Here is a 46,666-nt window from a genome sequence, read left to right on the forward strand (position 1 = left end):
GGGTGGCAAGGCATTGACGGAGGGGCCGAAAGAATCGCAGTCGACCATCAGGGGCTGCCTTGGGTAGTCAACAACGCGGGAAAGATCTTCCGACGGGAACTTTAGAACCTAGTCCCGTCGATCCCCAATTGGGGTGCCCTGGCGGTTCCGACGGTTCCAACCCTTCAACGCTAACCCACCTCCCGGCTACGCGTATTGATAAATCAGTGGAAGCCAGCGGCTGTGGAGCGCTTGCGCGGCCTGGCGAGCGGTTCCTCCCCAAGGTACGGCAGGTTGAGCACGTGGCAGAAGTGGGCCGGCCCTCAGGGCGGCGTTCCGGAAGTGGCTGAGGTCAGCCTTGTGGGTATCGATTCCAATCCGGGGGTGTCGCTTACCCCTCCCACTGAATGGTTAGCACTCGAACAGCAATACCTCCTATACAGACCCAAATGACGTTATGGAGTTTTCCTCCTCCGTGCTGCCCGGTTGCTCCTGGATGGATAATTTTTGGTGCCGGTTTGGATTACCCTCTCATCCATCACGTGCTGCGTCGGCAAAATGCCAATTCAAGATAAGCGACACACGAAAAGTGACCTACAAATGCTGCACAAATCGATTAAGGTGGCCGTATGAATAAGCTTGACCCGTATGTTCCGCCGCCGGAGGCCTTGCGGGTGTGGATAGAGCAGCATCCTCGCGTAGAGGCGATCGATAATCACGGTTTTGACCTGAACCTTGGGTGGTGGAATAGCCGAATTTCGGAATCCCAGGGTGCCCCTATAACAGGCCGTTCAGGCGAAACGGGGCAGGGGTTCATCAGTCGAGGTGACATTTTCGCCCTTGCCGAGGCTGCTCGAGACGACGAGTCGGGGATCGGCGCCGTGCGGTTGTTCTGGCACGCGCTGGCGTGGGGGACTGGGACTAGTCACCGCAACTCTCCGCGGCGTATCGCGTCCGTCACAGCAAATGACTCAGTGGCACTCTTACTTCACCGCGCGTCTATCTTGTCGGCGACGGAACCGAGGGCGGCTTTCCGGCTTCTGAAGCCAGGGCGCAACGCGATCGCCTCCCTCGGGCCCAACTTCTTCACGAAGTTTCTTTACTTCGCCGGCGGTGGCGCCTTGGACCATCCATGCCTTATCGTCGACAACCGGGTGCTACGGAGCCTGCAACGGGAAACAGAGCGACCTCTGCTTGACCCTGATAGAACGACGAACTATGGCCCAGACGTACACGAGGATGCCCTGCACGTCATGAAAGTGTGGGCCCAAGAATTGTCCCATCCGGAACGGAGCGTGGGAGCGGACGAGGTCGAACGCTGGGCCTTCGCCACCGGGCGAAGAACTTCAACGATAGGCACGGCATAACGTGATTGCGCGACTGTTGTCCTTCCGCCGGGCACCTTCCTGGGGAGGACTCCTCGCGTGGCGTTGAAGGATCTTAACGACCGGCAGGCAGTACTCCGTGCCTTGGAGGAGTATGACAGGCTCAAACGTGTCCCCTTCCTTCGAACCTACGGATTCGGCACTGCGGATGAATACGTCCTGGCCCATGATGGGCGGTACTACGACTCCAAGGCCATAGTTGGCGTTGCCCACCTTTTCCAAAGCGGCGAGCTTCTTTCCAACTTGGCGTTTAAGGGCGGTAAGAAGGGTGCCGTACGGGCGCTGAAAGATATGGATTTTGAGGTCATTCCTCAGCGGCGCGGTTCGTTTGTGCTGCTATGGAACCCCTCGCTCTGGCACTGGGACGAACAACGACGGCTCGCCATCCAGCGGCGAATTTTGGCGGGCGGTACAGGGTCCGAGCCCTGGTCCACGGGAAGCCGCAAGAAAGACATTTCTAAGGGCGACCGTATTTTCCTGTTTCTCGTCGGCCAACAGGAGCGCGGGCTGGTGGCATCGGGGCACGCAGCCAGCAACATTTACTTCGACAAGCAGTGGGCGGCCGATCACCCGGAACCGGCACCGCACATCTCAGTGGCCTGGGACAAGCTCCTTGACCCGCCTGAGGTCCTTCCATGGGAGACCATTCAACGAACCGTGCCAGGTTTTCCAAACCGCTACCAAGGAGGAGGGGCCAGGCTTGACGGTCTTCAAACCCTCACGCTCAACGCGCTTTGGCAAGAACACGCCAACGAAGTTTCACTTGCCGCGTTGGGCGACCCAGCACGCCCCGAAGTAGCGGCCAGCTACTCCTACGCGATCGTTAAGCGCCGCAACCACCAACAGCAATTCCGAAATCTTTTGCTGGGCGCCTACGAACCCAGATGCACCGTGTGCGGTTTCGACCAAATAGAAATCCTGGAAGCAGCCCACCTGATCCCTGACAGCCAAGGCGGAGCCTCATCAGTCGAGAACGGCCGCCTCATGTGCCCCAACCATCACAGGGCCCACGATGCGGGACTTTTCCACTTGCAGCGCGACCGGCCGATCTGGACGAACGCGGAAACGGAATTTCTCGCACCGGCGCGGCCACTGTGACGGAGGTTCCTCAGGGAAAGCTCGATCCCGTTGCTATCCGCCGCGCCTGTGAAGAACTTCTTCAATTGCATCAATCCCAAGAAGTGATGACAGTGGCAGCCAGCGACTCGATGATGGCGCAAGTCCTGCATGGTTTGTGTCAGCAGGCTCTAAATCATTCGCGGGCAGCCTGGGCCGTCATTGATGCCGGCTTTCCCGTTGAAGCATCAGCTAATATTCGGACGGCGTTGGAACATGCCGTGACGGCGCAGTGGGCGTTCCTGACACCGAACGGCGTGGGCCATCTGGTAGACGGCGCCAAGTTCAAAGCTTCTCAGTACTTCGACTCCGCTGGCCTGCAGGTTGAATTGGGTCCGGCTGCCAAGAATCAGATAGCGGAATGGAAATCGCACCGCCAGCTACCGAGTTTCTCGGCCATCTGTGACGAACTGGACGGAACTCACAATCCCGATGTACCGAGAAGCGGACTCCTGCGCTTTGAATACGTCCGGCTCTCTCAAGCTATCCACGTTACAAGTAGCACCATCAGCGGGTACTTGCACGTCGACGAGCTTACGGGGCAGGCCGCATTACGTCAGCAGGCGCTTGAACGCTTTCCAGAGGCGAACATACTGGATCTTGGAATGGCCACAGCGATGGCATGCTGGATTGTTGAAAGTATCCGCGCGGAACCCAATCGCCTTGCTGACGTCGAACGCATTGCAGATGCAGCCAATATCCCTTCAACACTCGCGCAGGATTATCAGGAGGCAAGCGAGAAGAAGCGAAGTAAATCCAAGGTGCAGAGCCCCACGAGGGGCATGAAAAGGGGAGAGCGATGACGGCAGCATGGATGGTACGCCAGGGTGAAGGCGGCGCGTACGCCGAAGACATGATTGAGACCGGGTACATGGGAGTCGACTTCATCGGGGACCGCGACCTCGCCCCACACCTTGTCGATGGATACGACGCCTTCCGGCCACCCGTGACGGCGCTGTTCCACGAGACAAACCCCGAAGACGAAGCTCGCCGCGGGGCAGGCGGTCAACAGCCTGTGGCGTGCCGCCGCGGGCATTTCGGAAGGCGACCTCATCGTGGCGCCCAAGCCGGACCGGATGTACCAGCACGGCGTTGTGACCGGCGGCTACGAGTATCACCCCGGCACGGCATTGCCTCACCGGCGCCGTGTTGACTGGCGAGGCTCTTTCAGCCGGGATGAGCTGAGCGAGGCACTGGCCACGTCGACGAAGTATGTGGGGACGTTGCTGGAGCTGACACCTCACGCGGCCGAGCTGGCGACGCTGACCCAGCTGGGCGAACCGGCGCAGCCCATCGCCGAAGTCATCACCTCCGAGGTGCAGGAGCAGCTGGCGTTCCAGATGGAAAAGCAGCTAGAGGAGTTCCTGGTGCACAACTGGGCCAGCACCTCTCTCGGCCGGGAGTTCGACATCTACGAGGAAGACGGCCAGCCCGTCGGTCAGCAGTACCTAACGGACACCGGGCCCATGGACATCCTTGCCATCAGCAAGGACCGCACTCGACTCCTGGTCGTCGAGCTGAAGCGGGGGAGGGCCAGCGACGCCGTCGTCGGGCAAATCCAGCGCTACATGGGGTACGTCCAGGACGCCCTGCTCGAGCCCGGCCAGAGTGTCGAGGGTGTCATCATTGCCCAAGAAGACGACCTGCGGATCAGAAGGGCCCTGTCCATGGCACGGAGCATCCGGTTCATGAAGTACCGGGTCGAATTCCACCTGGAGTCCATAACCGCATAGGGGAGACTGCAAGGCCTCGTGGTTGCCCCTCCAGCCACCCTCTATGGCCGTGTTTTAGGCGGTACCGGGTTTCCTGCCACGAGTCTCGGGTGTCCAGCTTGTTCGAAATCGATCACTAGAGGGAGCTGCTGCCCTTCCACTCCTCCTGCGTCACTCGCCTGATGCTGGAGGAGTGTGCCCAGCCCATGTGGTATTTGCCGGCGGAGTCCAGCCACTCAATTAGGCCGTATGTATGCGTCCAGGCCACAGCTTTGCCGTAGATCCCGCTGACGTACACCAGGGGGCGACCGTACTTTGGGAAGTCTCGAATCGGGGCCGGGTCATCAATCGGCCGGCTCGCTTCGGCATCCATGCGAGCCAACATCCGCTCCGTGTCTTCCGGAGTGCCACCCTTGATCACCGGATAAGTATAGAACATACGTTCGAATGGGGTTGACGGTTGTCTGCGAAGGGCGCGCTGTGTTGCTGATGCGAACGCGAATAACAAAAGTGTGATGGGAGCCTGACAGAAGAGAGCCACATACTAGGATGGTTCGGTGTCTGACGAACCCATGAAGCACAGATTCCTGACGATCGAGCATGCAGCGGAAGAACTAAATGTTTCCGACAGTCAGATTCGCGCGCTTCTTAGAACGGGGGAACTTCGCGGAATTCAGGTAGGTGGCAGGGGAGTGTGGCGCATCGGGGTCAACGACGTCGAGGACTTCATCACTGCAGCGTATAAGCGCACCTCTGAGAGGATTGCGGTCGGGGACCTCAAGGACGACTCTGAAGCGACAGACTTTTAGCTGCAGGGGCAATGGTCGGCGCGTTTATCAGCCATCCTCCGTCAGCTCCGGCCGATTTGGATTACCGTCCAAAGCCCGCCGGACCTCCCGGAAGGCCTCGAACCGACGTTTGGCCCTGGCCTCCTTTACTGAGGGGTCTGGGTCGCGTAGGGCGGTCCTTCCCGGGTGGTAAGTCTCCACCGCGGTATACCGGGCGGCGACCCTCGGATGTTTGCGGGTGAAGCGCTTCCACAGGGTCTGGGCTTCGCCGCCCTGTAGGAGGACGACCTCCAGACTCGACATCAGCTCGATCAGCCTAGCCAGTGGCCGAGCCCTTCGGTGATTTGGGGACTTCGCAGCCCGGAGGACTGATCGTGCCGGTACCACGGGTAGGTATTCCACGGTGTGAGATCAGCCGCGACCACAACCAGCTCCGAGGGGTGTTTGGTCTTGAGTCAGAGCCTTTGGCCCCCAACGTAACCGTGGGCACCGTTCTTTGCCGTGAGCCCTTCAATGCCAGCGCAAGCCATCTCCTCAAACTTTTGCAGTCAAGGTTCCGGTCCGTCGTCTGCGGGAACCGTGACAAGCGGAGGGGAAGACACAATGGCCAGCTCGTCGAGGAGCGCCCGCCGGTCTAGCAACGGCAGATCGATCTATGCCATCCTGTCCCGCAACGCCAAAAAGACATCAAAGTCGACGAAGCATGGCGGAAGTTCGCGGACCAGAGCGGGGATCTTTGCCTTCCCGCTGAATGCTGCTCCAGGGCTTCGAAATCCGGCCGGCCCCGTGACCAGACCTTCGGCGAGTATCGAGCCAGATCCTCGCCATGGCGCGACGACAGCCCCGTCATGCTTGTGGACGCGACCTCCATTGACGGGCGAAGCCCAGAGGCAATCGTGGCGCTGGAGTCTGCCATGCATTTGGGTCGCCCCGGGGGTCGTGCTCTGCAAGCGTCACCTATTTCAGGGTGTGCCCACTGGACGACCAGAATCACCCAATGCGCCTTTTCTTTGTAAAGTCGTGGACGTTAACAGATCGGCGGGGGCCATAATCGACTTCATGGATATCAACGGCAAACCAGACGCCAAGTTCGATGACTGGCGATGGTGGTTGCAAGCGTTACGGCAATCCGTGGAGAGTGACACGATCTTCGATCCCCGGCTCACTCCTAGCCCGAGCATTGGAAAAACAGGCGTTGAAGGCCAACAACGGGTGCCCGCGGAAGCCATAGCCACAGTGGTCCAGGACTTCCTTGAACAAGGGAAAGCGTTGCGTATTCGCGGCGCACATATTTCTGGGCACCTTGGCGTCACTCTCCGTCCCGACCAAGGTTACTTATCGATTACAGAAAGCAATTTCGAGCATCCCGCGCACTTCCATCCCCGCCAGAAGAGCCATCAAACCCATCTGTCTGGCCTAAATCTTGCAGGGAACCGCATGCAGGGACTCCGTATCGAGGGCGATTTCGGGGGAAGTCTTATTCTGGCAGACGCAAAAGTTTATGGTTCGCTCCTTATAGGGCCGTCCGAGATCCGAGGCGATCTTGTTCTCGATGGTATTGACGTCTGGGGCAACGCGCGCCTGAATAACTTAGAAATAGAGGGGTTGGCCACAATTCAGGGCGCGAACCTTAGAGCGGGGTTAATCGCCCACGGTGTCTCGGCCTCGTTATTGAATCTGAGCGACTCCACACTGCGCGGTGAGCCGGCTCTCGCGCTGCATCAGTGCGTATTCCCAGGGAAATACTTTGAGGAAGATCACGCGCGGGACGACAGAGGCATCACTGGCACGGTTAATCTGAGGAACGTCGAGACTGCGGGCAAGATTAGTATCTGGCACACGCGAGGCGAACGACTCGACCTGTCTAATGCCACACTATGCGCGAACGAAGCGGGTGCTGACCGATTTGCGATAACGCTGGATAGCGATGCGGAGAAGTCGACAGCGGACGACTGGCATTCCGACTATACGTACATGGAGCCAAATCGGAACTCAAGTTTTCGGAAGATTTCGGCAGATGGACTGATAATCGCCGGTCAGGTTGATGCAGCTGCGCATGGGGTTCTGGGGCCATCGATTGACGGACGAAACCAGGTCTTGAGGGGATGGTCGCGAGTCGTCGGCAGTACGTTCGCGAGTTGGCCGATCGTATTGGTCACGGCCCTAGTCGTTTTCGCAGTGCTTTGGCTCTCTGGCCCAGTTTCGGTAACAGACCCGGTCCTTACAATCGGCGGGGGACTCTTCATTGCTGGTGTAAGCGGAGTCATGAGTTGTGCCGTGCTGGAAAACCTCAAGAGGCTGCTTCGTCTCCGAGGTCTTTATCAAATGCTTACGTTTCGAACGTGGCTGAACCATAGAGTCGGGAGCCGTGCTACCGGGCTTCGCGCTTACGTTGAATTCATCATTTTGACGGGAGCTACCTTTTCACCGTATCTTCCAGTGGGCATCAAGCCAACCAAGAGGCATACACACGCCTTGGCAAATCTGCGATTGTTTGACCTTCCTATTGAGCAATTGGCGGCCCAACTTTTCGATGTGACGGAAACTGTCCTGCGCAACCCCAAGAAGTACAGGGCTCTCTGTCGGGCAATGGCAGGCGTAGATTATCCGATCAATCACCCCGACGAGACAACGGTCGCAGAGTTCGACGCGCGGGCTCGCCGAAGCGTTGACCACATGCAAATCACTATCGGTGATGGGTGGCGTCGTTATCTGGTGGGCGCCGCGACTGGACTTAGCGGGGGCGTAGGAATTCTCCTTGTCGAAATGTACGAAGTTCCATGGCTGGATCCTCGGGCGACGGTGCTCCTTTCCACCTTCATAGGCGGTTTTGTAGCGTGGCTGACTCGAGACCTGGCCGTTGGCCTTTCCAAATTGCGTCGGTAGGAATTGAGATGGAAGAACTAACCCTGCGTTCGAGCACTATTGGACGTCCTGTGGCGACCAGCGTCCAGTCTTTGAATGGTCGGATTGCTTTCGGTAGTACGCCGCGGGTCGTTCTTCTTGTGCATGGTTTTAACGTGTCCGAAGAGAGTGCCCGGAAGGAGTTTAGTCACCACGAAGCGAATATTGCCTCAGTTCTGGGGCCGCTAAGCGGCAGTTCACGATTTGGGGCAGTTTGTGCTCTTCACTGGCCCGGTGACCATCCAAACGGAGGCCTTATTTCGGCTGCGTCCTTCCCTGCGAGAATTTCTGATGCGCAACTTTGCGGAGAGCGCTTGGCACATTTTTTGAGCACGTTGCGGCACGATCAAGAGGTGATCCTCATAGCTCATTCCCTCGGCGGGCAAGTCGTGCTCAACGCCCTGTGGTGGATTCACGAGATGACGCGCCAGGGGCGGTTTGTAGGGGCTAATGTCACTCACGCCTTCCTCCTGGCTCCCGCTGTTCATGTGAGTATGTGCGCCCCAGGGCAACTCTGGGGCGAGCGCCTCTGCGAAGAGCACGTCTTCTATTCGTCGAGAGACCTGGTTCTCAAATTGCTCTTCGGCCCGGGGTCGAACACATACACACCCGTAGATTCCCCGGCCGTCGGGCAGAAAGGAGAACCTCTTGACGATCGCTGGTCGTGCCGGCATCCGACTCGACTCGGACACGGTGGTTACTGGAGATCCCGCGAGGTGGCAACTGAAATAGTAAAGGCTGTTGTGGGCTACGCGCCGGTTCGATTTCTCCCCGAATTAGGAAACAGCGATCAGGGTTCACTTGTTGATGAAAGATCTCGGGCCTCAAGAGACCTGAACAGCCGGCGACTCCCCACGCGCGACCTACCTCGGCAGTTGAGGTGAACCGTAACGCGATACCGCCCGAAGGCTCCAGCGCTTGGGTATGATTCCCCCTAAAGACGGACTCGTCGTTGACGGGAGGACGATCAAGATTTCGCGGTCCCATTGGTGGGGTCTCTCCGGTTAGTGGACTGCTTCGTAGTGGGCCAGGGTTTCTGCTTCCACCCGGCAAGCGGTTGTTCACCGGGATGCCTTGTTCCTGCGCCCATGACCGGACCTCCACGGTGGTGAGGCCGTCACCACGGGGCGCCGGCTTGCGCCTGGCAGATGTGGTGGAGCGCTGCTTCCGACCGGCCTGGATGCACGGGCGAAGAGCAGAGCGCAATCCGTCAGCGTGTTCGGCGTTCAAATCAATGTCATAGGCGACCCCGTCGAGCTGGAAGCTCACCGGCTCCTCGACTTCAGACTGTCAAGGTCATCTTCCACGACAGTAATCACTCTCGTAGCCAGCCAAAGACACTGCCAGCGCCCTCGGCGAGAGGGATGTGCTAACGGCCGGTGGGATGTGTCTTCTCTTACCGGCGGCCGCGGGCGCGGCCCGTCCGCCAGCCGGGGATTACGGCGTCCAGTTGGGCTTCTTTGGTGGGGTCCAGCCGGCCGGCCCGGTGGCCGATGCGCTGGACGTGCAGCCACACACCCAGGACGCGTTCTTCCTTGATGTCGGTCTTGTTGTGCCGAGGCCAGTCCTTGCCGCCGGCCCTGTAGCTGGCCACTTCGGCCAGCCGTTGCTTCCAGCGCGACTCGTCATTAGCCTTCTTCGTCGATGGGTGGTGCCATCCCGGGATGACGTCCAGGCCTTCCTTGTAGATTGGGGAGAGGACCCCCTTGGCGGCTTCCTGCCGGCGTCGGTGAAGCCAGACGCCCAGGGCCCGTTCCCTGGCCGTGGCAGCCGAGGTAGTGGGCAGCCGGCCCTCTGTCCTATATAGGGCCAGGATGTGTTGCAGGTTCTGCCGCCCCGCTGCAGTGATCCGGGGAGGGACAAAGGCCGCCTCGCGGTGCTCGTCCCTTATCGAAGGCTCCAGCCGTGCCGCGATGACCAGGTGATAGCGGACAGTAGTCTCGGCCATCCCGGCTCCAGCGGCAATCTTTGGCGTCGTGATGCCTTGCCGGTACATCTGCACCCACTCAGGGTCGGGTGCTGTCCTGTGCTCCTTCGTCATTGCCTGTTGATACCTCCCCTTGGCTGTTGGGCTCGTTTCACTCAGTCATACGATGCCGGAGGAAAGCAGCCGTGAGGACCAGAACGTACGGCCAGCCCGATCATCACACCCGAGACGAGCACGTTCAGAACAGACAGGATGCCATAGAATCCCGCGGTATATACCGATTACCCCCAATGGCGTGTGTTCGCTTTAGCCCACTAGTCTTCATAGCAGCTGGAGCGGCGACGGGGAACCTGCGGGCCGTCTGCGAAGGGATCGGCGAAGGCGCAAGTCATTAATCCTCCGCCTCGCCAGAGATGTGCTGACATGACAATAGAGCCAGAATAAAAGGGTTAGCATAGCGTCACCATGCACTGTTGGCTTGAGCCGCAGCTCTCAAGGAAGGCTCACACCGTGACGCGGTTATCCGATTTGTCTAATGCCGCAGTTGCTGCCGCGATCTCTGAGTTCCAAGACGTTGGGCGAGAAGCTTTCCTGTCAAAGTATGGGTTCGGCGCGAGCAGAGACTACTTTCTGATTCACGACAATCTGCTGGTTGATACGAAGCCGCTAGTTGCCGCTGCCTATGGGATTCGACACCCTGATCGCGGTCCGCTCAAGCCGGGGGACTTCTCAGGAGGCATCGGCGGCGCCGTCGCGGTCCTGAGGCGCATGGATTTCCGTGTGGGCACACGAGCGGAGTTCTACCCGCCGCGGCTGGGCGCCGAGTTCGGTAGCCGCACTCAGGTATATGAGGCGTTTGGCGGCGACAAAGTAGCCGGCATCGTTTGTTTTCCTGGTGAGACTGTCGTCAATGTGTTCTCGGATGCAGACGGCCCATATGCTGATGACCCCCCTACTCTGACTGCTCCGTTCGGTTACCGAGGCCAGGGGCTGAGTGGGCCCCAGCGTGTACACACGGGCGGGAACTTACGTCTTGAACGTGCGCGTGTTAACGGCGAGGCCGTTCGTTTTTGGTATCGACCGCGGGGCGGAAGTTTCACTTTTTTGACCTGGGCGGTGGTGTTGGGCCGTTCGTGGATCGCCGGTGTCGGCGCGGACGGTGTATCTCGCCCCGAGCTGGACTGGCAGCTCGAGCCGGTGCCCGGCCCTGCTCCTGACGAATGGCCGGCTGAGGTCGTTGCGTCTTTACAGGACTCAGCAATAACGACTGACGATGATGCGAACGTTCCAGAAGCTGCCCCTACGACAACGTACGTTGAGCTTATTGATCGGATAGAGGGGCGGGGCCAGTCCCGGAGACCAACTGGTGTCGTTCGGACGGATTATGCCCGTAGCGCAGCTGCTCGTAGGGCTGTCCTAGTTCGGTCAAAAGGGCTCTGTGAGGGGCCGGGTTGTACGGGGATGCCGTCGGAGCCCAATCGTGGGGGCGAGCCGATCCTTGACGTCGATCATGTGCAGGACCTGGCAAGAGGCGGCGAGGACCATCCGAGGAACATGATAGCGCTTTGCCCTAACTGCCACGCAGTCAAAACCCGAGGGGCGAATGAAGCGCAGCGGCGCCGTGTACTGGGACGAGTAGCGCAGGCTGCCCACGCTGCGATGGGACTCTGAGGGGCGCATTACTGACCTAAATGCGCTGCCGGAAATGTTAGTAACCGCGCACAAGGGCACTAAGAGAAAAAAGAGTCGCGCAAGCGGCGAAGAAACTGCCTACCAACATTCCTGGTGCCGCCGTGCGTCCCATGAGTTCGGACCTACTGCAGCCCCCTGGGATCGCTCCGCGCTCGCAACTCTGTTATGTGAACGCCTTCACCTAAGTTGCCCCACCGCATCCCATCGACGTCCTGCACGGCTTAGCCTCCCGAATAATCTAGCCAGCTCCTGGTCACCAGCTAATTCAACCGGCTGCTGGACACCGGCGGCCGCAGGTTTAGCCATGCTTGAATCAGGCAAGGGCACATAGGATCACAACGGCCTTTGCCCAGCTGTGTAACAGACGGCGCAGATGCAGTCCTGGCGGACAAGGCGTAATAGCCCTATGTCGCCCGGGAGCTGCATTAAGCTGATACAGGCTGCCGCGGGTGCGCAGGGGGAGCAACCGAATACAGGAGTGTCACTTGACCATCACGAGAACCACTGAAACTGAGCTCAACGTTGCGCCGGGTTCGGTGGTCCGTGTCCGGGACGAGGACTGGCTCGTTACCAGCGTCGAGAAATCGGTAGACGGCACTCTCATAAGGGTCCAGGGCCTCAGCGAGCTCGTTCGGGACACCACTGCGGCCTTCTACTCCGCGCTGGATGCCATCGAAGTTGTGGACCCGGCAAGGTCCAAGGTCGTGGCCGATGACACGCCCAACTACCGCCGGGCTCGATTGTTCCTGGAGACCACCCTGCGCAAGACGCCGACGCCCCAGTCGGCGGAGTACCTGACCGTATCCACCCGTATGCTGTCGCGGAACCTCAAGTACCAGCAGATCGCCGTCGCGAAGGCCCTGGACACCAAGAACATCCGCCCGCGCATCCTCATAGCCGACGCGGTGGGCCTCGGCAAGACCCTCGAGATCGGCATGATCCTCAGCGAGCTGGTCAAACGCGGCCGCGGAGAACGCATCCTCATCGTCACCCCGCGCCACGTACTGGAGCAGATGCAGCACGAGCTCTGGTGCCGCTTCGCTCTGCCGTTCGTCCGACTCGACTCCGCCGGCATCCAGAAGATCCGGCAGAAGCTCCCGGCCACCCGCAACCCCTTCACTTACTACAAGCGCGCCATCATCTCGATGGATACGCTTAAAAGCCCCCGCTACCGGGCCCAGCTCGGGAAACTGCACTGGGACGCGGTGGTCATTGACGAGGCCCACAACGTCACAAACACCCAGGCCATGAACAACGAGCTCGCCCGCGTGCTCGCGCCAAACACCGAGGCCCTCATCTTGGCCTCCGCTACCCCCCACAACGGGCGCAACGAGTCGTTCGCGGAAATCCTGCGTCTGCTGGACCCCACCGCTGTCCGCCCAGATGGCACCTTCGACCCCAAGCACGTCGAAAATCTCATCATTCGCCGGCACCGGCACAGCCCCGAGGTCTCTCAGGAAGTCGGCGCGGACTGGGCCGAGCGTGAAGAACCGGACAACAGGCTCGTCTCCGCCTCTGCGGCGGAGAACGCCATTGCGGAGGAACTCTCCGACGTCTGGCTCTACCCGGAGGGCAAACCAGCCCCCTATTCGGGCCAGAACGGTGCGTTGTTCTCCTGGATCCTTGCCAAGGCCTTCCTGTCCAGCCCTGCCGCGCTTCTCGAAACCGTCACCGAGCGCCTGAGAAAGCTCGACGCCGATTCCCCCTCCGAGGCCAAGGAAACCGAAGCGCTCAAACGACTCAGCAAGCTCACCGAGGCCGCCAACACCGGCGAATCCGCCAAGTACAGCGAGCTAGTCAGCTACCTGAAGAAGATCGGCGTCGGCAAAGGCTCTCCGAAGCGGGCCGTGGTCTTCGCCGAGCGGGTCGCCACCCTGAAATGGCTGCAGGAAACACTACCAAAAGCGCTCAGCCTCAAGCCGGAAAACGTCGGCCTCCTGCATGGCGGCCTCAGTGACGTCGAGCAGCAAAGCATCGTGGATCAGTTCAAGCGCGGAAACAGCCTGCTGCGGGTTCTTGTCACCGGCGACGTCGCGTCTGAAGGCGTGAACCTGCACGCCGAATGCCATCATCTGATCCACTTCGACATCCCTTGGAGCCTGATCCGGATCGAACAGCGGAACGGCCGCATTGACAGGTTCGGCCAGCGCCAGAAACCGCAGATCACCACCTTGCTCCTGAACCCGCACAACACTCGCTTTTCCGGTGACATCAAGGTCCTGACGCGTCTTATGGAACGCGAGTATGAGGCGCACACGGTCCTCAACGATGTCGCCTCCCTGATGGGGCAGTACAGCGTCAAGCAGGAGGAAGACGCCATCCGCGACGTCCTGCTGGGCAAGAAGGACTTCGAGGACGTTGTCGGAGCGCCCGACGCCGAACCAGACACGGGCGATCTGTGGGGCTTCCTCGACTTCGAGGCCTTGAAGGACGGCGCGAAAACCGAGACCATCCCGGTCGAGAAACCGCTCGGTCTCTACTCCACGGACCTGGACTTCCTGGACGAAGCCCTCAACGAGGCTTTCGGTGATCCGCACAAAGTCCTCGGCTGGACCGTCCACGCCGGACACGGCCTCGCCGAACTCAACCCGCCCATCGACCTCCAGCACCGCCTGGGCTACCTCCCGCAGGATTATCTGTCCGAACGGAGGGTCACCGAGCGCCTCAAACTCGCCACGACAGTCGACGCCGGCACCCGGGAACTGAACCGCGCCCGCGAGTCTGATGACATGAGCTGGCCCGAGGCACACTATCTCGGCCCGCTCCACCCCGTTCTGGACTGGGCCAGCGACCGGGCCCTGTCCTCGATGTCCCGTAGCGAAGTCCTCGTGGTCCGCGGCGACGTCGACGCCGCCCAGGTCCTGCTCATGGGAACGTTGATGAACCGCCGCGGTCAGGTGGTCTCCAAAGCATTCATCGCCGTGGACTTCCCTGACCCCTCCAACCCGACGTTCTGTCTCTCGGAACCCCTCGGGGATCTGGGCGAGCACCTGAGCAGCATCGGCGTCGACGCCAAGGCGACCAACCCCGGACCCGTCACGGTGAACGGGCTGCAGACCCTGCTGTCACAGGCAGTGGAGAGCGCCCGGCATACCATGCAGCTGACCTTTGAAGCAGCTGCCAACTCCGCCAACCAGCGCCTGCAGGCATGGAAAGACCGGGCCACGGGCTGGACCCAGCTGTCCTTCGACTTCGCCCAGCGGGCGGAAGTGAAAAAGCAACGCGAGCGTGTCAGCGAGGAGCAGCGCATCGCGGAATCGCTCGCCCCGGCCCAACGCCTGGTCCGCCCCCTCCTGATCGTCGTTCCCCGCGCAACCCCTGTCGCCGTCCCGGAAGGTGCTGACCAGTAATGCCCTCCTTTGATTCCATCGTTGTAGGCGAAGACTGGATTAGCGAACACTTCTTCACCACGGACTCCACTAAGGAATCCTTCCAGGCCGAGGTCCTCAAACTCCGCAAGTCCTGGGACGATGCGGCCAAAGAAGGCCAATCCACCACCCTGACCCGCTTCGCCGAGGTCCGTGGACGCCTTCAGATCCTGCTCGCCGCGCTGTCGGAAGACCCGGCGGGCGCGTCCAAGGCCTACGCACTCCTGCGCGGCGCCCTCGGCTTTAAGGGCCCGACGGCGGCCGTCACCTTCGAACGCAGCGGCACCGAAACGCTTGTGCCCGGCGTGTGGGCAACGGAGAACTCCGAGGTCCTGTTTATCGAGGCCGCCCCGGCGGACGCGCTGGAAGACATGCTGTCCACGGTGCTTCCGCTCGGGCGGGTTCTGGTGGATGGCAAAGAGCCGTCTCCGGTGCTGACGGTGGCGAAAGCCGTTTCCGAGGCCTATCTTTCGGACAAGGCCCCGAAGTTTGTGGTGATCATGGCCGGCCGCTGGGTGGTGCTGACTGAACAGGAACGCTGGGCTGAGGGCCGGTACCTGGCCGCGGATGCGCTCCTGGTCGCCGACCGCAACGACACCAAGAAGAACGCCGAGACGGACCGTTTCCTGGCTATCTTCGGCCGCGATTCCCTCATGCCGTCGCCGGACGGTTCCATTTGGTGGGACGGCGTCCTCGAAGCCTCTGTCAAACACACCGTGGGCGTATCCCAGGACCTTCGCGAAGGCATCCGGCGCTCCATCGAAATCATCGCCAATGATGTCCTGGACCGCCGCCGTGCAGCGGGTCTGGGCGTGGAGGACGTGGATGGTCAGGTCCTGGCCCGCCAGTCCCTGCGTTTCCTCTACCGGATCCTCTTCCTGCTCTACGCTGAGGCCTCCCCGGAGATGGGCGTCCTCCCGGTTGGTGCCGGCGAATACAACGAGGGTTACGGCTTGGACCGGCTGCGGGAACTGACTCTGGTCAACATCCAGTCCCCGGAGTCCCGGCGCGGCACCCACATCTACGAATCCCTCGCACAGCTGTTTCACCTGGTGGACAACGGCCACGCTCCGGCAGGAGCGAATCCCTCCGAGGATGCCTCGGGCGAGAACGAAGGCCTGGTCTTTCAGCCGCTCAAGGCCGACCTCTTCCACGACGCCGCGACGTCCTTCATCAATGACACCAAGCTGAGCAACGCCGAGCTGCAGCGCGTCCTCCAGCACTTGTTGCTGAGCAAAGAAGCCAAGGGCAAGGACCGGGGTTTCATTTCATACGCGGAACTGGGCATCAACCAGCTCGGGGCCGTCTATGAGGGCCTGATGTCCTACACCGGATTCATCGCTGCGGAGCCCCTGCACGAGGTGGCCAAGGACGGGAACCCCGACAAGGGTTCCTGGGTGATCCCGGTGGACCGGTCCGAGTCCATTGACGCCAAGCACTTCGTGGTGGAAGAAGACGAACGAACGGGGGAGCGGCGTCCGGTCTTGCACCCCGCAGGCTCGTTCGTGTTCCGGCTTGCCGGCCGCGAACGCCAGCAGTCCGCCTCTTATTACACGCCTGAGGTGCTGACCAAGTTCGTCGTGTCCCAGGCGCTCGAAGAGCTGCTAGACCAGAACGAACAAAAGACCCCAGCCGACGACATCCTGAACCTGACCGTCTGCGAGCCAGCTCTGGGGTCCGGCGCGTTCGCCCTGGAAGCTGTCCGCCAGCTCGCCGACGAGTACCTGAAGCGCAAGCAGGATGAGCTGGACGTCCGGATCCCCGCGGACGGATACCCCGAGGAACTCCAGAAGGTCAAGGCGCAGATCGCCCTGCACCAAGTCCACGGCGTGGACCTGAACTCGACCGCGGTGGAACTAGCCGAGGTCTCGCTCTGGCTCGACACCATGGTGAAGGACCTACAGGCGCCCTGGTTCGGGCTTCGCCTGCGCCGCGGCAACTCCCTGATCGGCGCCCGCCGGGCCACGTACTCCCGGCAGTCGGTGAATGACAAGTCATGGCTGAAGAGCGCCCCGCAGGACGCGCCCCTGCCCGGCCTCCTCGAGGCCATGACATCCGAGACCGACGATCCCAACGTGGTGGGCCGCATCCACCACTTCCTGCTCCCGGCTGAAGGCTGGGGCGCGGCCGCCGACGCCAAGGAGGTCAAGGGCCTGGCAGGGGAGGCGCAGCAGCAGCTCAAGGCCTGGCGCACCAAAATCAAGTCCAGGCCCAGCAAAACGCAGATCGACCGTATGGTGAACCTCGGGCGCCGGGTCGAATCCCTGTGGATGCTCACCCTGCGCCGGCTGCAGGTCGCCGAGACGGAGGCCCGCCGGGACATCAACTACTTTGGCAAACGCCCGTCGGGTACTGACCCTAGCGATGCAGGCACCCACGCCCAGGCCGTCACCCGCGAGCAGATCGAGGAGACTCTCAACGATCCTAACGGCGCTTACCAGCGCCTTCGCCGGGTGTTGGATGCCTGGAACGCGCTGTGGTTCTGGCCGCTAACCGGGCGCGCGACCGGCGGGGCGACACCGCCGACACTGGACGAGTGGCTTTCAGCTCTGGAAGCGATTCTTGGCCTGCAGGGCAAGGAATCGAAGATGGCAGGGCAGCAGACCTTTGGTGCGGCATCGACCTGGGAAGAACTGAACGACGCCGAAAGGGCTGACCTTGAGTTTGCCCTGGTGGCCGACCTCGACATCGCCAAGAAGCAACACGCGTGGTTGCAGGTGTGCGAGAACATCGCCGCCGACCAGGGCTTCTTCCACTGGGAACTCGACTTCGCTTCGATCTTTGGACGCGGTGGATTTGATCTACAGGTGGGTAACCCTCCGTGGGTGCGGCCAGACTGGGACGAAAACGCTGTATATGCGGAGTTCGATCCGTGGTGGCAGCTGAACGACAAGCATACGCAAGCGCAGAAGGCCGAAAAGCAGCGCTTGGCCAAGGCGGATCTCATTCAGGTTGAGTTCATGTGTTCTCAAGCTGCCGGGATCGTGGGAGTGCGGGAGTTTCTGACGTCGCCCGCGTCATACCCCATCGTGGCTGGCCTTCGTCCGGACCTCTACCGTTCCTTCATGGAGCGGACTTGGAGGTCCGTTTCCCAGACCGGAGTAGTTGCTCTGCTTCACCCGGAATCGCACTTCACGGAAAAGAAAGCTGCGCATCTTAGGGCCGAGACTTACCGTCGCTTGCGCCGGCATTGGCAGTTCATTAACGAACTATCGCTATTCGAAATACATCATCTTGTGACCTACGGTGTGCACATATACGGTATGCGTCTCGAATCCCCACGGTTTAGAATGGCGGCGTCTCTTTACCACCCGGATACGATCGGTCGCTCTGAGGTCCACGACGGATCCGGCGAAATTCCAGGTCTCAAAGACGGCGACGGAAAATGGGATACCCGACCTCATCGGGAACGCATCATCAACGTGGACGAATCCGTTCTGCGCGTATGGGCTGAGATCCTCGACGAACCGGGAACCCCCGCGGTCCAAGCCCGCATGGTGTACCCCGTCAACCGGGCCAGCTCTCGGGTACTGGAAAAACTCAGCAAGGCGCCACGCGTTCGTGAGCTGAGGCTGCAATATTCATCCGGTTGGAACGAGACGACCGACCGGAAGAACGGATACTTCGAGGTTGGATCTGCTGTGCCCGACTCATGGGACGACGTCATTCTCCAGGGCCCGCACTTCACCGTCGCAAACCCCTTTACCAAGCAGCCCAACCCCACGATGAAGAACAATCTTGACTGGACCGAAATTGATCTCGAGGCGCTGCCCGGAGACTTCATCCCGCGCACTAGCTATCAACCGGAGGGAGATCCTGGTCGATATGCAGACGCGTACGGATTCTGGTCTGGACCGGAGGGGGAGCTCAAGGAAGTGAGGTCTCTAGCTCGGTTAGCTTGGCGGAACATGGCAGCGATTACCGGCGTGCGCACTCTAAATCTGTCGCTGATTCCAGCTGGTGCGGCACATGTCCACGCGGTTAATTCGGCTGGGGTGGCGAGCGCGACTAAATTCTTGGGTCTTATGTCTGTGGGTGGTTTCGCTTCGTCCCTCGTTGCAGACTTCCAGGTGAAGGTTGCGGGTGCGTCTAAGATCGGCGGCGATGACCTAAACCTCCTACCTATCCGGCTAGAATCCGCGGCTGCCCGCGAGCTTGCGAAGAGGTTCATGCTCTTAACCTGCCTCACGGAAGCCTTTGCGGAACCGTGGGCTGACAGCGGACTCTTTGATGGCGGTCCTTGGACACCGGAAGCCCCTGTAAGAATTGCCGCTGACCGAAGACTGGTGCAGATCGAGATTGACGCGCTCGCGGCACTCATGTTGGGTATCACGAGCGATGAACTGTGCATCATCTACCGAACTCAGTTCCCGGTCCTCCGTAGCTACGAACAAAACGACCTCTATGACGCCAACGGCCGCAAGGTCCCCGGTGACATGAGCCGCCTCTACCGGAAAGTCGGCGAAAGCCTCACCCATGAGGACCGCACCTGGACGCACCCGCAGAGTGGCATCGGCTACGTCTTCGAGTTCCCGTTCCAGAGTTTTGACCGCGAGGAAGACATGCGGAAGGCCTACGCGCACTTCTCGAACATGCTGGGGGAGCAGTCCTGATGTCAGAGCTTCTGCCCACCACTCAGGCCGGGGATCTTCGCCGCGGGCTCTCCGACTATCTCGCCACGACGTTCGCGCTGACGGACGGGAACGCACAGTCAGCCATCAAGGACTTCCTCGCGGACCCAGAGGAGGGGCTCTTCAAGGGCGCCTACGTCCGGCTGCGGCTCCCATTCGAAACCGCAGAACCTGGCTGGCGCGAGTGCCTCGACTGGTACGAGGGCTTCGAGCCTTACGGCCACCAGGCCAAGGCCTTCCAACGGCTTAGCAGCAAGGGCATAAACGGTGCGCGCCGTCGTCCCGGGCCGACCTTGGTCACTACCGGTACCGGGTCCGGTAAGACTGAGGCGTTTCTCTACCCGATCCTCGACCATGTGCTCCGCGCCAAACGCGAGGGCATCACCGGGATCAAGGCGCTCATCCTCTACCCGATGAACGCCCTCGCCAACGACCAGGCCAAACGCCTGGCCGAGTTGCTGACCACCCACGCGGAGCTGTCCGGTGTCACTGCCGGCATCTACACCGGCCAAAAGGACACCAACCGCACCAAGGTCGCCCGGGACGGCCTGATCAATGACCGCGAGGTCTTCCACCAGGACCCGCCGGACATCCTGCTGACCAACTACAAAATGCTGGACATGCTCCTGCTCCGCCACACCGACTCGCCCCTCTGGCAGAAGTCCGGGACGAGCCTGCAATACGTGGTCCTGGACGAATTCCACACCTACGACGGTGCTCAGGGCACCGACGTCGCCATGCTGCTGCGCCGGCTCGGGCTGACGCTCAAGAGCTACTGGCCGGACAACCTGACTGACCATCCCCACGGGCTTAGCGAGGAAGACCGGGCCCGTCCGCTCGGCCGGGCCACACCCGTCGCCACGTCCGCAACGCTGGGCAGCAAAGGCGACCCCGACGCGATGCTCCGCTTCGCAGAGACTGTCTTTGGGGAGGTGTTCCCGCGCGACTCCGTCGTCACCGAATCCCGGCTCGCCCAAGAAGCCTGGACAGAGCTCGGCAACGGAACCCTACAGGGCCGGGACCTGAACGCCATCGCCCTCGACATCACCACCACTAACAACGCCGTCGCGGATCTGCGCGCGGCAGGCGGCGGCCCGGAAGCCGTCGTCGGGCCCATCTTGGACACGCTCTTCGACGAACGCCCCGCAGACCTTCTGGATGCGATCCGCACACACTCGCTGACCGCCGCCCTGCTGACGCATGCGAGCACCGCCGTCGCACTTTCGGACCTGACGAATGCCATCTTCCCGTCCCATTCGTTGCCTGCGGGGGTGAGGCCGGACGGGGCGGAAGAATTTATCTCCCACGTCATCGCACTGCTCAGCCACATCCGCGCCCGCCACGGCCGGGCCGCCCTGACCGTGGAGACGCACCTGTGGATCCGCGAGATGTCCCGCGTGGACGCCGCCGTGGACGTGTCACCGAAATTTCGTTGGGCGGACGACGGTGTGGATCAGTCGCCCGAGATGTACCTGCCAGCGCTCTATTGCCGGCACTGCGGCCGCTCGGGGTGGGGCGCCGTCCTGGCCCCCACCGGCCTGGACCTGGAACTTGACGACTCCAAGATCCGCGAAGCTCGCGTCACCAACAACCCCCGCTTCCGGACCCTCATCTCCGCCGCCGCCGAGGCGGACATCATCGAATTCCGCCAGGACGGCTCGGAGCAGGTGCAGGGCCTGCACTGGCTTCACACGGTCAACCGTGGCCTTTCCACCATGCCGCCGACAGCAGACAGTGCCGATCTCGCTGAAGGGCGGATCATTCCCGTTCTGATGCTCACTGGGCAGGACGCGGACGACCAGTCCAAGAAGGACGTCTGCCCGTCCTGCCAGGCCAAAGACGGCATCGCCTTTATGGGCAGCGCCATCGCCACCATGCTCTCCGTGAGCATCTCGAATCTGTTCGGCGCCGAGGGCCTGAACGATGAGGAAAAGAAGGCCCTCGTCTTCACCGACAGTGTCCAGGACGCCGCGCACCGGGCCGGATACGTCCAGTCCCGCTCCCACACTATGACGCTCCGCACCGCACTGCGGCGAGCCCTCGGCGAGCAGCCGGCCACGCTCTCGGAACTCGTCGACGCCGCGATTGCCCGCGCGGATACACCCGGGGGGAGGTACCAGCTGATCGCGCCCGAATTCGTGGACCGGCCAAGCTTCCAGCCCTTTTGGGACCCGAAGGCAGCTCCCGCGGAACGCGTCCGGGCCCGGCGCTTCGCCAAACGCCGGCTGCAGTTCGACGCCCTCTTGGAGCTCGGCCTCCAGTCCCGGACCGGCCGGACCCTGGAACTTACCGGGTCCCTGGCCGTCGAAACGGACGCCGGCAACCCCACCCGCATGCTCTCTGTAGCCCGGAAGGCCTACGACTCGACTCTTCACCAGACCACGGTCGGGGAGACCGCGCCCACGCCGAAGCAGTTGCTGCAGTGGATTCGCGGCACCGTGGAAAGGGTCCGCCTTCAGGGCGGCGTCCATCACGAATGGCTCAAAGGCTACATCGCGACCGACGGCAAACGCTGGCAGATCTGGGGCGGCCGGCCCAAGGGTGAAGGCATGCCAGCATTCCCCTCCGGCCGGCCGGCGCCGGCCTTCCCTAGGATCGGCAGCGCCGCCGCAGCCACCGAAAATCTGGACGGCGTCACGTCCTCGGCCTCCTGGTACGCACGATGGACAGCCCGTTGCCTCGGCGTGGCCCCCGCCGACAGCGGCTACCTGGCCAAGGCGCTCATCACAGCACTCTCTGATGACGGAACCCTCGGCAGCTCGAAGACGAACTCCGGCGCAGATGTCTACTGGCTCGACCCGGAGAAAATCGTGCTTTCCGTCCCGGAGCCCGAGGACCTGGCCGCAGGACGCCACACCGTCCAGTGCAAGGTGTGCCAGGCCATCACCCCCGGGAGCCTGACGGTCATCGACCAGCTGGTTGGGGGGCCCTGCACCTTGGTCCGCTGCAGCGGGACCCTGCAGCGGTACGCCGCCGACGCCCGCAACTTCTACCGGGACCTGTACTCCTCACGCGAGAGCAAGCGTGTCGTGGCTCGGGAACACTCTTCGCTCCTCGACGCCCCCACGAGGATCCTCTACGAAACGCAATTCAAGTCCGGCGCCGACAAGCCGCAGGCGCCCAACGTCCTGGTCGCCACTCCCACGCTGGAGATGGGCATCGACATCGGGGACCTTTCATGTGTCATGTTGGCGTCGCTGCCGACGTCCGTGGCGTCCTATCTGCAACGGGTGGGCCGGGCGGGCCGACTGACCGGCAACTCCCTGGTCCTCGCCTTCGTGCGTGGTCGCGGTGAGCATCTGCCCAAACTCCACGAACCGCTCTCCGTCCTCAACGGGGAGGTCCGGCCGCCCGCGACCTACCTGGATGCCGAAGAAATCCTGGGTCGCCAGTACGTGGCCCACGTCGCGGACCGGTTCGCCCGGGCTGCGGGCCGGCCGCACCCGGTCGACGCCATTCAAGCCCTCGGAAGCGTCGCGCCGGGATCGTTCATCGGGGATCTGATCGAGGACGCTATGGCGAACGCCCCAGCCTACCTGGTGGAGTTCCTGGACCAGTTCGGCGAACGGATTTCCGCGGACAGCGCCGCCCGCCTGACAGCGTGGGCGTCACAGCACGACGACGGCGAGCCCAGCGGCCTCGCCCGTCACCTCGTCAGGGCGGCGGGGGAGTGGAGCGCCGACGTCGTCGAACTGGACACCCGCCGCAAGGAAATCGGCAATGCCCTGCCCGAGCTCGAGGCCGCGGCCGCCCAGGCGGAACGGCTGGACGACAAGACCTCCGACGCGCACCAGGCCGTCCGGACCGCCAAGGCCACCCTTAAGATGATCCGGGACCAGCTCAAGCAGCTTCGGGGCCAGTACTGGATTTCGGTCCTGGAGGCCTACGGTGTGCTGCCCAATTACACGCTTCTGGACGACTCGGTCAGCCTGGACGTGGGGCTGTCCTGGAAGGACGCGGACACACAGGAATTTGTCACGGAGACTGTTACATACAACCGTGGCGCCTCAGTGGCCTTGAGCGAATACGCACCGGGCGCCACGTTCTACGCGCAGGGCATGGAAATCCTGATCGACGCCGTGGACCTTGGCCCCCAGCAAAGCCATATCCAAAAATGGCAGGTCTGCCCGCGATGCGGCTGGATCAAGACTGACCTGGGTGCCGCCGTGGCTGTGCAGAACTGTCTGCGCTGCGGCACCTCCGCGATCGCGGACATGGGCCAGGTCCTCGACGTCGTAGTCATGAAGAAAGTCTCCGCAGAAGTCCGCCGGGACGAGGCCGCGATCAACGACCGCCGCGACAACCGCGTGCGGGAACGCTTCACGATCGTGGCCGCGGCCGACATCGACCCGCAGCACCTGAAGAAACGCTGGTTTGTGGAGGGCTACGACTTCGGCGCCGAATACTTCAACCGGGTGGCCATCCGCTGGCTCAACACCGGACGGTCAGCCTCCAACGGCGGCGTGCGGACCATCGCCGGCGACGACGTCCGAACCCCGATGTTCCGGCTGTGCTCGTACTGCGGTCAGCTGGACCAGTCCTCCAAGGAGAATCTGCCCACCGAACACCGGTTCTGGTGCAAATACCGCAAGGCAGCCCAGGAAAGCGTCAAAGAAGTGGTGCTCGCCCGGGAACTGAACACCCAAGGCGTGGTGCTGCACCTGCCCCTCGACGTGACCTACGGCGACGACTTCTCGATCCCCAGCCTCCAAGCAGCCATGCTGCTGGGTCTCCAGAAAGTCCTGGGCGGAGCCCCGGACCACCTTGGAGTGCTGCGGATCAACGATCCCGCGCACGGCGGGAACCGTGTTGCCTTGATGCTGCACGACAAAGTCCCAGGCGGCACCGGCTACCTGGCCGAGTTCGCCAACGCTGAACGGGTGTGGGAGCTGCTGCTCGCTGCGTGGCAGACCGTACGCGACTGCAGCTGCCGTTTCGAGGAGCGACTGGCGTGCCATCACTGCCTGCTTCCCTTCGCCGATCCATGGACGGTGGACAAGGTGGCCCGGGCCAGCGCCGAACGCCTGCTTGGCTTGCTGCTGCGCTCCGGTGAGGCCGCCACGGACGGCGCCGCACCGCCGTCGTTCTCCGACTGGACTGTCACCGAGGAGGCGCCCGACGCCGAGACCTCGATTGAATCGCTGCTGGAAAAGCGGTTCCGGAAGGCCTGGATGGACCGGCTCAAGGCGGTGGGCGCACACACGAAAGTAACCCCTGGTGCGCTGGCGGACACCATCACCTTCCGGATCCCCGGGCAGCAGTTCCAATGGCAGCTCATCCCGCAGGTGGATGTCGCCGGATCCCGCCCCGACTTCCTGCTGAAGGGGCCGCCGGACCCTAACTTCCCCGTGCTGGCGATCTACACGGACGGATTCACCTTCCACGCGTCCCCGGAACACAACAGAATCGCGGACGACGCCACCAAGCGCGACAAGCTCCGGCACAGCTCTGAGCTATCCGGGGCTACAGTGCCTTGGGCCGTGACGTGGCAGGACGTGGAAGCGTTCGGAGCCGGCCGCGGCGCCGATGTTGCGCTGCCTTCCTGGGGCAATGCCAAGCTCAACGCGCAGCTCATGGCCAACTATCCCGTGAATGCCGGGATCATGGATCTGCTGGGTAGGGACGCGATGACCATGCTATGGGAGTGGGTCAACCGGCCGGATCCCGAGGCCTGGGCGAACTTCTCGGAACTTGTGCCGCTCATGCTGATGGCGCAGCGGCCGGAGCCCGGCGATGCCGACGCGATGTACACGCACGCGGCGGAGCTGTCCCAGGGCGCGAAGCCGTCCTTGCCTGCTGGCACCGTCACGGCCTGGACCTACAGCTTGGGGAGCCTGGGGTTCGCGGCGGCCGGGTCGCCCAAGAGTCTGTCCACGATCGCCGTCGGCCTGTGCCTAGACGACAGGGCGCAAACGGTCGGTTCTCCCTCACATGAAGCATCCTGGCGCGAATGGTTGCGGCTCTCCAACCTTCTGGCGTTCAAACCGATCGGTCTGACGATCGGGTCGGTGATGTCTACGGTCAGCTCCGGCGGACCTGTCGAGCAAGAGGCCGCCCGGCTGGAGATGTCAGACGGGCTCAGTCCAGCCTGGAACGAGCTCCTGGAGCAGGCCACCGAATTCGAAAAGCTCGTCTTGCTGGCTATTGCCAATGCGGACATCAGTGTCCTGCCCGAACTCGGCTTCGAGGTGGACGGCCTGCCGGTCTCGATAGCCTGGCCCGACTACCGGATTGCCGTCGTGCTGGACGGCGACGACGGGCGTGCTGAACTTGAGGCTGCCGGTTGGGCCACCGTGGGGACTGACGTTGACGATATTCGTGAACTGCTGAAGACGAAGGGAGCTTGATATGGCGCTGGTGACATGGATCAAGCAAAAGGACAAGATCGACGGCACTATGAAGAACAAGGTGTATTCCTTCTTCGAGAAGCTCCAGAAGGATGACACCGCGCCCGGGCTCCACATCGAACCCATGCACGCGCCCGCTGACCCCCGCGTGCGGACGGGGCGGATCGACCTCAACTACCGGGCCGTGCTTTTCAAGGTCGCCTTCGACACCGTCCCGCACTACTTCTATTACGGCGCCTGGCCTCACGACGAGGCAATAGACATCGCCCGCTCGAGCGTGCTTCAGGTGAACTCCATCAACGGCGTCCTAGAGGTCATCAGGGCGTCCGCGCCCGATAGTGATCTGCCCTCTGTTCCGCCCGCTACTCCTGCCGCGCCGGAAATTTCCGATGCTCCGACGCCCGAGCCAGACGTCGAGGCTCAGGTGCCCGATGAGGAGCATGCGTCGCGCCAGGAAACGCCTGGAACCTGGATCAACCCTCTTCTGGGCTGCGGCATGGATCCAGCTGAACTTGTTTCAGAACTTGGCCTAGCCGCAGATCTTGTAGGCCGAACATTCGCATCGTCATCTGACGAAGAACTCCTGGATGTCCTGGACGCCGCGCCGGAGTGGCAGGCGACTGCCCTCCTCGAACTGGCTGCCGGCACCTCCGTCCAAGAAGTCCAGGACAAACTCGCGTTGAGCCGCTACGAGGACGACCCGCAGGCGACAGAAGAAGAGAAGATCCGAAAGTCACTCGAGCATCCCGCAACGAAGATGCAATTCACCTTCGTGGGCGACAACTCGGAAGAGCTCAAAAAGGTCATCGAAGGTGGAGACTTCGACTCGTGGCGCACCTTCCTTCATCCCGAACAGCGCGTCTACTCGGAACGTCGTTACAACGGCTCCTTTCGTCTCTCTGGAGGTGCCGGAACGGGCAAGACCGTGGTCCTTCTCCACCGCGCGCGGATGCTTGCCACGGCTGAACCGGCATCCCGAATTATCCTGACCACCTATACAACGACCCTTGCTGATTCGCTTGAAAACGGACTGTCGAAGCTGGACGCCGACCTTCCCCGGGCGGCAAAGCCAGGAGCGCCCGGCATCCACATATCCGGTGTGGATTCCCTCGTTAACAAGGTGTTCCGAAGTGCGAAGGAAATCGAGCAGCGCCGCGCCATGAAGGATCTCTTCGGGCTCGAGGTTTCTGCGCTGGGGAAGATTCTGGACACGGATGGTGCCCGCCAGCAGTGGGAGTCAGCCCTGGCCGACGTCGATCACCAGCTGGAACTGGAGCTCGCCAACCCGACCTTCCTCCAGCAGGAATACGAAACGGTGATCCTGCCCAACATCATCAGCGGCAAGGACGAGTACCTGAAGGTACCCCGCGCCGGCCGTGGCACAGCCTTGAACCGGGCGAAACGGCTTGCTGTCTGGAAAGTCGTGGAAGCCTACCGCTACTACAACCGGATCGAGATGCATGCGTCGTTCGTGGAGTTGGCGCACCTCGCTGCTCTAGTGCTTCGCCAGGGTGCGTCGGCCAGCGAAGCCCGTCTCCTTGATCATGTACTGATTGATGAAGCGCAGGACTTGCACGCCGGCCACTGGCTGTTTCTCCGGGAGCTGGTCCAGCGGGGACCTGATGACCTTTTCATCGCGGAGGATTCGCATCAGCGAATCTACGGCCAGAAGGTTCCGTTGTCCCGCTTCGGAATCGGCATCGTCGGACGTTCGCGCAGGTTGACGCTCAACTACCGCACTACCCGGCAGAACCTGGCCTACGCCGTCGGACTTCTTCGCGGAGCTCCGGTGACGGACATGGAAGGCGAACATGAGTCAATCAATGGCTATACGTCTTCACGGGTAGGGCCGCGGCCGGAACAAATAGCATCCGCCTCGATCGCTGAGGAACTGGACAACCTTGCTGACTGTCTGCGGAAGTGGAAAGACGAAGGGGTGTTGCTGGAAACCGTCGGAATCCTGGTCCGCTCCAATTTTCAGATCGGCAAAGTCATCAACGGGCTGAACGAACGCCATCTCGAAGCCAGGACGGCGAGTGCAGCGACGGTGCCTGGCGCGCCGTCGGTATTGACGATGCACCGGTCGAAGGGAATGGAGTTCACCAGGGTAGTTCTTTTCGGGGTTTCGGACCAAACGCTGCCTGCTTCATATCAGGTCAAGGATCTGGCCCCTGCGGAGCAGGCCGATGCCATACTCCGGGAACGATCGCTGCTGTACGTTGCGGCAACACGTGCCCGCGACGGCTTAGTGGTGTCGTGGAGCGGGAGGCCGTCGGAACTCTTGGGGGCCACCCGAGTCGTGTGAGGCGCAAAACGCCTCTTTGTCCGTTGTGAACTAACCTGGCGTCATGCTCACATGGTCACATTTAGCGGTCGGCCTCATCGTGGCCGGAGCAGTTGCAGTGCTGTTCGGCATTGTCGGCGGAATAAGGTCCACGCAGATCGAACTCGACCGGGCCAAACGTGCTGACAAACTTAGACGAACCCTGAATGAGGTGAGCAAAGAAGACTCGAGGATGGATCTGATCTTCCCTCCGGGTCTGGGGAAGGACGACAGGGAAAGCCGCATTGAAGCTCATAATAGGGCTTGGGAGGGTTACCGTCGCATCGCCGCCGCAGCGAACATAAGACTCGGAACAATAAAGGAACTAAACGAGGATCCTTTCGGCGAAGAATCTGCAATCGCAGGAATTCAACGCCAAGTTAAGGGACTTCTCGGTGACTTAGTTTGGGTGGGCCTCGGAACCATTCTCGCTGCGGCCGGCAGCCTAGTTTCCATGATCTAAATTTCAAAGCGCGTCGTTGCGTGCATTTCGGCCGCTCTCGGGGCTGATGCAGGGTGCAGTTGCTCAAAGCTAGGCCGTTCCTGGCTGTTTGGACGCCCAGCTGGTCCATACTTTGGACAGGGCTTCCTGGTGTGGTGCGCGCGGTAGGTGGAAAAGGTCTGAGCGGTGGATCCCCAGGTCGAAGAGGGACGGCCCTTCGCTTGCCGCGTGGAGCTTCAAGTCCGTGTCAATGCACCAGTAGCCTCGGTCGAAGGCGAGGTGGTGATTTGCGCAGAGGGGTAGCCCGTTGCGCGCGTCATCGCTTCCACCCAGCTTTTTCGACAGCAGGTGAGCGGCCTGTAGGAGACCTTTGACGTTGAGACCGCACACTGCGCACTCGGCGCCGTAGCGTTTGTAGACGTCGAAGGCAAAGCGGACCTGGTTAGGCCGGTTCCGGCGGGCGCTGAATGTCGGTGCGGGGTCGGTGTCCGTCAGGTCGAAGCGGTCGACCAGTTCGTCCTGAGGTGGTGGCGGGGGAAGTGGTGCCCGGGTGAAGGTGATCAGGAGCACGCGGTTGCTGTCATCGACGTCTTCGATGTAGCCGCGGTGGACGGTCCGGTTGGTGGCTTTTGTTCCGGGCCCGATTACGAAGACGGGGAGCGCGGCGCGGTACGCGGCTTTGGACGCTTCGATTTCGGATTCGTCGTGGCCTGAGCGGCCGGTGGTCGGGTAGTGGTAAATTACGCCCGTTTCGGTCAGTTCGTCGTCGTAGTGCCTGCCGGTGTGGAGGAATGAGAGGGCAATGCCTTTCGGTGTGTCCGGCGTTCTGGTCTCTGCGCTGGGAACGTAAATGCCAGCTTGGTTGCCGTAGATGTTGAGTTCGCGCAGGCGCCCGCGCGGCACGTCCTCGGGACCGCCGCTGGCTAATAGTGCCGTCCACAACTGTTCGCGCCGGTTGAATTCCTCGTCCGGGTGAAATGCCATGGAAACAGCCCTCAAAGTGACTTTTTGCGCCACTACGGACTCTTTGACTTTCGGAAGTACTGACGGAATTTCGACCTCGTCAAACGGGTCCCTGAACAGTTGGTCTTTGGCATCCTCGGGACTCGCCGCCGGCCCGGGCGCCTCAACTTCTGCCACCGCTGCAACCGGGTTATTTGTTCCAGGACTGTGTGCGCTAACCGATACCGGCTCTCCGGGCTTTTCGTCGGCGAACCGTGACGCCCGTTCCTGCCTGGCATAGTTGCGGGCCGTCTCCGCTCCCGCCCGGGTAATCCGCCACGTCATAGGATCAGTGCGGGCAAGGAGGCCAATTTCCACCATGTGATCACGTATGCGGCTGACTCTCACGCCAAGCTTCAAGCCCGCATGCTCACCCGACCAGGGATAGAGATCGAGTTTGCTCCAAGAGAACTGCTTTCGGACTTTGTCCAGGGCCGCGGCGGCGGACATGTGACCTGACTTCGCCTCCATGAGTACGACAAGGATGCGTTGCTGCACTTCGTCATACGTTGTGAATTCGGGCTTGGGCTCATCCATAGAGAAATCATGCGTGATGGGGCGGACATTTATGGCCGACAGCTTCCGGCGGCGTGTCACTTGTTGATTTGCAGCGCTCCACCTGCGTCCGGTGTTGGGCCAAAGCCTGCGCAGTCCCGGCCGACACTCTTGATCGAACCCATCGATTCCCTTAACCGATTTCGGCCGCTGGCTGGCTTGCCACCGAAAACACCACCTTGTCTGACAGGGGCACGCCCAATTATGGTGCCAGCAGTAACAAGGGTTCTCCGCCCGTCATCTGACCTCGTCAGCTCACTGGGCCGCCCGCTGGCATGGGCGACATACTTTGCTGGTGGCGAACGCGCAGGTCAGCCGCCGAACGTCACAACTACGATCACAAGGGGGCGTCCGCCTCAAGCATTTGACCAGGAGGAACAGATGAGCGAAAACGACACTGAGCAGATCGAGCTGAGCGACGAGGCGAAGACAAAGCTGCAGCAGCGCAGGGAAGGCTTTGCGGCCCAGTCCTGGTACGAGGTCGACCCTCGGCTCACGAACGTGCTGCATCTCGTATTCGGGGTCAACATGGAAGCGGAGGACGGGTCGATCGACATGACCGTGGTTGTCGATGGCCAGATGATTTCCGGCAAGGTCGTGTCCGAAGCCGCTTGGGCGAAGGCGCAGGCTGAGTCCATCCGTGAAGCCAGCGATTACCTAGGGAAGGGCCTTGACTCGTTCCAGGAACTGAGGGCAGAACAGACAAGCCAGCGTGACCAGGACGTGGCCGCAAACCCGTTGCTGAAGGGCCAAGTGCGGTACGTCCACTTCAGCGGGCCCAAGGTTCATAACCACGGCGGAATCCCGGTCACCCTTCCGCCGACTCGGGTTGATCTCCGTAATGTATCCGCATGGTCGATCGGTAGCGTCAACTACGAGGGGTAGGAAATCCGTGGTGACTGGCGGGCGCCCGTGAGGCGTTGCTCGCCAGTCACTAGATGGCTTTTAGCGCCGCCAAGGTCCTACGTGCTGTCGTCGCGGGAAATGAAGGTGTCCAGAATCTCGTCTATGCGGTTACCAACGGGGAAGCCCGGCAAGATGTCCTTGTCCACCCGGCGCTGCACCGTGGCTGTGAAGTCACTGCGGCTCAGCCCGTGCGGGCCACCGCGGACCTCTGCGTCAGGCCATGGCGGCCCCGCCTCCGCTGGTGGCCTACCTGACGTCCCGAGAGCTGGCCCAGATGCTCCAGGCGTCATATGAGACTGTTCGGCGGCGTGTTGCGGCGTGGGAGTGGCCGGCGGTGATGATCGGCCGCCAGGCCCGCTTCGGGCCCGAGCAGATGGCTGCCATCCGAGAGAGTCTGATCCGGCGCGCCCCAGAGCCGCTGATCTGCAGCCGGGAGCGCCGGCAACGGAATAAGCGGCTGCGCGCACTCCACACTGGCGGTTATTGATCAGTTCAGCGGGAACAACGCCGCACAGGTCCCTGCGAAGCTTCGCGCCAAGCAGCAAGATTTCACTGCCTGGCGCGAAGAAAATCGCCGGAAGAAGCTAGCTACCGGACATCACTGACCGTCCGTTAGGACGACGCCGGCTCGTAGGGCTTCGCGTCAGGCGCAGCTTCTACAAGCGCCCCACTGCGGATAAGTCCCTCGTGCCCAGCAAGTGCATCAGAGTTACCGCGGAACCGCGTGCCATCGACAGCGTGCCAATAGTTGGGTGAGAACTCAACGCTGACGTACCAATGCTTCCCGTTGGGACTGCCGACATTCACCATCTGCAGAACCCCACTGTCGAGGACGTTGTACGCCCACTCTGGTCCGGACTCAACGATCATCGATCCGTCTGCAAGCTTTGCGGTAAAAGACATGTTTGGGTCCCCCTCACTCGATATCGGAACCACCTCTTGGCCCCTGAATGACTCTAGCCGCGTTGACGCGGCGGCGAAGGCATTAGAGGCCCGGACTCGAAGCAGACCGTGGTCACCCGGTGCTCACTCAGCAAAATTCCCAGTAACACCATGGGATTTGGCGCTGGCTGCTGATAGCGAATCAGACGCTTTCGCCCTCATCGTCCGGGATCTCGCCGGCAGCGATTCTTTCTGCCGTGATCTTGTACGCCTGGGTGATGTAGTCCTCTACGTCGGTGGCGGCCACTCTCCAAATGCCTCGGCCGCCGATCTGGATCCCACGAAGTTCACCAGTCCGCAGGAGAGAGCGGACAAGCGGCTGTCCGACGCTGAGTTCCTCAGCCACCTGCTCGATGGTCAGGAAGCGGCGCTTTGGCTCGTCGGTCTGTTTCTGCGAACTCATAGCTTCCATCCTGTCTCATCGAGGTAGGCGACAGCGGCTGTTCAAATGGACCCGGAGCTGGACAAGCAGTGCTTGAACTGACTAAATTAGATATTGCAGGAAGCCAGACTTCCCGCACTGCCTTAGACCCCGCCGAGTGCGGGGTCTTCGTGCGTCTAGGGCCAAATACGACTACCACCGCGATTTACCGTCCTACGTATGTCGGCCCATAAAAGCGTCTTCTCGTCCTCTGCCCTGGCGTCCTGTTCCTTGACAGTCTTCCTCCGGTTGTAGAGGTAGGTGATGAGGTCAGAGGCTTGTAGAGCCCTGCTGGTTTTCGAGTCGATGAAGTCAAAGCTCTGGTGAATGTTGACGAGTTTGCTGCTCTTGTAACCGTAGGTTCCCCACGCCTGGTAACGGGTGAAGTTGCTTCGGCTAATTCCTTCCGTGTGGTGCTCGTCAGCAAAGATCTGGACTTGTTTGGCTTTCCTGCCCGCGCAGTCGTTGACACGCTCGAAGAGGTGGCTGAAGGCCAGTTCCCTCGCCGGCGTGAGAGTGGGATAGCCGCGGGCCGCTTGGGCGCCAACATCGATTCCCTCTATGTGCATGCACGCTCCCACGGCATCTATGGCCCTTAGTGCTTCGTGATAAATACCGAAGCGCAGACGAAGTGGGATGTTCTTCCAGGATCCCCTGCCGGCCATCAACTCGTAGGCGTGCAACTCTGTGTCTGGTCTGATCGCAGGGTGAGTCTGACTGTGTTTTAAAATAACGCCGTCGAGGGCGTCCTCGATTTGGCACTCCTGATCACGCGTGCAGACGAGAGCGCCGAGGAAGTAGTAGTTCTCGTTCCGTTCGGACTCGTCTACGAATGCTGCAAGCACTATGCCCCCAAAGCCTGATTTCAAGGATGAGCTCTAATGCTACCGAGGCGCGGATGGCATGAACGGCACCTTATGAGCGCGGCCACGGCAGCTTTCTGACGAGGGCCGTCCTGTGATCACCGTGTGAGCACGCACCACGTGACTACCTATTAAACGTGAGATCCGAGGCAAAATGTAGCAACGGGTGTAGCAACGCATCAGAATCCTGGGTCATCCACCTGCGTCCACCACGGCCAACTTCCGCTAGTTCTAGCCGTCTTTAACACAGTGCTGGACGTCGGCCGACGCCCTGCCCATACCTGGGGGTCAAGGGGTCGCAGGTTCAAATCCTAGAATCACCCCGCAGGAGCCGGCCTGCCTATAGGGAGCGTGAGCGCATGGACGTTACTACATGATGGATAGGCCAGACACCCGGCCGGCCAGGACGGCGAAGAGGTTGTTGGCTGCCTCGGGATCGATGGCGACGGTGAGGGAAATCATCGATGATCAACAGGTCAACGTCCGAAAGTTCGTTGAGCAGCTTCTGGTGTCCGATTCCGTCGCCCCGGGCGATGACCTCCGCCGGGTGAGATCATCCATCCGGGCATAGGCGACGGTGTGCCAGTTCTGGCAGGCCGCGATCCCGATCGCAGAGGCCAGGTAGGTTATGCCTCCGCCGGTGGGTGAGATGAGCAGGACGATCGTCGCCCGCCCCCGCCGGACAAGCACCTCTACCGGAATTCGCCTTCTTCAACCCAACACGCACTACCGGTCAATGAAGCCCTAAAGCTTCCATCGCCGACAATTCAGCCGCTGAGCGATTTCGTTAGTCGATAACGTTCAGCAGCCGCACACTCGGAAAGACTTCCCTTAAGGACCGGAGTGCCCCCTCATCAAGGTCACGCACACCCTCATCCATAAGGATGTCCGAAATGCGGAAGAAATCTGAGAGAACCCCGGCGCAGTGAGGGTCTATGTCGCTTGCCCTGAGAAGTAACAATTCCGTAGCGACAATGTCCCCTTCTGCGTTTGTCCAGCCATGCTGTACCGATAGGGCTGCCTTATTTAGTGGGCCCACATCCACAGCGTTTCCTGGTGTTGTTATCAGCCGTATGGGCGGGGTGGGAAGGCGATCCACCGATTCAAGGTAAGGCAAAGGACACAGATAGCTGGCAGGATCGTTCAGGAAATTAGCGACGATCTTCTGTTTCGCATCCACGAACTGCGAGAAAAGCTTGACCATTTCTCCAAGAAGTGGGTAGCCACCATTGTCGTCGCGCTTTTTCATCAAACTCGTGAGGAATATCTTGTCCTCCTGCAACTGAGTATCCACTGCTGCGGCAGTGTCTTCTGCGTTGATTAACAAATCGAACACAGCGACCCAGTCAGACGGCGCCATAGAAGGCAATCCTCCTAATCGTTTTACGGCGATGCATAGTTTCGAGAATCGAGCAGCAGGAGAACTCTCCTCCCCTTCGAAGTAGGCCCCCATGTTTGCCCAAGTCATGGCCCCGCAAGCCAAGTCCGTTCCGAGATCCCTGGCGAGAAAGACCCACAGGTCGTAAGCACGGAGATAGGAGGGCGAGTGGCTGGCCACTCGGTCGGTCAAGACGGCGTAGGCCTCCTCTCCGAAGGCCGACCATGCCTCTTGGCGCTGAATGGTGAAAGCTATCCCCTCGCGTACATCCTGGGAGCTGATTGGCCAGTCATCAGCCTCCCATAATGCGTGATGCAGCCCGGCCCTGCAGAGCAGGCTCGCAGTGGCCGCCGAGGTGAACCCCGTTGCGTCCGACTGCTCGGGGAGGTTCGACGGCCTGGCCGTCAACCGACCTGCTTGCGGTAGGAACGGAATGTCGGGAAGGGCAAGGGGACCCACGAGCTGTATCAGGGGCTTGAGGTACTCGTCTCGGGCGGCCGCGTCCATAGCTGCCCATCGCCCCAATGGCACCGGAAGAGCATTGATGGCTTTGGCCGCCGCCAATCTCCTCGCGTGGACAAGGAGGCTAAGGCAATTAATGGCTTCCGAGATGCGCCGCCGAAGCACGACGCTCCCGCGCGGCGAAATAAGGAAATCATGAAAATGTCTCACCTCATGTGAAAGCACAGTTGCAAACGCTGCTTCCTCGAATTTCGACACGTTATCAGCAGCGGTGAGCCCGAAGGCTGCCTCTGAGGCGGGACTTAAATTCAAAGTGACACCGATAAAGCGACCGTCGAAGCTTCCAAAGTGCGGCGCGGATTCCTCCCCTAGGTCTGGCTCGACCGTCATAACACTCCCGTGAGCTTCTTGAGCATTTCGCGGATCTCGTCGTCACTGAGTTCCCTCGTCGGTTCAATCGAGATCCTGCCGAGGGGCGTCTCCATGACTACCATCTGCTTCCTCTTGCGTCGCAAGAATCCCAGAGCTTCCGGTATCAGCGGACCTGCGAAAAAGAGTGCCTGAACGATGGCGACGACCTCGCTGACCTGGCCAATATCGAAGTTCAGCTTCTCGGGATTCTTGACCGGTTGCTGCTCAGTCGTCTCGACAGTCTCCTCGAATGTGAGGCGTTCCTCCACTTCTCGGACTGTTTCCGAGTCGGTTACGATCCGCAGCCTAATCCCGCTCAAGTCGTTCATCCCCTGTCAGCAAGTCCGTCTTCATACCTGTATACGCTCCTGAGCAGGACCTAGGGAAGGCTCCATAGCCGACGCCGATAAGTTCGCTCAGACATCCGTACTCGCGAAGGGTCTACGCGCTTCGGGTCAGTGCCGAGACGTCACCTACAGCCACAACAGCCTCATGTAGCAAGCTTCCTGCCCACGGACTTTCGAGCGGCGTACATACTGTTCTACTTATTCTGCTCGCCGTACCTGGCCCGGATGGGAGCAACGATAGTTTCAAAGTACTGACGTCGATCTTTTGCCCAACGTGTAACGGCGGCATTCGCGGGGCTAGTTGGGTGTTCCGCCTGTCCCAGGACACGAAGGGCGAATTCAACACTGGAATGTGATTCGGCGGAATTGAACCGTGCGGCTTCGGAAGACGTAACGAGCCCAGAGGGATGAGGAAGCGGCGCCTTTGGCTCCGAATAGGGATGCACGGCCTCGTTGCGCTGTTCAAAGAGGCGCCTTAACCCGGCCGAGAAGGTCTCCACCTGCTCGTCTTCCCAGCCGAACGCCACCGCGAAACCTCTGCCAATGTTCTCGTGTGCAGAGTCAAGGCGCGGCTTTTGCTCGTCGATTAGATACTTGATGTCCTCGTAAAGGGCCTCTACTGTACATGCTGCCGCAGTAATAGCCACCAAGGATTGCTGTAATTCTTCGAGTAATGCATCGTCATTGCCACTCACTATTTTTTGGAATGCCAGCTGGGCCTTGGTTTCGCTTTCCGCTGCTATTTCGATCCATAGTGCCCACATCACCTGATGCATCAGTACACCCACTCCAGGCTGGCGCTTGCCGAGCTGTATATCCTCCTGTCTGTGCTTCGTCCGGAAAGCCGAAAACTCAGCGGTAATGCGATCCCGTTCCTCTTGGGACGTGGCGGCTGCCTTTTGAGCTTCATACGCTTCGGAGGCAGCACGCATTGTGTGAGCGCGCTGTACGGTTTCCCGACGCTCACGTTCCCTGTCATTCCTCTTGGGCACCATCCACTCAGTCTGCCCGCCCAAAGAGGATCATTGGAAGGTGTTGAACACCCGCAAGTTGAGCACCAAGAAGCTACGTCTAAACGTGTCTTTACTGGACTTTCGACCTCGCTGTCACCATGGCGGTTCTGCGGGCCGCCAATGACATCAAGCCGACCGAGCGGACCGTCTTCATCGCCGAACTGGGTTTGGACGGCCGGCTGCGGCCGGTGCGCGGCATCCTGCCGGCGGTGATGGCGGCCGTCCAGGCCGGATACCCGGACGTTGTGGTGGCACAGGCCAACCTCGCGGAAGCGTCGCTGGTCCCCGGTGCCGAGGTCAGGGGATACCGGACCTTGGCGCGGCTGGCGCTCGATTTCGGGGCGGACCCGCAGGAGCTCGCGCTGGATTTTGAGCCGGAGGAAGAAGCCTGTCACGGGGATTCCGCACCGGCTGCCGTGGCTGTTCCGGACATGGCCGATGTCTCCGGCCAAGGTGATGCGCGGCGTGCGCTTGAGGTAGCCGCGGCCGGGGCCCACCACCTTCTGCTGACCGGACCACCGGGCGCGGGCAAGACCATGCTGGCGGAGCGGCTGCCCGGGCTTCTGCCGGACCTTGCCGACAACGAGGCCATGGAAGTCACCGCCATCCACTCCCTGTGCGGCCTGCCCTCGTCCGCCGTTCAGCTCCTGCGGCGTCCGCCCTTTGAAAATCCGCACCATTCAGCAACGGCTGCCGCGATCATCGGCGGTGGTTCCGGGTTGCCCCGTCCCGGTGCTGCATCAAGGGCCCACCGTGGCGTTCTTTTCCTGGACGAGGCCCCTGAATACGAGCGCCGGGTCCTGGACGCACTGCGGCAGCCGCTGGAGAGCGGGGAGCTGGTCATTCACCGCTCCGCGGGAACGGCCGCCTATCCCGCCCGCTTCCAACTGGTCCTTGCCGCCAACCCCTGTCCCTGCGGCAAGGCCTCCGGAAAGGGTCTGGACTGCACTTGCACCCCGATGATGCGGCGCCGTTACGTGGCCAGGATGTCAGGGCCTCTCCTGGACCGCGTGGACATCCAGTTGCAGGTGGAGAGGGTGTCACTGGCTGACTTCGGGCAGGCGGGGGCGGAGGAGGACACCGCTGCCGTGGCGGAACGGGTGGGCGATGCCCGAAGACGGCAGGTTGAACGGCTGCGGCCGCTGGGCCTGGAAACCAACTCCCAGGTGCCCGGCCGAATTCTTCGCGGGGCCTTGCGGTTGCCGGCCGTGGCCACCCGGATCCTGGACCACTCCCTGGAGCGGGGCGTACTGACGGCCAGGGGCTACGACCGGGTCCTGCGGCTGGCCTGGACCCTGGCGGACCTGTCGCACCGCGACATCCCCGACACCAACGACATTGGTCAGGCCCTGGGCCTGCGGCAGGCTGCCTCGGCGGCAGCGGCGTGAGGAAAGGAACAATGGATAACGAACGGATTGCCCGCGCCGCGCTGTCGCGGCTCATGGAGCCCCAGGACGCTGCCGGACTTGCGCTCGTGCAGGCATCAGGTGCTCAGGACGCCTTGCGGATCGCCACCGGCGCGGCTGCTGCCGGGCCGGCGATGGAGCAGGAAATCACCGGCCTCCTGGCCGCCAGCGGCGCCGGCACCAGCTGGGGCGGAATGGCAGCCGCCCTCAAAAGGTGGGCGCCGCGCATCCCCGACCTGGCGCCCGAGCGTGACCTTGCCACAATGGCCCGGCTGGGTGGCAGGGTGATCGTCCCCTCGGATGCTCTCTGGCCAGCTCAGCTCAGGGATCTTGGGATTCATGAGCCGATCTGCCTGTGGTGGCGCGGCCTGGAACAGGAGTTGCCCGGCCCGGCGCGGAGCGTAGCGCTGGTGGGTTCCCGCGACAGCACAAGCTACGGCGCCTCCGTGACCGGCGATCTTGCCTACACCCTCGCGCAGCGCGGTTTCACAGTAGTTTCCGGAGGCGCTTACGGCATTGACGCGCATGCGCACAGGGCGGCGTTGGCCGGGGCGTCAGGGGCCATGCCCACCATAGCTGTGATGGCGGGCGGCGTGGACCGCTTCTACCCGTCCGGCAACGAGGATCTCCTCCGTGCGGTCTGCAACCAGGGAGCGGTGATGGCCGAGGTCCCGCCGGGATCGGCGCCAACACGCTACCGCTTCCTGCAACGCAACAGGCTAATCGCCGCACTGGCTGCCGTGACAGTAGTGGTGGAAGCCCGTTGGCGGTCCGGCGCGCTGAATACCGCCCATCATGCAGAGACTCTGGGCCGTGCGGTCGGGGCAGTTCCCGGCTCTGTCCACAGCGCAAACTCCGCCGGCTGCCATCGGCTGCTCCGGGATGGCGGCGCAGTCTGCGTGACCGACGCCGCCGAGATCGCCGAGCTGGCTTCACCCAGCGGTGAAGGGCTCTCTGAGCCCGGAACGGCGCATGCTGCCGAGCACGACGGCCTGACCTTGGAGGATCTGATCCTCCTCGATGCCTTGCCCCTCCGGTCCACCACATCCGTGCACAAGCTGTGCATCGTCGCCGGCCTCAGCGTCGAATCCGTACGGGCCGGGCTGGGCAGGCTCGGGCTGCTGGGACTTGCCGTCTCAGAAAGGGGCGGCTGGAAACGGGCCAAGGATTCCGGCTAGTTTCCTGTGTCCCGGGCGGGGTTGGCAGTTGATTTCTGAAACAGTGTACTGGTGGAGAACCAGGAACTGCCCCCGGCGTTCGAGCACGCACTCGCCGGCTTCGGCCGGTATCTTGAAGCGGAGCGGGCTCGGTCCGCGCACACCCGCCGGGCATACCTCTCCGACCTTCGAAGCCTGCTGGAATACGCTGCCTCCGAGGGTCTCACCGATCTCCCCGGTCTGGACCTGGGGACTTTCCGCGGCTGGTTGGGGGCGCAGAGCCAAGCCGGGATGTCCCGTTCCACCCTGGCACGGAGATCGGCCACTGCAAGGTCCTTCACCACGTGGGCGTTTCGGGAAGAGCTCATCAAAGTCGATCCCGCCCTCCGGCTGAGGGCGCCCAAAGCGGAAAAGTCATTGCCAGGGGTGCTGCAGCCCCAGCAACTTGTCCGGCTGTTGAGGGGGATGGAGGAAGCTGCGGCCGAGGGCTCCCCGGTTCCAGTGCGTAACCGCGCCATGGTGGAAGTCCTTTACGCCACCGGGCTGCGGGTGGGGGAGTTGGCTGGCCTGGATGTGGACGATCTCAACCCGGACCGCCGCACCCTCCGCGTTATTGGCAAAGGCAACAAGGAACGGACGGTCCCTTACGGTGTCCCGGCTGCTGTGGCCATCGACGACTGGCTCCGCCGGGGCCGGCCGCTTCTGGCAACCGGGCAAAGCGGTCCGGCACTGTTCCTGGGGTCCCGGGGCAACCGCGTTGACCAGCGCCAGGTCCGGACCGTCGTGAAGGGACTCTTTGAGGCTCTGGGGGACACCTCAGCAACCGGCCCGCACGCTCTGAGGCATTCCGCCGCCACCCACCTGCTGGACGGCGGGGCGGATCTTCGGGCGGTCCAGGAAATCCTGGGCCACAGCAGCCTGGCCACTACCCAGATCTACACGCACGTTTCGGTGGAACGGCTCCGGCGGAGCTACCAGCAGGCCCATCCCAGAGCCTGAACGCTGCCGGGCTCCCACCAAGGACGGCAAATCATGGTTCATGTCAGCTGTGGCGAATCGCACTGGCGTAATTACGCGGTGTACGGCACAATAAGAGTCACGTCCGGCAACTTTCAAGTTTCGCTTGAAGCTCTTTCGCTTCGCGCGTTACGGCAAGTCCGGACACAGCTTAATAATCAGTAAAGGAACACCGCCGCAGGCAAGACAGCGCGGACAGTTTCGTCCAGGCAGAGGTCGTTGGGGAAGACGTACCTACAGCTATGGAGGATGGAATGTCTGTTGCAATGACCCGCGGTGTACTGTTCGTTCACTCGGCCCCTACGGCACTGTGCCCGCATGTTGAGTGGGCCATTGGATCCGTCGTGGACAAGCGGACGGATCTTGAGTGGACCCCTCAGCCTGCCGCGCCCGGAATGTTCCGGGCTGAGCTCTCCTGGACGGGCACCCCCGGCACAGGATCGCTGCTGGCGTCTTCGCTTCGTGGCTGGGCGCATCTGCGCTACGAAGTCACCGAGGAGCCGAGCCAGGGGGTTGACGGCGGCCGCTGGTCGCACACCCCCGAACTGGGGATCTTCCACGCCACAACGGACGTCCACGGCAACATCATGGTCTCAGAGGACCGGATCCGCTACGCCTACGAATCTGGTGCCGGCGATCCTTCCGCGGTGTACCACGAGCTCTCCCTGGCCCTTGGTGAGGCCTGGGACGAGGAGCTTGAGCCCTTCCGCCACGCAGCCGAGGGTGCCCCGGTCCGCTGGCTGCACCAGGTGGGCTGACCGCCGCAGAACGTCGCGGACCTAGGTCACGTCGTCGTACACCAGGGTATTCCGGCGCCACAGCAGTACGCTCCATAGCAAAGAGGAGGCCCCGCCCTTGTGCAGTGCACAAGGGCGGGGCCTCCTCTGGTATCAGCGGCGATTGCCGCTAGACGCTGCGGATGGCGATGACGGCATTGTGGCCGCCAAAACCGAACGAGTTGCTGAGGGCCACGATGTCGCCGGCAGGCAGGTCCCGGGCCGAGGTGACGACGTCGAGCGGGATCTCCGGATCCTGGTTCTCAAGGTTGATGGTCACCGGAGCCTTGCGTTCGTAGACAGCCAGCACGGTCAGTACTGCCTCCACTGCGCCTGACGCGCCAAGGAGGTGGCCCATCTGCGACTTGGTGGCGGAGACCGCAACATTGTCGATGTGGTTCCCCAGGGCGGCACGCAGTGCCGTGTACTCGGGCTTGTCACCAACGGGGGTGGAGGTGGCGTGCGCGTTGACGTGGACCACGTCCTCGGCCTGGATGCGGCCGTCGAACATGGCCGCCTTGAGCGCACGGGTGGCGCCCAGGCCCTGGGGGTCCGGAGCCGTGATGTGGTAAGCGTCCGCGGTCACGGACGTGCCGGCCAGTTCACCGTAGATACGCGCACCGCGGGCGAGGGCGTGCTCCTCAGCCTCCAGGACCAGCGCACCCGCGCCTTCGCCCATGACAAAGCCGTCGCGGCCCATGTCGTAGGGGCGGGAGGCGCCCTGGGGGTCGTCATTGCGGCGGGACAGCGCCTGCATGGAGGCGAATGCGGCCAGCGGCATGGGGTGGATGGCCGCCTCGGCGCCGCCGCACATGACCACGTCGGCCTTGCCGGAGCGGATCAGGTCCAGGCCCAGGTGGAGGGCCTCGGTGCCGGAGGCACAGGCCGAAACGGGGGTGTGGGCGCCGGCGCGGGCGCCCAGGTCAAGGCTGACGGCTGCAGCGACGCCGTTGGGCATCAGCATGGGCACGGTCATGGGAAGGACGCGGCGGGGGCCCTTTTCCTTCAGGGTGTCCCAGGCGTCCAGCAGGGTCCAGACGCCGCCAATGCCGGTGGCGAAGGCCACCGCGAGGCGGTCATGGTCAATTTCCGTGATGCCGGAATCGGCCCAGGCCTCGCGGGAGGCGATGACGCCGAACTGGGTTGAGGGATCCATCCGCTTGGCTTCAACACGGCTCAGGACGTCCAGGGCCGGAGTGGTGCAACGGGCGGCGAAATGGACGGGCAGCTCATATTTGGCGACCCACTCGTCCTCAAGGGTGCGGGCACCGGAGACGCCCTTCAGCGCGTTGTTCCACATGGTTGGTACGTCGCCGCCGATGGGCGTGGTGGCACCCAGACCGGTAATGACTACTTTGCGTGTCATTGGATCACTCTCTGTCGCTGGGCAGGCCGTATCCGGTAACTCCGGCGGGGTCCCGCTTGATGGGCAGCTGGCTGCCGGGAAATATATGGTGGACTGCCGGTCCGCCCGAAGGCGGGCCGGCAGTCCTGTCAGCCGTAAGTGGCTGAAGCCTTGACTAGGCCTGTGCGCCGGCGATGAAGCTGACGGCGTCGCCCACGGTCTTGAGGTTCTTGACCTCTTCGTCCGGGATTCGCACGCCGAACTTCTCTTCGGCGTTGACCACGATGGTCATCATGGAGATGGAGTCGATGTCCAGGTCCTCGGTGAAGGACTTGTCCAGCTCCACGGCCTCGGGGGCGAGGCCGGTTTCTTCGTTGACGATTTCAGCCAAGCCGGCCAGGATCTCTTCGTTGCTAGCCATTGACGGCTCCTTTTCTTGTTATTGCCGGCAGGGGATGCCGGAAACGGTTCAGCCCGCGGGTGCGGCCTGTGTGGGACGTTCCTAAGGAAGGACGATTACCTGGGCACCGAAGACCAGACCGGCGCCGAAGCCGATCTGGAGCGCGAGGCCGCCGCTGAGCTCAGGGTTTTCCTGGAGCAGGCGGTGGGTAGCCAGGGGGATGGAGGCCGCCGAAGTGTTACCGGCATCGGCGATGTCCCGGGCCACGGTGACGGATTCGGGAAGCTTGAGTTTCTTGACCATCTCGTCGATGATCCGCATGTTGGCCTGGTGGGGGATAAACGCGACCAGGTCTTCAGCCTTGACACCGGCGGCCTCCAGGGCCTGCTCCGCCATTTTGGCCATTTCCCAGACCGCCCAGCGGAAGACCGTCTGCCCGTCCTGGCGCAGCGTGGGGTACAGTTCCTGGGCTTCTTCCAGGAGGGCGAAGTCGCCGGACTCATCCGACTGGCGGGCCGCCATGCTCAGGTCGCGGACGTCAAGCATGGAACGCGTCATACCGATGGCGTCCCATTTGCTGCCGTCCGAACCCCAAACAGAGGGGCCGATGCCGGGGATGTCCGAGGGGCCGACGACAACTGCGCCCGCGCCATCACCGAGCAGGAAGGAGATGGTCCGTTCGCGGTTGTCGATGACGTCCGAGAGCTTTTCTGCCCCGACCACCAGGACGTAGGTGGCGATACCGGAGCGGACCAACGCATCGGCCTGGGCAATCCCGTAGCAGTAACCGGCACAGGCAGCCGAGATGTCGAAGGCGGGCGCCGGCGTCGCACCGATGCGGTCAGCCACCGCGGCAGCGGCGGAGGGTGTGGCGTAAGGGTGCGTCACGGTGGAAACGATGACGGCGCCTAGCTGCGAGGCTTCGATGCCGGCTTTCTGCAGGGCTTCCCGCGCGGCGCCTTCGGCCATGTCAATGACGCTGACGTCGGCGGCGGCGCGGTGGCGGGTGATGATTCCGGTCCGCTGGCGGATCCATTCGTCCGAGGAGTCAATCCACTGGCAGACGTCGTCGTTGGTAACGATGACATCCGGCCGGAAAGCGCCCAGTCCGAGGATGCGGCTGTACTGGTTGACCGGAAGCTGATTCAGCGTGGGAACGCTCATGCATTTCCCTCCAATTCTGCGAAGAGTGCCAGTGCGGCCGTGAGGTCGTCCGGAGTTTTGACTGCGACGGTTTTAACGCCGGGCATGCCGCGTTTGGCGAGCCCGGCCAGTGTTCCGGCCGGCGCCAGTTCAATCACGCCGGTGACGCCGCGCTGCACGAGGGTTTCCATGCACAGGTCCCAGCGGACCGGCCGGGAGACCTGGGCGATGAGGCTCTCGACGGCGGCGTCGCCGTCGGTCACTTCGCGGCCATCGAAGTTGGACAGCAACGGTACCAGCGGCTTCTGCGGCTTGAGGTCCGGTTTCAGGGCCTCGAGGGCGCTCACTGCGGGCGACATGTGGGAGGTGTGGAATGCCCCGGCCACCTTCAGGGGGATGACGCGTGCTTTGGCCGGCGGGTTGTCCGCAAGTGCCTTGAGCTGCTCGAAGGTTCCTGCCGCTACGGTCTGTCCGGCACCGTTGACGTTGGCGGGAGTTGCGCCCGCAGCCTCAATGGCGGCGAGGACCTCGGCCGGGTCCCCGCCCACCACGGCGCTCATGCCGGTGGGCGTTACAGCAGCGGCTGCGGCCATGCTGTTGGCACGCTCCCGGACGAACGTCATGGCCTCCTGCTCGGTGAGCACGCCGGCCAGGGCCGAGGCGGTGATCTCACCGACGGAGTGGCCGGCAAGAATCACCGGGAGCGAGCCGAGTTCGACGTCGAAGAGGGACGTGGCGGCTACCAGGCCGGCGGCAACAATCAGGGGCTGCGCAACGGCGGTGTCCTTGATGGTCTCCTCATCGGAGGTGGTCCCGTGAGCGGTCAGGTCGATGCCTGCGATCTCGCTAAGGGAGGCCAGCTGGCCTGCTACCGAAGGCAGTTCCAGCCAAGGGGCCAGAAAACCCGGGGTCTGTGAGCCCTGTCCAGGGCAGACTATTGCAAGCACGTATCCAGCTTTCCAAATTACTGTGTCATCCAGCGGTGTTTCTCTGCACCAAGCTCAAGGGGTCAGATTGTAGGAAGTCTACAACGACTCAGACCTGATTCCGCGCCGGATGACGTTCGGTGGGCGCTTTTGGCGGCGCTGAAAGCCGCCCGACCACAAGGGCCGCCTGCAGCACAAACGCCTCTCGGGGAAGGAGCGGATCCCAACCTGTCACGTCGCAGACGCGCTTGAGCCGGTATCTGACGGTGTTGGCGTGGACAAACAGTTCCCGTGCCGTCGCCTCAAGGGAATGACCCAATTCAAGGTACGTCCCCAATGTCTCCACCAGCCCGTTTGAGGCGGCGACCAGGGGACGGTAGATGTTCTTGACCAGTGAACGCCGCGCCGCTTCGTCACCGGAGATGACGCGTTCTGGCAGCAGGTCGTCGGCGGCCACGGGCCGCGGTGCGGACGGCCAGGCCCGCGCAGCGGTGAGGCCGGCGAAGGCAGACTGGGCGGACCCGCTGGCTTCCAGCAGGGAGCCGGCTTCCGGGCCGTAGACCACCGGGCCCGGGGCGAACATTTCGCTCAGCTTCTGGTACGCGGTCTCGCGGTCCTGGACACCGCCCAGGATCAGGATCAGCCGGTCGCCCTGGATACCCACCAGCGCGTCCTCCGCGTAGCGGCCCGCCAGGCGGCGCAGTTCGCTGACGTAGCTGGCGCTCGGTTCCGACGGCGAATTGCCCACCATGACAGTGAACCGTTCCTGGGCTTTCCAGCCCAGCGCGGCAATCCGTGACCGCAGCGCGTCGGTGTTTTCGCCGCGCAGAATGGCGTCCACGATGAGCGCTTCCAGCCTGGTATCCCAGGAGCCGCGGGATTCGGCGGCCCTCGCGTAGACGTCCGCAGCGGCGAACGCCACTTCCCGCGAGTACCGCAGTACCGCTTCGCGGAGTGAGGGCTGGTCCGCTTCGGGGGCGATGACCGGCACCTGGTCCTCCACCACTTCCACCACGATCCGGATGAGCTGGAGGGCTTTTTGCAGGCTGATGGACCTGGTCAGCTCCGTGGGGGCTGTTCCGAAGACGTCGGACAGGATCCAGGATGGCGAGCTCGGGCGCTCATACCAGGTGACAAACGCGGCAATGCCGTTCTGGGCCACCATGCCCAGGGCAGAGCGCTCGTCCGAGCTGAGCCGGGAATACCAGGGGAGTGACTTCTCCAGTTGGCGAAGCGTGGTGGTGGACAGCTGGCCTACACTCGCCCGGAGTTTTTTCAGGGTTTCAGACTTCTCCGGCGTGGTGCTGCGCGAACTTGGCTTGCGCTTCGCAGTCGGGGTGGTTGGCTCAGGCATCTTCTGAGCATACGGGGCCCGCCGCCCAACCTCCATTTGTGCAAAGGCTACAACCGGGGTGGAGCTGCGTCACAGCCTGGCGCCGCGCGGGCGAAGTGAGCAGACGACGACGGCGGCCCTCACCTTTCGGTGGGGCGAATTCAGGGGGTCGTTGCAACACCGTTGGTGTTAGTTGGTCAAGAGTAGGTCACGCAGGCGCTCGGCTGGGGTATCCCAGTCGAGCGTTTT

The 46,666-nt window shown here is 62.2% G+C and carries 32 protein-coding genes and 2 pseudogenes; 19 read left to right on the forward strand and 15 right to left on the reverse strand.

All coding sequences use genetic code 11. From position 1 onward, the window contains the following. Window positions 1-608: 608 nt before the first annotated feature. The 4 genes from J2808_RS22310 to J2808_RS21365 all read left to right on the forward strand — a co-directional run bounded on the left by J2808_RS22310 (window position 609) and on the right by J2808_RS21365 (window position 4,213). Window positions 609-1,346 (forward strand): 8-oxoguanine DNA glycosylase OGG fold protein, encoded by a 738-nt coding sequence (locus J2808_RS22310; RefSeq protein WP_397428103.1) that lies wholly within the window; start codon window positions 609-611, stop codon window positions 1,344-1,346. A gap of 57 nt (window positions 1,347-1,403) precedes the next feature. Then, on the forward strand, window positions 1,404-2,462 hold the full coding sequence (locus J2808_RS21355; RefSeq protein ID WP_309820714.1) for an HNH endonuclease: 1,059 nt from the start codon (window positions 1,404-1,406) through the stop codon (window positions 2,460-2,462). Next, window positions 2,459-3,283 (forward strand): hypothetical protein, encoded by an 825-nt coding sequence (locus J2808_RS21360; protein ID WP_309820715.1) that lies wholly within the window; start codon window positions 2,459-2,461, stop codon window positions 3,281-3,283. The genes J2808_RS21355 and J2808_RS21360 overlap by 4 nt, the downstream gene beginning before the upstream one ends. Window positions 3,284-3,535: 252 nt before the next feature. Further along, the gene (locus tag J2808_RS21365) at window positions 3,536-4,213 is read left to right on the forward strand and encodes an endonuclease NucS domain-containing protein (protein ID WP_309820718.1); all 678 of its coding nucleotides are present in this window, start codon (window positions 3,536-3,538) and stop codon (window positions 4,211-4,213) included. Window positions 4,214-4,328: 115 nt separating this feature from the next. Here the strand turns inward: J2808_RS21365 and J2808_RS21370 are convergent, their stop codons facing one another. Then, the gene (locus J2808_RS21370; RefSeq protein WP_309820719.1) at window positions 4,329-4,613 is read right to left on the reverse strand and encodes a hypothetical protein; all 285 of its coding nucleotides are present in this window, start codon (window positions 4,611-4,613) and stop codon (window positions 4,329-4,331) included. Window positions 4,614-4,749: 136 nt separating this feature from the next. Here J2808_RS21370 and J2808_RS21375 point away from each other — a divergent pair, with 136 nt between their 5' ends. The 3 genes from J2808_RS21375 (at window position 4,750) to J2808_RS22315 (ending at window position 8,768) form a co-directional block, all read left to right on the forward strand. Next, a complete protein-coding gene (locus J2808_RS21375; protein ID WP_309820721.1) occupies window positions 4,750-5,001 on the forward strand; it encodes a helix-turn-helix domain-containing protein in 252 nt (83 codons plus the stop codon). A 1,038-nt stretch (window positions 5,002-6,039) separates the two neighbouring features. After that, a complete protein-coding gene (locus tag J2808_RS21380) occupies window positions 6,040-7,866 on the forward strand; it encodes a hypothetical protein (RefSeq protein ID WP_309820723.1) in 1,827 nt (608 codons plus the stop codon). Between the two features lie 8 nt (window positions 7,867-7,874). Further along, window positions 7,875-8,768, forward strand: a complete 894-nt coding sequence (locus tag J2808_RS22315; protein ID WP_397428104.1) for an alpha/beta hydrolase — start codon at window positions 7,875-7,877, stop codon at window positions 8,766-8,768. A gap of 289 nt (window positions 8,769-9,057) precedes the next feature. On the opposite strand, the pseudogene J2808_RS22360 reads toward J2808_RS22315, so the two are convergent. Both J2808_RS22360 and J2808_RS21385 read right to left on the reverse strand, forming a co-directional pair. Then, a pseudogene (locus tag J2808_RS22360) lies at window positions 9,058-9,159 on the reverse strand (Lsr2 dimerization domain-containing protein); the annotation flags it as partial. Between the two features lie 121 nt (window positions 9,160-9,280). After that, a complete protein-coding gene (locus J2808_RS21385) occupies window positions 9,281-9,925 on the reverse strand; it encodes a helicase associated domain-containing protein (RefSeq protein ID WP_309820724.1) in 645 nt (214 codons plus the stop codon). 1,347 nt (window positions 9,926-11,272) lie between these two features. Here J2808_RS21385 and J2808_RS22325 point away from each other — a divergent pair. The 6 genes from J2808_RS22325 (at window position 11,273) to J2808_RS21410 (ending at window position 28,635) form a co-directional block, all read left to right on the forward strand. Then, window positions 11,273-11,482 carry an HNH endonuclease gene (locus tag J2808_RS22325; protein ID WP_397428105.1) on the forward strand — a complete coding sequence of 70 codons (210 nt, stop codon included), beginning with the start codon at window positions 11,273-11,275 and terminating at the stop codon, window positions 11,480-11,482. A 506-nt stretch (window positions 11,483-11,988) separates the two neighbouring features. Next, complete coding sequence (locus J2808_RS21390; RefSeq protein WP_309820726.1) at window positions 11,989-14,853, forward strand: helicase-related protein; 2,865 nt, start codon at window positions 11,989-11,991, stop codon at window positions 14,851-14,853. Next, entirely contained in the window at window positions 14,853-19,484 is a 4,632-nt protein-coding gene (locus tag J2808_RS21395) for an Eco57I restriction-modification methylase domain-containing protein (protein WP_309820729.1), read from the forward strand. Before J2808_RS21390 ends, J2808_RS21395 begins: the two co-directional genes overlap by 1 nt. Further along, window positions 19,484-25,849, forward strand: a complete 6,366-nt coding sequence (locus J2808_RS21400; protein WP_309820731.1) for a DEAD/DEAH box helicase — start codon at window positions 19,484-19,486, stop codon at window positions 25,847-25,849. The genes J2808_RS21395 and J2808_RS21400 overlap by 1 nt, the downstream gene beginning before the upstream one ends. A gap of 1 nt (window position 25,850) precedes the next feature. After that, a complete protein-coding gene (locus J2808_RS21405) occupies window positions 25,851-28,154 on the forward strand; it encodes a 3'-5' exonuclease (protein ID WP_309820733.1) in 2,304 nt (767 codons plus the stop codon). Window positions 28,155-28,197: 43 nt separating this feature from the next. After that, window positions 28,198-28,635 carry a hypothetical protein gene (locus tag J2808_RS21410; RefSeq protein ID WP_309820735.1) on the forward strand — a complete coding sequence of 146 codons (438 nt, stop codon included), beginning with the start codon at window positions 28,198-28,200 and terminating at the stop codon, window positions 28,633-28,635. 69 nt (window positions 28,636-28,704) lie between these two features. On the opposite strand, the gene J2808_RS21415 is transcribed toward J2808_RS21410, so the two are convergent. Continuing rightward, the gene (locus J2808_RS21415; protein WP_309820736.1) at window positions 28,705-30,153 is read right to left on the reverse strand and encodes an HNH endonuclease; all 1,449 of its coding nucleotides are present in this window, start codon (window positions 30,151-30,153) and stop codon (window positions 28,705-28,707) included. Window positions 30,154-30,552: 399 nt separating this feature from the next. Between J2808_RS21415 and J2808_RS21420 the strand changes: the two genes are divergently transcribed. Then, a complete protein-coding gene (locus tag J2808_RS21420) occupies window positions 30,553-31,056 on the forward strand; it encodes a hypothetical protein (protein WP_309820738.1) in 504 nt (167 codons plus the stop codon). A gap of 241 nt (window positions 31,057-31,297) precedes the next feature. Next, window positions 31,298-31,564: a MerR family transcriptional regulator gene (locus J2808_RS21425; protein ID WP_309820739.1), complete on the forward strand. Its 267-nt coding sequence runs from the start codon at window positions 31,298-31,300 to the stop codon at window positions 31,562-31,564. Between the two features lie 597 nt (window positions 31,565-32,161). Here the strand turns inward: J2808_RS21425 and J2808_RS21430 are convergent. From J2808_RS21430 to J2808_RS21455, 6 genes are all read right to left on the reverse strand, one after another. Next, window positions 32,162-32,422 (reverse strand): helix-turn-helix domain-containing protein, encoded by a 261-nt coding sequence (locus J2808_RS21430; RefSeq protein WP_309820741.1) that lies wholly within the window; start codon window positions 32,420-32,422, stop codon window positions 32,162-32,164. A 155-nt stretch (window positions 32,423-32,577) separates the two neighbouring features. Then, on the reverse strand, window positions 32,578-33,309 hold the full coding sequence (locus tag J2808_RS21435; protein ID WP_309820743.1) for a DUF3800 domain-containing protein: 732 nt from the start codon (window positions 33,307-33,309) through the stop codon (window positions 32,578-32,580). Between the two features lie 462 nt (window positions 33,310-33,771). Next, entirely contained in the window at window positions 33,772-33,993 is a 222-nt protein-coding gene (locus J2808_RS21440) for an ATP-binding protein (RefSeq protein WP_309820745.1), read from the reverse strand. A 97-nt stretch (window positions 33,994-34,090) separates the two neighbouring features. Beyond that, window positions 34,091-35,533: a hypothetical protein gene (locus tag J2808_RS21445; RefSeq protein WP_309820747.1), complete on the reverse strand. Its 1,443-nt coding sequence runs from the start codon at window positions 35,531-35,533 to the stop codon at window positions 34,091-34,093. Further along, window positions 35,530-35,883, reverse strand: a complete 354-nt coding sequence (locus J2808_RS21450; RefSeq protein WP_309820749.1) for a hypothetical protein — start codon at window positions 35,881-35,883, stop codon at window positions 35,530-35,532. The genes J2808_RS21445 and J2808_RS21450 overlap by 4 nt, the downstream gene beginning before the upstream one ends. A 212-nt stretch (window positions 35,884-36,095) precedes the next feature. Next, window positions 36,096-36,896, reverse strand: coding sequence for a hypothetical protein (locus tag J2808_RS21455; protein WP_309820751.1), 801 nt, complete (start codon window positions 36,894-36,896; stop codon window positions 36,096-36,098). A 98-nt stretch (window positions 36,897-36,994) separates the two neighbouring features. On the opposite strand from J2808_RS21455, the pseudogene J2808_RS21460 reads away from it, so the two are divergent. The 4 genes and pseudogenes from J2808_RS21460 to J2808_RS21475 all read left to right on the forward strand — a co-directional run. Beyond that, window positions 36,995-38,302: pseudogene (locus J2808_RS21460) on the forward strand (YifB family Mg chelatase-like AAA ATPase); the annotation flags it as partial. A gap of 11 nt (window positions 38,303-38,313) precedes the next feature. After that, complete coding sequence (gene dprA / locus J2808_RS21465) at window positions 38,314-39,498, forward strand: DNA-processing protein DprA (RefSeq protein WP_309820753.1); 1,185 nt, start codon at window positions 38,314-38,316, stop codon at window positions 39,496-39,498. 51 nt (window positions 39,499-39,549) lie between these two features. Beyond that, window positions 39,550-40,476 carry a tyrosine recombinase XerC gene (locus tag J2808_RS21470; protein ID WP_309820754.1) on the forward strand — a complete coding sequence of 309 codons (927 nt, stop codon included), beginning with the start codon at window positions 39,550-39,552 and terminating at the stop codon, window positions 40,474-40,476. 272 nt (window positions 40,477-40,748) lie between these two features. Then, window positions 40,749-41,252, forward strand: coding sequence for a DUF3145 domain-containing protein (locus J2808_RS21475; RefSeq protein ID WP_056349065.1), 504 nt, complete (start codon window positions 40,749-40,751; stop codon window positions 41,250-41,252). A gap of 148 nt (window positions 41,253-41,400) precedes the next feature. On the opposite strand, the gene J2808_RS21480 is transcribed toward J2808_RS21475, so the two are convergent. The 5 genes from J2808_RS21480 to J2808_RS21500 form a co-directional block, all read right to left on the reverse strand. Further along, window positions 41,401-42,636 carry a beta-ketoacyl-[acyl-carrier-protein] synthase family protein gene (locus J2808_RS21480; protein ID WP_309820756.1) on the reverse strand — a complete coding sequence of 412 codons (1,236 nt, stop codon included), beginning with the start codon at window positions 42,634-42,636 and terminating at the stop codon, window positions 41,401-41,403. Between the two features lie 154 nt (window positions 42,637-42,790). Beyond that, window positions 42,791-43,036: an acyl carrier protein gene (locus J2808_RS21485; RefSeq protein ID WP_009359314.1), complete on the reverse strand. Its 246-nt coding sequence runs from the start codon at window positions 43,034-43,036 to the stop codon at window positions 42,791-42,793. Between the two features lie 81 nt (window positions 43,037-43,117). Further along, complete coding sequence (locus tag J2808_RS21490) at window positions 43,118-44,179, reverse strand: beta-ketoacyl-ACP synthase III (protein ID WP_309820768.1); 1,062 nt, start codon at window positions 44,177-44,179, stop codon at window positions 43,118-43,120. Beyond that, window positions 44,176-45,105, reverse strand: coding sequence for an ACP S-malonyltransferase (locus J2808_RS21495; RefSeq protein ID WP_309820770.1), 930 nt, complete (start codon window positions 45,103-45,105; stop codon window positions 44,176-44,178). Before J2808_RS21495 ends, J2808_RS21490 begins: the two co-directional genes overlap by 4 nt. An 88-nt stretch (window positions 45,106-45,193) precedes the next feature. Next, entirely contained in the window at window positions 45,194-46,438 is a 1,245-nt protein-coding gene (locus tag J2808_RS21500) for a PucR family transcriptional regulator (RefSeq protein ID WP_309820772.1), read from the reverse strand. Window positions 46,439-46,666 lie beyond the last annotated feature (228 nt).

The organism is Pseudarthrobacter sulfonivorans, assembly GCF_031454915.1.
Lineage (GTDB): Bacteria > Actinomycetota > Actinomycetes > Actinomycetales > Micrococcaceae > Arthrobacter > Arthrobacter sulfonivorans_C.

Excerpts from the sequence above, each read along its gene's own strand:
- J2808_RS21385 (WP_309820724.1), bottom strand. The coding sequence starts at position 9,925 with ATGACGAAGGAGCACAGGACAGCACCCGACCCTGAGTGGGTGCAGATG.
- J2808_RS21490 (WP_309820768.1), bottom strand. The coding sequence starts at position 44,179 with ATGAGCGTTCCCACGCTGAATCAGCTTCCGGTCAACCAGTACAGCCGC.
- J2808_RS21425 (WP_309820739.1), top strand. The coding sequence starts at position 31,298 with ATGGCGGCCCCGCCTCCGCTGGTGGCCTACCTGACGTCCCGAGAGCTG.
- J2808_RS21500 (WP_309820772.1), bottom strand. The coding sequence starts at position 46,438 with ATGCCTGAGCCAACCACCCCGACTGCGAAGCGCAAGCCAAGTTCGCGC.
- dprA (WP_309820753.1), top strand. The coding sequence starts at position 38,314 with ATGGATAACGAACGGATTGCCCGCGCCGCGCTGTCGCGGCTCATGGAG.
- J2808_RS21380 (WP_309820723.1), top strand. The coding sequence starts at position 6,040 with ATGGATATCAACGGCAAACCAGACGCCAAGTTCGATGACTGGCGATGG.
- J2808_RS21400 (WP_309820731.1), top strand. The coding sequence starts at position 19,484 with ATGTCAGAGCTTCTGCCCACCACTCAGGCCGGGGATCTTCGCCGCGGG.
- J2808_RS22310 (WP_397428103.1), top strand. The coding sequence starts at position 609 with ATGAATAAGCTTGACCCGTATGTTCCGCCGCCGGAGGCCTTGCGGGTG.
- J2808_RS22325 (WP_397428105.1), top strand. The coding sequence starts at position 11,273 with ATGCCGTCGGAGCCCAATCGTGGGGGCGAGCCGATCCTTGACGTCGAT.
- J2808_RS21475 (WP_056349065.1), top strand. The coding sequence starts at position 40,749 with ATGTCTGTTGCAATGACCCGCGGTGTACTGTTCGTTCACTCGGCCCCT.
- J2808_RS22315 (WP_397428104.1), top strand. The coding sequence starts at position 7,875 with ATGGAAGAACTAACCCTGCGTTCGAGCACTATTGGACGTCCTGTGGCG.
- J2808_RS21430 (WP_309820741.1), bottom strand. The coding sequence starts at position 32,422 with ATGAGTTCGCAGAAACAGACCGACGAGCCAAAGCGCCGCTTCCTGACC.
- J2808_RS21485 (WP_009359314.1), bottom strand. The coding sequence starts at position 43,036 with ATGGCTAGCAACGAAGAGATCCTGGCCGGCTTGGCTGAAATCGTCAAC.
- J2808_RS21415 (WP_309820736.1), bottom strand. The coding sequence starts at position 30,153 with ATGGATGAGCCCAAGCCCGAATTCACAACGTATGACGAAGTGCAGCAA.
- J2808_RS21395 (WP_309820729.1), top strand. The coding sequence starts at position 14,853 with ATGCCCTCCTTTGATTCCATCGTTGTAGGCGAAGACTGGATTAGCGAA.
- J2808_RS21405 (WP_309820733.1), top strand. The coding sequence starts at position 25,851 with ATGGCGCTGGTGACATGGATCAAGCAAAAGGACAAGATCGACGGCACT.
- J2808_RS21480 (WP_309820756.1), bottom strand. The coding sequence starts at position 42,636 with ATGACACGCAAAGTAGTCATTACCGGTCTGGGTGCCACCACGCCCATC.
- J2808_RS21420 (WP_309820738.1), top strand. The coding sequence starts at position 30,553 with ATGAGCGAAAACGACACTGAGCAGATCGAGCTGAGCGACGAGGCGAAG.
- J2808_RS21445 (WP_309820747.1), bottom strand. The coding sequence starts at position 35,533 with ATGACGGTCGAGCCAGACCTAGGGGAGGAATCCGCGCCGCACTTTGGA.
- J2808_RS21450 (WP_309820749.1), bottom strand. The coding sequence starts at position 35,883 with ATGAACGACTTGAGCGGGATTAGGCTGCGGATCGTAACCGACTCGGAA.
- J2808_RS21455 (WP_309820751.1), bottom strand. The coding sequence starts at position 36,896 with ATGGTGCCCAAGAGGAATGACAGGGAACGTGAGCGTCGGGAAACCGTA.
- J2808_RS21410 (WP_309820735.1), top strand. The coding sequence starts at position 28,198 with ATGCTCACATGGTCACATTTAGCGGTCGGCCTCATCGTGGCCGGAGCA.